Below are 57,020 nucleotides of genomic sequence, written 5' to 3' on the forward strand. Positions count from 1 at the left end.
CTCACGGTCATGGCCGAGACGACCAGCACCAGGCGGTTCCAGAACGGCGGATGCTTCTTCTCGTCGACGTCGCGGCGGGTTTCCGGGGTCTTGTGCATCTTCGACAGCGGATACATCCACTTCAGGCCGATCAGCAGGGCGGCGGCGACCAGGAAACCGGCCAGCGGCGAGAAGATCAGCGACATGCCGATGTCGATCGCCTTGCCCCAGTTGATCCCGTCGGCCAGCGGCACGCCGGTGAGCAGCGCGTTGGCCAGGCCCACGCCGAGGATCGAGCCGATCAGGGTGTGCGAGCTGGAGGCGGGGATGCCGAAGTACCAGGTGCCGAGGTTCCAGGTGATCGCGGCGGCGAGCAGCGAGAACACCATGATCAGGCCGTGGCTGGTGTTCACATTGATCAGCAGTTCCACCGGCAGCAGGTGGACGATCGCGTAGGCGACACCGACGCCACCGAGCAATACGCCGAGGAAGTTGAAGATGCCGGAGAGGATCACCGCGCGGTAGGGCGACATGGCCTTGGTGTAGATGACCGTGGCCACCGCGTTGGCGGTGTCGTGGAAGCCGTTGATGAACTCGAAGGCGAGTACGAACGCCAGTGCCAGAACCAGGCTGACACCTACCCAGAGATCGAGTCCGCTGAAGAGATCGAACATGAAGTTTCTATGACCGGTCGGAGACGGGGCGGCGATTATGCCAGAAGCATTGAGTACCGTATTCAGCCTGAAACGGTTTCTCGAATTCGCGCGACGCCACGTCACACGCTGCTTTCGGACAGGGTGGAAAAAACTTGCAATGCTTCCACGCCGGGCCGCCGGCCCGTCTGATGAATGTTTTGAGGTCAGTACCGGACTCCCCCACGGAGCCCATCCCACCCGAATTCTGAGGCTTTCCTACAGCAGGAAACCTGCCTGGTCGGCTCATCGGAGGATCGTTCGTACCCGGACCTACGGTTTAAGGGAAGCGGCTTCCTGTTCCTTTTTCAGTCGTTGTTCTTCGATCTTTTCCAGTTCCCGGTCGAAGGCCTGGTCGAGCAGATTGCGGCGCTTGCGCCACGGCTTTCGTTCGGGGTCCGGCTGGGCGGCATAGCGAGTGACTTCGCCGCCGTAGACGTCCTTGTAGCGTTGCTCCTGGCGCTCCAATTCCGCGCGCAGTTCGTCTTTGGTCACGATGTGTCCTGATGACAGAGAAAGTTCGTTGCCGGCGGACGTCCTGCCTGGACCCCGCACCGGGCAGTGTAGACGCGGGACGTTACATAGCCGGGACGACCGGAAACGGCGCGGATTATAACCTTTTGCGAGGGTGGCCCGCGCGAACGCCGCCGACGGACGGTGTCAGGCCAGCAGCGGCGCGGGTTTCAGGAAGGCTCAGGCGGTACGGCTGAGATTCAGCTCGCCAATCTTCTCCAGCCGCGCGCGCACGATGTTGCGGCTGATGCCCAGCAGGCGCCCGGTCTGCAACTGGTTGCCGTGGCAGAAGTGGTAGGCGGTGCGGAACAGCACCTCTTCGATGTGCTCGTAGAGGTCGGGCTTGTTGCTTTCGAACAGCTCCAGCAGGGCCTGCTCCAGCGTCGCTTCGACGCGCGGGGAGAGGGCGTGGGGGATGTACTCCTGGCGCAGCAGGTCGTGGCGCGACGCCGATGGCAGCTCGGCCAACTGCAGGTCGCCCGGCTGTACCTGCTGGTTGCGGCACACCAGCAGGGCGTGATGGATGGCGTTTTCCAGCTCGCGGATATTCCCCGGCCACGTGTGGCCAAGCAGCTTGCGCTCGGCCTCGGTGCTGAGGGATGCGCGGTTGTAGCCCAGGCGCTGGCAGTGCTCTTCGAGGAAGAACTCGGCCAGCGGCAGGATATCGCCGGGACGCTCGCGCAGCGGTGGCAAGCGGATGGTGGCTACGTGCAGGCGGTAGAACAGGTCCTCGCGGAAGTGCCCGGCGACCACCGCGTCGGCCAGGTTGACGTTGGTCGCGGCAACCACCCGTACGTTGATCGGCACCGGTGTGCGCGAACCCAGGCGCACCACCTCGCGCTCCTGCAGCACGCGCAGCAGCTTGACCTGCATGTTCAGCGGCAGGTCGCCGATCTCGTCGAGGAACAGGGTGCCGCCATTGGCGGCTTCGAACCAGCCGGCCTTGCTGCTGGTGGCGCCGGTGTAGGCACCTTTCTCATGGCCGAACAGCTCGCTTTCCACCAGTGTCTCGGAGAAGGCGCCGCAGTTCACCGCGACAAAGGGTGCGGCGCTGCGCCGGCTGAGCCTGTGGATATGCCTTGCGACCAGCTCCTTGCCGGTGCCGGTTTCGCCGATGATCAGGGCGTTGGCCTCGCTGGGCGCGAGGCGTTCGATGCGATTGAGCAACTCCTGCGAGCGCGGGTCCTTGAACACCAGCACCGTGGCGCGGACCGACTTGGTTTGCTCGCGGGCATTGGGGAGGGTCAAGAGCGACATGGCAGGCTTCCTGGCGTACCGGATGAATGGGCAGCGCCATACTGCGTCATTTTTGTTATTTCAAAAAATTATTAATTAGAATTTATATATAACTTAAATTTCATTCTGGGAGGCGGCAGCCAGGGCATCGTTCACGCTGCTGCTATTGCGTTCTTCCCGCACCGCGCACATCGGGTCGCCAATAGCGGCGTGCAAGCTACGCTGAGGAAGGCAAACCATCCCAGGAGACCTCTCCATGACCATCGTTCGCATTCCGCTGCTGGCACTGGCCCTTCTGTTCTCGGTGCAGGGCTTCGCGGCTACCGCCGCGCAGACCGCACAGCAGGAAAAGATGAAGACCTGTAACGCCGACGCTACCACCAAGGCCCTCAAGGGCGACGAGCGCAAGGCGTTCATGAGCAAGTGCCTTTCGGCCGGAGGCGATACCAAGGCGACGACGGCTCAGCAGGAAAAAATGAAGACCTGCAACGCCGATGCGACCAAGAAGGCGCTCAAGGGTGACGAGCGCAAGTCGTTCATGAGTACCTGTCTGAAGAAATGAGGATGGCGCGCGGCAGTGCCGCGCAAGACTACAAGGGCAGCCACGGCTGCCCTTTTCATTGCATCTGTTTCACCGGCCGGGCCTTACAAGCCCGAGAAAGCCAGCCACGCCGCGGCCATGGCGTAGAGGACGATCACCGCATCCATGCGCAGCGCAGGCGGGAGTCGCCGCACGAGGTTCATTTCCTGGCCACCGCGGACCAGAAGCCCTGGGCATTGCGGAACGGCTGGCGAGCCATTTGTTCGGGGCGGGTGATGCCATCGGCCAGCAGGGCGTTGACGAGGGCGGAAAAGGACTTGGCGCTGTAGCTCATGTTCGGCTCCTGATGCTTTCTCTCCGTTGGGTGGAGTTATGAAAACACCGGGGCCATCATCGACGGAAATGGATCGGCTTAAGGGTGACCATCGATGAAATTGATGGAAGGCCAGGACAGCTCGAGCTGGCTCCGGAAGTGGCGCGCCTCGCCGGTGAGCGGGTCGATGAAGTCCAGTTGGCGGGCCAGCAGCTTCAGCGGCTTCTCGTAGTCTTCCGGCGGCCGCTCCTCGCGGGGCAGCAGGGTCGGGTAGAGCGGATCGAAGCACAGCGCGGCGCCAAGGGCCGACATGTGCACGCGCAACTGGTGGCGCTTGCCGGTCACCGGATGCAGCCCGTAACGCCAGAGCTCGCCGCGCTGCTCCAGCACCTCGATGCGTGTTTCGCTGTTGGGCGCGCCGTCCACTTCCTGCATCAGGATAAAGGGATCGCCGTCCACCATCCGCGACGTGCGCACATGGGGAAAGGTCAGCTGCGGCAGTGCCGGGGCGATGGCCTCGTACATCTTCTCGATGCGCCGATCGCGGAACAGCGCCTGGTAGGCGGCACGGCTGTCCGGGTTGGCGGAGAACAGCACCAGCCCGGCGGTGAGCCGGTCGATGCGGTGCAGCGGCACCAGCAGCGGGTTGTCCAGGCGCCTGGCGAGGCGGGCGAGCAGGGTGTGCTCGACATACTGGCCGGACGGCGTCACCGGCAGGAAATGCGGCTTGTCCGCCACCACCAGGTGTCCGTCGGCATACAGGACGCTTTCCTGGAACGGCACCGGCGTTTCCTGCGGCACCTCGCGGAAGTAATGGATGCGCAGCGCTTCGCGGTAGGGATGCGCGGGGCCGATGGGCTGCCCGTCGCTGTCCAGCACCTTGCCGCGCGCCATGCGGTCCAGCCAGGTATCACGGCTGATCGCCGGAAAGTGCGCGCACAGGCAGTCCAGCACAGTCGCCCAGGGGCCGGCGGGCAGGTGCAGGGTGCTGGCGCGTTGCTGGGCGGCGGAAAAGCGGGAGCTGGACATCGGAAGCGGCGACCGGAGTTCGACAGGCTGCGCATTAGGCCGTAGCCGCAGGGTGATCGTCAAAGCGGACGCGACCTCCGGTTTCAGAGCCTGTTCATGATCTCGCGAGCTAGAGCAGAACAAGGCGCAACGACCAACGGGAGTAACAGCCGAAGGCTGGCCCGCAGGGTGAGCGCCAGCGAATCAAACAGGCGAGGAAGCGGAGGGTAAATAAGCAGTACTCGCCTCGCTCACCCCTCCGGGGCCGCACTGAAGTGCGTTAGCCGCAAGCGGCTTCCGAGCCTGTTTTTAACGCAGTTCTGCCGACGCGCAGCAGATCGTGGATAGGCTCTCAGGACGGGACGGGATTGATCTCCACCGTGATGTGCGCCAGTTCCTCATGCACCTGCAGGCGCTGGCGCACCTGCTCGGGAGTCAGGTTGCCGGCACTGGCCAGGCTCAGGATGCAGGCGTAGCGCGACTTGCCTACGCGCCACAGGTGCAGGTCGGTAATGCGCGCCGGCTGCGGCAATTCGGCGACCACCTCGCGGATTTCTTCAACCACCGGGTCGCTCATTTCCGCATCCAGCAGTACCCGGCTGCTCTGCTTGAGCAGGCCGATAGACCAGGCCGCCACCAGCACGGCGCCGACGATGCCCATCAACGGGTCGAGCCAGGCCGCTCCCCAGATCAGTCCGCCGATCAACGCGACGATGGCGGCCACCGAGGTGGCGGCGTCGGCGAGGACGTGCAGGTAGGCGGCGCGCAGGTTGAGGTCATGGTCGTGGTGGTGGTGATCGTGCCCGTGCCCGTGCCCGTGCCCGTGGCTGTGATCATGATCGTGGTGATGATGGTGGCGCTCGCCGCGCAGCAGCCAGGCGCAGACCAGGTTCACCAGCAGGCCGAGCACGGCGATGGCGATGGCCTGCTCGTAGTGGATTGGCGTAGGGGAAAGCAGGCGCGCCACGGATTCGAACATCATCAGGGCGGCCACGCCGAGCAGCAGGATGGCACTGGTGTAGCTGGCCAGCACCTCGATCTTGAAGGTGCCGAAGGCGAAGCGCGCATCACCCTTGAAGCGCCGCGCGGCCACGTAGGCGAAGAATGCCAGGCCCAGCGCCAGGGCGTGGGAGCTCATGTGCCAGCCATCGGCGAGCAGCGCCATGGAGTTGAAGATCCAGCCGCCGGCGATCTCCACTACCATCATCACGACGGTCAGCAGCGCGGCGCGCAGGGTGTTGCGCTCGGCCAGGGGATTGCCTTCATGGAACTGGTGATCGTGCTGGCCGTCTTGCGGCTGCGCGGTGTGCTGCATGATGATGGTCCGTAGTGAAAGTCTGGATACTATACCCCAGTATACTTTGGAGTTTTGCCGTGGGACATACCATCAAGGACCAGAAGAAGCTGCTGACCCGGGTGCGCCGCATCAAGGGGCAGAGCGAGGCGCTGGAACGGGCGCTGGAAACGGGCAGCGAATGTGCGGCGATCCTGCAACAGATTGCCGCCATCCGTGGCGCAGTGAACGGCCTGATGGCCGAGGTGCTGGAAGGTCATCTGCGCGACCACCTGGGCACCGAGGAGCGCACGGCGGCCGAGCGCCAGGAGGACCTGGAGCAGGTGGTGGGCGTGCTGCGCTCCTACTTGAAATGACCGGGTTGGACTGACGGCGTTCCCCTGCCGGTTCAGCCGGACAGGCGTACCGCCAGTTCGTCGACTTCCTCGGCCCAGTCCGAGTCGTCCTCCAGGGCTTCGCGCAGGAATTCCGCCTGGGCGGGATTCCAGAACGGCGCGTCCGCCAGTGACTGACCGGCGGTCAGCCGATGGCTGCCGAGAAAGGCGTCAATGTCCTGACGGCCATTGGCCAGGCCGAGTTGCTTGAACAGTGCACCGAGCGTATGCGGGCTGGTATCCATGGGACCTCCGGTGAACCCGTTGAGTGGCGGGGGTGCGTCGCGCGGACGCGGGCAACTGCAACAACTATAGGTGCATCTGCCGGACGTCAGCGCTGGCATCGGGCGGCGTGCACGGAGAATAGATAGCCAGCTTTCAATTTCCCCGGCGCCGCGCAATGATGGGCACAGCCCTCCCACCGCCAGGCCCGACCATGAGTTCTCCCGAGCAGCCAGCTGCCGCCGTCACCCGGCAGATACTCGCGACTGTTTCCTTCACCTTGATCCTCTACCTCAGTATCGGTCTGCTGCTGCCGGTACTGCCCGGCTTCGTCCATGAAGACCTGGGCTATGACACGGTGACCGCCGGTGTGGTGATCAGCCTGCAGTACCTCGCCACCTTGTTCTCGCGCCCCCTGGCCGGCTACCTGACCGACACCCACGGCGCCAAGCGCGCGGTGCTCTATGGGCTGTGCGTACTCGGTATCGGCGGGCTGCTGGTGCTGCTCTCCACCAGCCTGGAGAGCCTGCGATGGCTGAGCCTGATCCTGTTGCTCGGCAGTCGCATGCTGTTCGGCCTGGCGCAAGGGTTGCTCGGGATCGGCACCGCCAGCTGGGGCATTGCCCTGGTTGGCACGCAGAACACCGCCAAGGTGATTTCCTGGAACGGTATCGTCAGCTATGGCGGCATCGCCATTGGCGCGCCGCTGGGTGTGACGATGTCCGGCGCGCTCGGGTTGTGGGTCCTGGGTACCAGCATCCTGCTGCTCACCGCCCTGGGCCTGCTCGCCGCGCGTGGCCGGCAGCCCGTGCCGATCATCGCCGGCACGCGCATGGCCTTCCATGCCGTGCTCGGTCGCGTGCTGCCGTACGGCCTGTGCGTGATGCTCGGCTCCATCGGCTTCGGCACCCTGGCCACCTTCATCACCCTGTATTACGGCAGCCAGGGCTGGGCCAATCCGGCCTGGTGCCTGACGGCGTTCGGCGTCTGCTTCATCGGCGCGCGGCTGTTGTTCTCGGGCATGGTCAACCGTCTGGGCGGCTTCGTGGTCGCGGTGGCCTGCCTGGCGGTGGAAACCTGCGGCCTGCTGCTGCTCTGGCAGGCGCCCGGTCCGGGCTTCGCCCTGCTCGGCGCGGCGCTCACCGGCGGTGGTCTGTCGCTGGTCTATCCGTCACTGGGCGTGGAGGCCGTACTGCGCATTCCGGCCAGCAGCCGCAGCGCGGGGCTTGGGGCCTATGCGCTGTTCTTCGACGTGGCGCTGGGCGTGGCCGGCCCGCTGATGGGGCTGATCGCCGTCCACCATGGCTACGCTTCGACCTTCCTCGCCGCCGCCGGTCTTGCGGCCTGCGGCTTCGTCATCTGTCTCGGCCTGCTGCGCTGGACACGGCAGCGCCATCAGGAGCTGCCGCAGGGCTGATCCCGCGCTGCAATCAGGCCGGGCTCCTGGGCGGCGGCAGAAGCCCGTGGTTGAGCAGATGGGCGCCCAGCCAGAGCAGGGTCACCAGGCAGATGGCGAGCGAGACCCACATCAGCATGCGCATGGCCAGGTTCGATTCCGTGCCGCTCGGCGCCGTCTGTACGGCGGGTTGATGCGCTGGTTCGGTCCTGGACGGAGACGGCGCCGGGACGGGCGGAGACGGTTCCTCCCGTGGCAGGCGGGTGTTGTCCGGAATGGGAATCAGGGGGCTCTCGCCTGCGCCCAGCAGTCTCTCGCCAAGGTAGCCCAGGCGCTGGCTCAGCCAGGTGGGCGTGTTGCCCTGCTGCGGCGTCAGCCGCCCGGCACGCTCGCCGATGATGCGACTCTCCAGCAGCACGAAGACCACGCAGCACAGTGGCACGACGACCTGCAGCGCCGGTGCCTGATGATCGATCCAGTCCGCCAGCAGGGGATCGCCGCAGGCGAGCCGGCCGGCGATCCAGGCCAGGACGACGCTGCCCAGCGGCAGCAGCCAGGGGGCTCTTTCCAGCACGCGCATGAGATACAGGCTGCCGTACATCAGCATCGGAATGCTCAGCAGCAAGCCCAGCAGCAGTGGTGGCAGGCTGCCCTGGGCCGCTCCCGCCAGGCCCATGACGTTATCCAGGCTCATCGCGGCATCGGCGCTCACCACGGTGATCACCGCCGAGGCCAGCCGGGTGCTGGACGTCTGCCCGGCGGGCGCCGCGCCCGGCTCATCGTCCAGCAGCAGGCGAATGGCGATCACCAGCAGCAGGCCGGCACCGACCAGCTTCAGTAGCGGAACGTAGAGCAGCACACTGACCAGCAGCGTCAGCACCACGCGCAGGCCGATCGCCAGGCCGGTCGCCAGCAGCACGGCGCGTCGACGCAGGGCCTCGGGCAGGCCATTGCACACCAGGGCGATGACCAGAACGTTATCGCCGCTGAGCAGCAGGTCGAGCAGCACGACCTGCAGCAGCGTGCTCAGCGACTGGTTGAAACTGTCCGCTTCCATTATCCCAGGGCCCCCATGCACCCGGCGTAGAGGCCGACTCCGGCGGCCAGCAGAAAGACCACGGCAGTGCAGCCGGCGTACCAGCCCTTGAGGCGGTGCGGCTCCGGCAGCTCCCGGCGGGCCAGGAAGAACAGCAGGCCCAGCACCACCGGCAGCATCAGCGCATTGATGACACCGGTGGCGATGGACAGGCGCAGAAGGTCGGTGCCCGAGGCCACCAGCAGGCCACCGGCCGCCAGCAGCAGACCGAAGCTTATGTAGAACCAGGGCGCCTCGGCGGGATGGCTGGCCAGCGAGTGGCGCTTGCCGGTGATCTCGCCGAACGCCCAGGCGGCCGACAGGCAGACCACCAGGGTGGCGACCAGCGCGCCGCCGCTGAGCGCCAGGGCAAACAGCATTGTCCCCGTATGTTCGCCGAGCACCCGGGTGAAGGCCTCGGCGATCTGCGGGATGCTGTCCAGTGCCACCCCTTCCTGTCCTGAGAAGGCAGCGGCGGCCGCGATCACGATGGCGGCGGTGACGACCTGGCAGAGTATCGCGCCGCCCAGCGTATCCAGACGGGCAGCCTTGAGTTGCTCCGGGCCGAGCTGCTTGTTCACCAGGGCGGACTGCTGGTAGAAAACCGTCCAGGGCATGATGCTGGTTCCCAGGTTGGCGGCCAGCAGATAGAGGTATTCCGGGTCCTTCAGGGGCATGTGCAGCACCTGCGTGGCCACCTGCCGGATGTCCGGGCGGGCATGCCAGGCCACCGCGAGGAAGGCCAGCTCGAACAGGCCCAGGAACATGGCCACTCGCTCCACCGAGCGGTAGCTGCCGGTGCGGACCATGAGGAAGATCCCCGCGCAGATCACCAGCATCACCTCGCCCGTGGGGAGGCCGAACAGCTGCCCGACGGCGGCCAGGCCACTCATCTGCGTCACCAGTGCCCCGAAGCAGCTGATGGCCAGGGTGACCATTGCCAGCATCGCCGGCGCGCGCCCGAAACGGCTGAGCACCAGTTCGCCATAGCCCTTGCCGGTGCACAGCGCCAGGCGCACGCAGAGCTCCTGGACCACGAACAGCAGCGGCACGATCAGCACCTGCAGCAGAAGCAGCCGATAGCCCCAGCGGGCACCACTCTGCGCGGCGGTGATGACGCTGCCGGCGTCGGTGTCGGCCAGCATCACCACCAGGCCGGGGCCGAACAGCGAGAGTGTCTGCCGGGCCCTCAACAGTCGCGACGTACTCACGGTGCCGTCTTGCCCGGTGGGCCGTCCTTCAGCGCCCGCAACATCGCCGAGTCAGGCGACAACAGCAGCGTCGGCGCGGCGCCGGCCAGGGTTTGTCCGTAGGTTTGCAGGGAGCGGTAGTAGGTGTAGAAGGTCGGGTCCTTGGCGTAGGCCTGGGCCAGGATGCTGTTCGCCTGGGCATCGGCCTCGCCGCGGATGATCGCGCTCTGGCTCTGCGCCTGGGAAAGGATCACCGTGCGCTCGCTGTCGGCCGACGCCTGGATCTGTTGCGCCCATTCCTCGCCCTGGGCCCGCAGTTGCTTCGCTTCCTGCTGGCGTGCCGACTTCATCCGCGCGTAGATCGCCTGGCCGGTCTCGATCGGCAGGTCACCCCGGTGCAGCCGTACTTCCTCCACCCGGATGCCCAGGGGCAATGCACGTTGCGCGACTTCCTCGCGCACTTGCTGCAAGGCTTCGCCGCGTTTGTCCGAAAGCAGGTCCTGGATTTTCACCCGGCCCAGTTCACGTCGCAGCGAGGTGCTGACCAGTTGCGCCAGTTGCACGCGGGCCTGTTCCTCGCTGCGTACGGACTGGTAGAAACGCAACGGATCGTCGATGCGATAGCGCGTGTAGGTTTCCACCTCCAGGCGCTTTTCATCGCCCAGGATGACCTCCTCGGGCGCCGAGGCGAGCATCTGCAGGCGCACGTCGTAGTACTGGAGGCTGTCGATGAAGGGCGCCTTGAATTTCAGGCCGGGGGACTGGTCGATCTCCGCCAGTGGCTTGCCCATGCGGATCACCAGGGCCTTCTGCCCTTCGGACAGCGTGTAGCACATCGTGCTGCTCAGCCAGAGCGCCGCCAGCGCGCAGCCCGCGACGATCGCCAAGGTGCGCTGGCGCATCATTTCACCTCCCGGGCGGGCCGGTCCTGGAGCGGCAGATAGGGCATCACCCCGCTGGCCGACTTGCCCGAGGTGTCGATGATCACCTTGCCGGCGTTCTTCAGCAGCGCGTCGACGCTGTCCATGTACAGGCGCCAGGCCGTGACCTCGTGCGCCTGTGCGTAGCTCTGGTAGAGCGAGTCGAAGCGGCTTGCTTCGCCCTTCGCCAGGTCGACAGTCTGGGCACTATAGGCATTGGCTTCCTGCAGGAGCCGGTTCGCCTCGCCACGGGCCTTGGGGATGATGTCGTTGGCGTAGGCCTGGGCTTCGTTGCGTGCGCGCTCCTGGTCGGCGCGGGCACGCTGCACATCGTTGAACGCGTCGATCACCGCCGAGGGCGGGTCGACCCGTTGCAGCTGCACCTGGGTGATGAGGATGCCGGCGTGTTCATCGTCCAGCCATTTCTGCAACAGCGCGCTGGTCTGCTCGGCGACCTGCTGCCGACCGCCGGACATCGCCGCCTGGATCGGCGTCCGGGCGATCACGTCGCGCAAGGCGCTTTCCGCCGCGACGCGCAGTGCCTGTTCGGGCGCCTTGACCTGGAACAGGAACTGCCCGGCGTCCTTGATCCGCCAGAAGACCGTGCACTCCGCTTCGACGATGTTCTCATCGCCGGTGAGCATCTGCTGGTCGCTGATGTTTGATTCGTAGCTGGGCTTGCTGTCGTACCAGTTGCTCAGTTGCAGGTGATTGATCTGGGTAACCCCGACCAGCAGCAACTGCTCCACCGGCCAGGGGAGCCGGTAATGCAGGCCGGGTTCGGTGGTTCGCGCCCACTGGCCCAGGCGCAGCACCACGCCTTCTTCGTCGGGCTGGACCTTGTAGATGCCGCTGCTGATCCACAGCACTGCGAGCAGGGCGACCAGCAGAAGCAGGCCCTTGCCGTTCAGGCCGTAGAGTTGGATTCGGTAGGCCAGCACATGACGCCAACCGCCCGAGTGTGGGCTGGCGCACTCGGGTGGGGGGAGATCGGTCGAAGGGGAGTGCATCGGAGCCTCGTAACGGACTGGAACCTCGGCGTGACCGTTGTAACAGAGTGTGTCCGTTTTAGGAGGGGCTTCCGGGGCGGGAAACCTTGGGCGAGGAGGCTCTTTTACAGCCTGTTCAGCCGGCGTTCAGCTCGGCGTGACGGCGCAGCGTTGCGCCGTCGTTCGCTCACACCGGCGGGAAGGCCTGGAAGGCTTCCAGCGACTCGGCATAAACCGTCCAGTCGTGCAGGGTGGGGTAGGTGTCCGCCGGCATGTACTGGACATGCAGCAACTGGATGAAGGTCCAGGCCACCGCAATGCTCAGGCCGGCCTGATCGAGACGACCATTGCGAGGCAGCGGGTGCTTCTTGAGTTCGTGGTCCAGTGTGGCGCAGGCGGCATGCAACTGCTCCTCGACCCGTCCTTGCCACGGCATGTGCTGCTTGTCTTCCGGGCGCTGCTGCTCGTAGTAGCGTTGTACCGCCTTTTCCATCGCCGCCAGTGCCAGCCCCAGCAGGCGGGTGGCGCGCACCCGCGCGGCGGACTCGCGGGGCATCAGGCTGCGTCCGGCTTCATGTTCAATCAGATCGATGATCAGGGTGGAGTCCATCAGCGTCTGACCGTTATCGAGGATCAGCGTCGGCGCCTTGACCACCGGATTGATGCCGCGGAAGTCCTCGTAGGTGCTGAACACCGAGAGGGGGCGATGCTGGAATTCGACCTCCAGCATACGCAGGGTGATGGCGACGCGGCGAACGTAAGGCGAGTCGAGCATTCCGATCAGTTGCATGGGCGCATCCTGTTAGTGGCGATTTCATGGCAGCTGGCGCGTGCTTCCGCGCACTGGAATTGAATCTAGCGGTTTTGTCCGCGCAGAAAAATCGAAGATCTTGGCAGGTTAGTTCAGGAGTGCTGGCCGCGTGACGTGCCACTGTATTGTTGGCCTGCGCAGCCAGGAGCTCTTCGTCTGGCAGCGGTGGCCGCGTATGAGGCGCTTCGGGGGAGGGAGGGGGCGCGGATGCCGATGACTGTGCGGGCTGGCGCCGCAGGGGGCGCCAGCCCGAGGGCTCAGAAGGTTTCGTCGATGAAGTGGAAGGGGTAGTCCGGGCTCTTGTACTTGCCGATCTTGCCGCGCTTGGGCAGCTTCACCGCCTCCTGGGGCACTTCCTTGTACGGGACGTGCTTGAGGATGTGGTTGATGACGTTCAGGCGCACGCGCTTCTTGTCCTCCGAGCGCGCCACGAACCAGGGCGCCCAGGGCGAGTCGGTGGCGGCGAACATCAGGTCGCGGGCGCGGGTGTACTGGTCCCAGAGATTGAACGACTTCAGATCCATCGGCGACAGCTTCCACACCTTGCGACCGTCGGTGATGCGGTCTTCCAGGCGGCGAGCCTGCTCTTCGGGGCTGACTTCCAGCCAGAACTTCAGCAGGATGATCCCCGACTCAGTCATCATCCGCTCGAACAGCGGCGTGACGGAGAGGAACTTGTCGGCCTGTTCTTCCGTGCAGAAGCCCATCACGCGCTCGACACCGGCGCGGTTGTACCAGCTGCGGTCGAAGATCACCACTTCGCCGGCGGCCGGCAGATGCTTGATGTAACGCTGGACGTAGAGTTGCGACTTCTCGCGCTCGGTCGGCGCGGGCAGCGCTACCACGCGGAACACGCGCGGGCTGACGCGCTCGGTGATGGCCTTGATGGTGCCACCCTTGCCGGCGCCGTCGCGCCCTTCGAAGACGATGCAGACCTTCAGGCCCTTGTGGATCACCCACTCCTGCAGCTTGACCAGTTCGATGGTCAGCTTCTTCAGCTGCTCCTCGTACTCCTTGTTCTTCATTTTCCCGGCCTGTTCCGGGACCAGGTTACTCGCCTTGCTCTTCTTGCCCATTTTTTTCTCCATGGCTGGCCTGTGCGGCCGTGGAGAGGATCATAGTCCCTGGCCGCTGCGCTGGATGCTAATCGAGTGGGTTTCGAAAATGTAGGAGGGGGCCGGTAACGCTCGTGCTATTTGGAGAACGGTGATCAGCTATTTCGAGGTGACGGCGAAAATAGCGGGATCGAGCCGGGAAAAAGGCTGCCCCGGTGCTCAGTTTTTGGTGAAATGCGGAGCATTCCACGTGGTGCGCGCATGACGGCCGCCCGAACCAGGAGAGACGATGAACGAGCAGCGACTGACCCCCGGCCTGATGGTGATCCACGGCAACCATCCGGAAGCGCTGCGCGACCTGCTGGTGCAGTGGATGAGCCTGCACCCGCTGGCGCCGCTGGAGAACGAAGTCATCCTGGTGCAGAGCAACGGCATCGCCCAGTGGCTGAAGCTGGCGCTGGGGCGCGATGTGGAGGAGGGCGGTTGCGGTGTGACCGCCGCCCTCGACGTGCAGCTGCCCGCGCAGTTCCTCTGGCGTGCCTACCGGGGCGCGCTGGGGCGCGATGAAATCCCCGAGGTCTCGGTGCTCGACAAGGGCCCGCTGACCTGGCGCCTGATGCGCCTGCTGCCGACCTTGCTGGAGCTCGACGAGTTTTCCACCCTGCAGCGCTTCCTCGCCGACGACGCCGACCTGCGCAAGCGCCACCAGCTGGCCGAGCGCCTGGCCGACCTGTTCGACCAGTACCAGGTCTACCGCGCCGACTGGCTGGAAGACTGGAGCCGTGGCGTCGACCAGCTGCGCCTGGCCAACGGCACGGTGCGCGAGCTGGATGCCGACAACCGCTGGCAGGCCGCGCTGTGGCGCGCGCTGCTCGACGACGTTGGCGCCGAAGGCCTGGCCACTAGCCGCGCCGGCGTGCACGGGCGCTTCATCGAGAAGCTCAAGGCCGCCGGGAGTCCGCTGCCGAACCTGCCGCGCCGGGTCGTGGTGTTCGGCATCTCCGCCATGCCCGCGCAAACCGTCGAGGCGCTCGCGGTGCTGGCGCGCCACGCCCAGGTGCTGCTCTGCGTGCACAATCCCTGCCGCCATCACTGGGCCGACATCGTCGCCGACAAGGACCTGCTGCGCCACGAATACCGCCGGCAGCGCCGCCGCGCCGGCACTCCGGAGCTGCTCTCCGACGACCAGCAGCACCAGTACGCCCAGCCGCTGCTGGCCGCCTGGGGCAAGCAGGGGCGTGACTACATCAACCTGCTCGACCAGTACGACGACCCGGAAAGCTACCGTGCGCGCCTGGGCGCGGTGAGCAACGGACGCATCGACCTGTTCAGCGAAGTGCAGCCGACCAGCCTGCTCGGCCAGTTGCAGGATGACATTCTCGAACTGCGACCGATCAACGAAACCCGCGAACACTGGCCGGCGGTCGACCCGCAGGCCGACGACTCGGTGCGCTTCCACGTTGCCCACAGCGCGCAACGGGAAGTGGAAATCCTCCACGACCAGCTGCTCGCCCGCTTCGATGCCGACCCGACGCTGCGTCCGCGCGACGTGATCGTCATGGTCCCGGACATCAACCCCTACGCGCCGCACATCGAAGCCGTGTTCGGCCAGCTCGCGCGCGACGACAAGCGCTTCATCCCCTACACCCTGGCCGACCAGGGCCAGCGCGGCCGCGAGCCGCTGCTGGTGGCGCTGGAGCACCTGCTGCGCCTGCCCGACAGCCGCTTCGCGGTGAGCGAAATCCTCGACCTGCTGGACGTCGCTGCCGTGCGGGCGCGCTTCGGTCTGGCCGAGGCCGACCTGCCGCTGCTGCGCCGCTGGATCGATGGCGCCGGTGTGCGCTGGGGCCTCGACGGCCAGCAGCGCGAACGCCTCGGCCTGCCGGCCGCTGCCGAAGCCAACAGCTGGCGCTTCGGCCTGCGGCGCATGCTGCTGGGCTTCGCGGTGGGCGAGGGCGACGCCTTCCAGGGCATCCAGCCCTATGCGGAAATCGGCGGGCTGGACGCCGCCGCCCTCGGCCCGCTGGCCGGGCTGCTCGGGGCGCTGGAGCAAGCCTGCTCCAGCCTGGCCGAGGACGCTGCGCCGAAGGTCTGGGCGGAACGCCTGCGGGCATTGCTCGAAGCGTTCTTCCGGGTTACCGATGATCACGACGAGCTGCTGCGCCAGCAATTGCTGGCCCTGCTCGACGCCTGGCTGAAAACCTGCGAATACGCCGGCTTCGGCGATCCGCTGCCGCTGTCGGTGGTGCGCGAGGCCTGGTTGAGCGGCCTGGATGCCGGCGGCCTGAACCAGCGCTTCCTCGCCGGCGCGGTGAGCTTCTGCACCCTGATGCCGATGCGCGCGATTCCCTTCCAGCTGGTCTGCCTGCTGGGCATGAACGACGGCGACTACCCGCGCCCGCAATCGCCGCTGGACTTCGACCTGATGCGCAACGACTACCGCCCCGGCGATCGTTCGCGCCGCGAGGACGACCGCTACCTGCTGCTCGAAGCGTTGCTCTCGGCGCGCCGCCAGCTCTATGTCAGCTGGGTCGGGCGGAGCATCCGAGACAACAGCGAGCGCCCGCCCTCGGTGCTGGTCGGCCAGTTGCGCGATCACCTCGCCGATGGCTGGCAGGGCGCCAACGGCGGCGACCTGTTGCACGGGCTGACCCTGGAGCACCCGCTGCAACCCTTCAGCCGCGCCTATTTCGATGCGCCCTCGGTGCAGGGCATCGACGGCCTCTACACCTACGCCCGCGAGTGGCGCGACGTGCACCGTGAGCACGCGGCTGAGGCGGATGAAGCGCCATTGCCGCCGCTGGCGCTCAATGCGCCTGTTGGCCTGCGCGTGCTGTCCGACTTCCTCGCCAATCCGGTCGGTGCCTTCTTCGTCCAGCGCCTCAAGGTGCGCTTCGCCGAGGAACAGCTCACCGGGCAGGATGAGGAGCCCTTCGAGCTGAATGGCCTGGATGTCTGGCAACTGCAGTTCGAACTCTGCGAGCGCCTGCGTCCCTGGGTGGAGCAGCACTGGCAGGATGATCAACTGGCCATGCAGCTGACCGAACAGGTCGAGCGCCTGCGCCGTGAAGGCCGTCTGCCGCTGGCCGCCTTCGGCGACTTCTCCGCCCAGGCGCTGGTGGCGCCCTTGCATGACCTGCTGGCGCGCTACCGTGAGCAGCTGGAGCATTGGTCGCAAGTGGAGGAGGAGCAGCGCGAACTCAACCACCAGCACGCCGGCATCGAACTGGCCGACTGGCTCGGCGGCCTGCGCCGCAACGCCGACGGGCAGCTTGCCAGCCTGCAGTTGGTCAGCGGCAAGCTGCATGAGGGCAAGGGCTACAAATGGCATGGCCTGGTGCGCCCGTGGGTGCGCCACCTGGCGCTGCAACTCTGCGGCGAGCCGGTGACCAGCGTGCTGGTTGGCCTCACTGGCACCCTGGAGTTCCCGCCGCTTCCGGCCGAGCAGGCGCGCAACGAGCTGAACAGCCTGATGGATGCCTGGTTCCAGGGTATGAGCCGCCCGCTACCGGTCGCCTGCAAGGCGGCTTTCGCCTGGCTGGCCGCTGGCGATGACGAAGAGCGTGGCGCCCGCGAAGCCGCCAAGCGCTATGACGGTGGCTACAACCTCAGCGGCGAGGCGGCGTCCTCGGCGGCGCTGGCGCGGGTCTATCCGGACTTCGCCACACTCAACGCCAGCGAGGAATTCGCAACCTGGGCCGAGGCTCTTTATGGGCCCTTGTTCGAACTGCTGCAGCGCAAGGAGGCGGAACAATGAGTGCCGTAGAGCTCAATCCCCTCGACTTCCCGCTGCACGGCAGCCGGCTGATCGAGGCCAGTGCCGGCACCGGCAAGACCTTCACCATCGCCTTGCTCTACGTGCGCCTGGTGCTCGACCACGGTGGCGAGCAAGCCGCCTTCGGCCGGCCGTTGAGTCCGCCGGAAATCCTCGTGGTGACCTTCACCGAAGCGGCGACCCAGGAGCTGCGCGAGCGTATCCGTGCGCGCCTGGGTGAGGCCGCGCATTGTTTCGCCGAGCCAGAGGGCGAACACGATGGCCTGCTGCTGAAACTGCGCGCCAGCTATCCCGTCGAGCGCTGGCCGGGTTGTGCGCGCCTGCTGCGCCTGGCGGCCGAATGGATGGACGAGGCCGCCGTTTCCACCATCCACAGCTGGTGCTACCGCATGCTGCGCGAGCACGCCTTCGACAGCGGCAGCCTGTTCACCCAGGACCTCGCCGCCGACCAGAGCGAGCTGCTCGCCGAAGCGGTGCGCGACTACTGGCGGCGCAATTTCTATCCACTGGGCGTCGCGGCCGCCAATGTCGTGCGCCACTGCTATGCGGCCCCCGAAGCGCTGATGCGCGCGTTGCAGCCGTTGCTGGCCGCGCAGGAAGCGGGCTTCCGCTACGGCGACCAGCCGCTCGAGACCCCCACCTCGCTGGGTGAGCTGTTGGAGTCCACCGGCCAGTGGTACGCCGAACTCGAGGCCGCCGAATCCCGCGCCCGCGAAGCCTGGGCCGCCGATCGCGCCAGCCTCGGCGAGCTGCTGCGCAACTTGCGCGGCGATCTCAACGGCAACAGCTATCGCGGCAAGGATGACGACGCCATTTTCGGTGGCTGGCTCGAAGCGCTGGACGCCTGGAGCGAGGGCGCCGACGCACCGGACAACCTGATCAAGTTCGGCCAGACGCGGATCAAGGTGAAAGCCAAGGCCGTGGTGCCGGAGCATCCGGCGCTGCAAGCCATTGACGCCTGGTGCGAGCGCGCCGAGCAGCGCCCGGACATCGCGCCGGAACTCCTGCTGCACGCCCTGAGCGAAGTGCGCCAGAGCCTGGAGGCGGAGAAGCAGAAGCGCGCCGAGCTGGGCTTCGACGACCTGCTGGTACGCCTCGACCGCGCCCTCGCCGGCAGCGGCGGCGAACGCCTGGCCGAGCGCATCCGCGAGCAGTTCCCGGTGGCACTGATCGACGAATTCCAGGACACCGACCCGCTGCAGTACCGCATATTCGAGCGGGTCTACCGCATCGGCGAGAACCCGAGCGAAGCCTCTTCAGAAAAGAGATTGGGCCTGTTCATGATCGGCGACCCCAAGCAGGCGATCTACGCCTTCCGTGGCGCCGATATCCACACCTACCTGCGCGCCCGTGCCGCCACCGCCGGGCGTCACTACACCCTGGGCACCAACTTCCGCTCCACGCGCGCCATGGTGGAGGCGGCCAACCGTTGCTTCCTGTTCGCCGAGGAGCATCCGCGCGGCGCCTTCCGCTTCGCCGGGGACGGGCGCGACAACCCGGTGCCCTTCCTCGAAGTCGGCGCCCGCGGGCGGGACGAAACGCTGCTACTGGAAGGCGCCGAAGCGCCGGCCATGACCTTCTGGCAACTGGACAACGACGGCCAGGTCTGCGGCTCCACCCTTTACCGCAACGAGATGGCCGGGCGCAGCGCCAGTGCCATCCAGCGCTGGCTGAGCTCCGCGCAGAGCGGCTTCCGCGATGCCGGGGGACACTGGCGTGCGTTGCGCCCGGCGGACATCGCCATCCTCGTGCGCGGCCGCAGCGAAGCCGAAGCGGTGCGCTCCGAGCTGGCCGCGCGCCGCTTGGCCAGCGTCTACCTGTCCGACCGCGACTCGGTGTTCGACAGCCCCGAGGCCGTCGACCTGCTGCACTGGCTGCGCGCCTGCGCCGACCCCGGTGACGACGGCACCCTGCGCATCGCCCTGGCTACCCGCAGCCTGGCGCTGGACTGGTCGACTCTGGAGCGGCTGAACCAGGACGAGCGCTTCTGGGAAGACATGGTGCTGCGCTTCCGCGACTACCGTGTGCTTTGGCAGCAGCAGGGCGTGCTGCCGATGTTGCGCCGACTGCTCGCCGACTTTGCCTTGCCGGCGCGCCTGCTGCGGCAGATCGACGGCGAGCGCAGCCTGACCAACCTGCTGCACCTGGCCGAATGGTTGCAGCGCGAAGCGGTGGAACTGGATGGCGAACACGCGCTGCTGCGGGTGCTCGCCGAGCAGCTGGAAAGCCCCTCCAGCGAGGAAATCCTCCGCCTGGAAAGCGACGCCGACCTGATCAAGGTGGTGACCATCCACAAGTCCAAGGGCCTGGAGTACCCGCTGGTGCTGCTGCCCTTCATCTGCAGCTGGCGCGAGCTGGACGGCAAGAGCGCGCCGCCGCCGAGCTTCCAGAGTGGCGAGGCGCGTGTGGTGGAGCTGTCCCGCGACAAGGAACTGGCCAAGGCCGCGTATCAACAGGCCAACGACGAACGCCTGAGCGAGGACATGCGCCTGCTCTACGTGGCCCTGACCCGCGCGCGGCATGCCGTGTGGCTGGGCGTGGCGCCGCTGGTGATGAGCAACAGCAAGAGTCCCGAGCTGCACAAGGGCGCCATGGGCTACCTGCTCGGCGGCGGCAATGCGTTGAGCGTGGATGATCTCGCCACACGCCTGGGCGAGTTGCAGGCCGGCCACGGTGAGATCGTCCTCGACGCGGCGCCCGGTGCCGAGCTGCAACTCTTCGTCGGCCCGCAGGCCGGCGAGCTGGGCGCGGCCCGCGAGCCGCGTCGGCGGGTCGCCGAGAAGTGGTGGATCGCCAGCTACTCGGCGCTGGCGACGCTGGCCGGCGATGAGGACATCGAGTCGCCCGCTCCCGCGCCGGCAGCGGACGAACCCACCAGTGCCGGCGAAGACCTGCTGCGCGAGAGCAGCCTGGAGGAAAGCCGCGAAGCCGATGCCGTGCCGGCGCCGGGCAGCCTGCACGCCTTCCCCCGTGGCGCGAACCCCGGCAGCTTCCTCCATGGTCTGCTGGAGTGGGCCGCCGACGAAGGCTTCGGCAACTGCGACCCGCAGCAACTGCGCGACCAACTGGCGCGGCGTTGCCAGGTGCGCGGCTGGGAGGCCTGGATCGAGCCGCTGCACGGCTGGCTGACGCAACTGCTGCACACCGCTTTCCGCCTGCCCGATGCGGCGCCGGTCAGCCTTGCCGGGCTGGCCAGTTACCAGAAGGAAATGGAGTTCTGGTTCTCCACCCGCCAGGTGGAGAGCCAGCGCCTGGACCGCATAGTCACCCGCCATACCCTCGCCGGCGCCGCTCGGCCGGCGCTGCAGGCGAACCAGCTCAACGGCATGCTCAAGGGTTTCATCGACCTGGTGTTCGAGCATGAGGGCCGCTACTACGTGGCCGACTACAAATCCAACTGGCTCGGCGCCGACGACGAGGCCTACACCGAGCCGGCCCTGCGCGAGGCGTTGCTGGAGCACCGCTACGACCTGCAGTACGCGCTCTACCTGTTCGCCCTGCATCGCCTGCTGCAGGCGCGCCTGCCGGACTACGACTACGACTGCCACGTCGGCGGGGCGATGTACCTGTTCCTGCGCGGCAGCCAGTCGGCGACCCAGGGCATGTACCTGGAGCGTCCGCCGAAAAGCCTGATGGAGGAGCTGGACCGCTTGTTCCGCGCTGTCGATGAGGAGATGCCGGCATGACTGCGCCGCTGAAAACCGCCAGTGAAATGCTCGAACTGATCGGCCGCTGGGCCGAGCGTGGCTGGCTGCGCGAACTCGACCGTGCCTTCGCGACCTTCCTGGTGGAACGCGCAGCGGATGCACATCCGCTGCTGATCCTGGCGGCCGCGCTGGCCAGCCACCAGCTCGGTCGTGGCCACGTCTGCCTGGACCTTGAAGCCACCCTGGCGGACAGCCGGTTCGCGCTGTCATTGCCGCCGGAGGGGGATTCCGCCAAGGACTCCCCCGAACTGCCTGACGTGCTGCTCGACGGCATGGCGCTCGATGCCTGGCAGGCCGCGCTGAACGACCCACGCCTGATCGGCGAGGGCGCCGGCGATACGCCGCTGGTGCGTGTCGGTCGGCGCCTGTACCTGCGGCGCTACTGGCAATACGAATGCGCGGTGCGCGCCGGCATCGACCAGCGCCTGCTCCAGGGTGAGGCATTGCGTGCGGGGTTGCCCGCCGCGCCGTTGCGCCAGGCACTGGACGCACTGTTCCCGAAGAAGGCTGGAGCACCGGCGGATTGGCAGAAGATGGCCTGCGCACTGGTGGCCGGGAACGCCTTCGGCATCGTCACCGGCGGCCCCGGCACCGGCAAGACCACTACGGTGGTCAAGCTGCTGGCACTGCTGCAAAGCCTGGCGCTGGGGGAGGGCGGGCGACCGCTGCGCATCCGTCTTGCGGCGCCAACCGGCAAGGCTGCCGCACGGCTGAACGAATCCATCGCAGGCGCCGTGCAGCGCCTGCAACTCGATGGCCTGCCCAATGGCGAGGCCGCGCGCGAAGCGATCCCTACCGAAGTCACCACACTGCACCGCCTGCTCGGCAGCCGCCCGGACAGCCGCCAGTTCCGCCACCATGCTGGCAACCCGCTGGCGCTGGAGCTGCTGGTGGTGGACGAAGCCTCGATGGTCGACCTGGAAATGATGGCCTCGCTGCTCGCCGCGCTGCCGCCGCGCGCGCGCCTGATCCTGCTCGGCGACAAGGACCAGCTGGCCTCCGTGGAGGCCGGCGCGGTGCTCGGCGAGCTGTGCAGTCGGGCTCGTGAAGGGCATTACCGCCCAGCCACTCGCGACTGGCTGGAGGCGGTGACCGGAGAGCACATCGATCCGGCGCTGCTGGACGAGCAGGGCAGCGACCTCGACCAAGCCGTGGCCATGCTCCGTCACAGCCACCGTTTCAGCGCCGCCAGCGGCATCGGCCAGTTGGCGGAAGCGGTGAATGCCGGCGACATCCCGGCCTTGCGCGAGGTATGGAAGGCCCGTCACGAAGACCTGACCCGCATCGCCGTGGATACTCAGGACACCCGCAATCTGCGTGGTCTGGTGGTGGACGGCGGACGCGGCGGCGACCTGTTCGGGCCGGTCGGCTATCGCCATTACCTCGGCGTGCTGGCCGCCAGGCGGCCGCGTGAGAGTGCCGACCAGGCAGCACTGGATGACTGGGCCCGGCAGGTGCTGGAAGCCCACGGGCAGTTCCAGCTGCTCTGTGCCCTGCGTCGCGGACCTTGGGGCGTCGAGGGCCTCAATACACTGATCACCGAGCTGCTGCACAGCGAGGGGCTGATTCCCTCGACACACGCCTGGTTCCTCGGTCGCCCAGTGCTGGTGACGCGCAACGACTACGGCCTGGGGCTGATGAACGGCGATATCGGCATCACCCTGGCGCTGCCGCAGGCGGCGGATGACGGCAGCGTGCGCTGGGTGCCGCGCGTGGCCTTCCCGGCAGGCGACGGCAGCGACGCCATCCGCTGGATTCTGCCCAGCCGCCTGCAGGCGGTGGAGACGGTGTTCGCCATGACGGTGCACAAGTCCCAGGGTTCGGAATTCACCCACGCCGTCTTGCTGCTGCCCGACAGCCTCAACCCCATCCTCACCCGCGAGCTGGTCTACACCGGCATCACCCGCGCCCGGCGCTGGTTCACCCTGGCCAGCGCCGGGCGCGGCTGGCAGGTGCTGGAGCAGGCAACCGAACGACGGGTGCAGCGGGCGAGCGGCTTGCTGGAGAGCTGAGGCTCGCGAGCCAGCAAGCGTCGGCAGTGCGGCATGCAGATTTCGTAGGAAGGACGGGGGCGCCTAGCCCTTGTCCGCGAAGCGTTCAGGCGCGTGCGATGTTCGCGGAGAGGCTCCGCTTCTACGGGTGTTCATCCTGCAACGTGGGTTCAGTGGCTGGCCTTCGCGGACAAGGTCCGCTCCTACGCGAGCAGAGCCGGCGAGGAGCAAGTCGCTCTGCTTTTGTTCTTGTGGACTTCCAGAGAAACCTCGGCACGCGCCGGAGCGCCCCTTCAGGAGGCCGATGGAGCGAGGGGAGTCCCGCGAAGCGGGACCCGGATGCAGGGGCAAGACCTTTGGTTACTTTCTGTGGAGCGGCCATCCGCAGTTTGAGAAAGTAACTCGCCCGAGGGGGCGAAACAAAATCTCTCAGCACACGCCGAAGCGGCGCAGAAACACCCAATCTCATTAACGGCGGATAACGCTACGCGTTATGCGCCCTACAAAAAAAGCTCGCCAACAGAGTTCCCTGACTACATCGGCGTTGGGCGGTTCGCGAGCAAGGACTAGGCGTCCCCCTCGGTCCTACAAAAAACGCTACTTGTCCATGCCTGCTCCCCACGCGTGAAAACCCGGCAAAAAAAATTTCGCTGCTGGCTGTCGATTTCCGTCGCCGCGCTTCGACTATGGATAAACCCAGTCGCCAAGCCGGGAGCCAAGCATGAAATACCTCTGCCTGATCTACGTGGACGACAGCCGGGTCGTCAACCTGCCTCTGCCGATGTTCCGCCAGGTGATCGAGGAATGCCGCTGCAACGAGGAGCGCCTGCGCGAGAACGGCCAGCTGCTGGCGGCGCAGGCACTGGAGCCGGTGGCGAGCGCCACCACGCTGCGGCATGTCGGCAGCGAGTTGCAGATCACCGACGGTCCTTTCGCCGAGACCAAGGAGCACCTGGGCGGCTTCGTGCTGCTGGAGGCGCGTGATCTCAACGAGGCGCTGCAGATCGCCGGCCGTCTGCCGTCGGGCCGACTAGGCTGCGTCGAGGTTCGACCGGTTCGCGACTGGGACCGTTACTTTGCCGGGCAATGAGCCCATCGACACCATCAGGAGGATGTCATGTTGAAGTGGATTGCAGTGGTCGTGGTGCTGGCCGTGGTCGTGGTGCTGGTTCTGGCGGCCACCCGGCCGGACAGCTTCAGGGTGGAGCGCAGCGTGCGCATCCAGGCTCCGCCGGAGAAGGTCTTTGCGATTATCGAGGACTTCCATCGCTGGCCGCAGTGGTCACCCTTCGAGAAGCTCGACCCGAACATGCAGCGCAGCTTCTCGGGTGCGGACAAGGGGCGCGGTGCGGTGTACGCCTGGGCCGGCAACAGCAAGGCCGGGGAAGGGCGCATGGAAATCATCGAGAGTACGCCGGCGACGCGAGTGAGCATTGCGCTGGAATTCCTCAAGCCGTTCAAGGCCAGCAATACCGCCGAGTTCACCCTGTCGCCGCGCGACGGCGCCACCGAGGTGACCTGGGCCATGTTCGGCCCCACGCCCTTCGTGGCGAAGATCATGCACCTGTTCTTCAGCATGGACAGCATGGTCGGCAAGGATTTCGAGGCGGGCCTGGCCAACCTCAAGCAGCTCAGCGAGCAGGGCTGAGCTTCCCTCTCAGGCGACGACCGAGGAGGTCCGCCAGGTGCCCCTTGTGCCTTTCCACCCTGACGCTGGCGCTGTCCGGCGCCCTCTGTGCCGGCGGCGCCAGCGCGTTCGCCCTCACTCGCCTGCGTGGCAGCCGCCGCGTGCGCCCCAATCCGCAACCGGGTCGTCCCCAGGAGCGTGCATCATGAGTCTCGCCAACCAACCTTTCCCCCGCGAGGTTTCCCAGGACGAGTGGCGGCAGGCGCGCAAGCACCTGCTGGAACAGGAGAAGGCCGCCACCCGCGCCCGCGATGCGCTGAGCGCCGTGCGGCGGGCGCTGCCGGTGGTGCGCATCGACAAGGATTACCGCTTCGAAGGGCCCCGTGGCACCTTACGGCTGCTGGATCTGTTCGAAGGGCGTCCGCAACTGATCGTCTACCACTTCATGTTCCACCGCGATAAGGCGCTGGGCTGCGAGGGCTGCTCCTTCCTGATCGACAACCTGGGCCGGCTGGAGCATCTGCATGCGCGGGGCACCACCCTGGCGATGGTCTCCCGCGCGCCGCTGCAGGAGATTGCGCCGTTCCGCGAGCGCATGGGCTGGACCCTGCCCTGGTATTCCTCGTTCGGCAGCGACTTCAACTACGACTTCCACGTCACCATCGACGAACAGGTCGCGCCGGTGGAATACAACTACCGGGACAAGGCCGAACTGGAGCGACTTGGCCAGAACTATCACGTGCAGGGCGAGCAGCCGGGCCTGAGCGTGTTCCTGCGCGATGGCGACCAGGTGTTCCACAGCTACTCGACCTACGGACGCGGGCTGGAAGCACCCCTGTTCACCTACCACCTGCTCGACCTCACGCCGTTGGGGCGGGGCGAGGGCTGGGGTGGCATGCCCGACTACCAGGGCAAGGGCATGAACTGGACACGCTTCCACGACGAGTACGAAGAGCCCGCCAAGCCGCACAGCTGCTGTGCGTCCTGACCTGACCGGTGGAGGGGGACCCGATGACCCGCGCCGAAAACACCCATGCCGAGCTGCACGCGTTGCTGGAAAGCTGGCGCAACGCCGTACGCGCCTCCGACCTGCAGGGCATCACCGCGCATTACAGCCGCGACATCCTCGCCTTCGATGCGGCGAAGCAGTTGCAGTTCCAGGGCGTGGAAGCCTACGGCAAGCACTGGCAGGAATGCCTGCAGCTGTACACGCAGGACACCTTCGACATTCACCAGCTGAGCTTCGAGAACTCCGGGGACATCGCCTTCGGCCACTACCTGGCGTATTGCGGCGGGGTCGACGAGGACGGCGTGCCCAGCGCCTCCTGGGCGCGCGTCACGGTCTGCCTGCGGCGCGAGTCGGGGCAGTGGAAGATCGTCCATGAGCACTTCTCGATTCCGTTCGATCTGGCGACCGGGAAAGCGTTGTTCGATGCCAGACCGTGACGACCTGTTTTGTAGGAGCGAGGCGGACGCCCAGTTCTTGCTCGCGAACCTCGCCTGATGCCCGTGGCGTCCTGCTGTTCGCGAGCAAGCTCGCTCCTACAATCACAACTTGGTTTCGGCACGTGTCCGGGCCGGAATGAAACACCCCGCAAAGCTCCCCCCGTCCGCCCGCTTCCCACTCCGTCGAAAACCCGTGCAGGATAGGCGGACCTCTCTTCGCCAAGGACTCCGGCAACCATGCACGACTACGCCCCCCAGGCCCTGCGCGACGTAGTGGACGACGTCTACCGCCGCGAATCGCGCCGTGTGCTGGCCACGCTGATCCGCCTGCTGGGTGATTTCGACCTGGCCGAGGAAGCGCTGCACGAAGCCTTCGTCGCCGCGGTGGAGCAGTGGCGGCGCGATGGTGTGCCGGCCAATCCACGTGCCTGGCTGGTATCCGCCGGGCGCTTCAAGGCCATCGACGGCCTGCGCCGCCGCTCGCGTTTCGACGCCTCGCTGCTGCAGATCGCCGAGCAACTGGAAGTCGACGCGCAATCGGTGGAGGAGCAGGCCGACGAGAGCGTCGAGGACGACCGCCTGCGCCTGATCTTCACCTGTTGCCACCCGGTGCTGGCGGCGGACGCCCAGGTGCCGCTGACCCTGCGCGAGGTCTGTGACCTGAAGACCGAGGAGATCGCCCGCGCCTACCTGGCCACGCCGTCCACCATCGCCCAGCGCATCGTCCGCGCCAAGGCGAAGATCCGCGATGCGCAGATTCCCTACCAGGTGCCGGAAGCCGCCGAGTTGCCCGAGCGCCTGGCCAGCGTGCTGCGGGTGATCTACCTGGTGTTCAACGAAGGCTACTCGGCTTCGGCGGGTGATTCGCTGACCCGCACCGACCTCTCCGCCGAGGCCATACGCCTGGGCCGCCAACTGCTCGAACTGCTGCCGGAAGCGGAAGTGATGGGGCTGCTGGCGCTGATGTTGCTGCACGAGTCGCGGCGTGAGGCGCGTACCGTCGAGGACGGCGAATTGGTGCTGCTGGAAAATCAGGACCGCACGCGCTGGAACCGTGCGCTGATCGAAGAGGGCCAGCAACTGATTGCTGCCGCGCTCGCTACCCGGCGTGTCGGCCCCTACACCTTGCAGGCTGCCATTTCCGCGGTGCATGCCGTCGCGCCGGACATGGCCTCTACCGACTGGGCGGAAATCGTCGGACTCTACGACCTCCTGCTGGCAGTGCAGCCTTCGCCGGTGATCGAGCTCAACCGCGCAGTGGCGCTGGCCATGCGTGACGGCCCAGAGGCCGGTCTGCAGAAGGTGGACGTCATCCTTGCCCGAGGCGAGCTGCAGGACTACCACCTGGCCCACGCCGCCCGCGCCGACTTCTGCCGGCGCCTGGGGCGGCGCGAGGAGGCCCGAGCGGCTTATCAGCGAGCGCTTGAACTCGCGCGGCTGGAGCCTGAACGGAGATTCCTGGAAGGGCGCATCCAGGCGCTCGAAACCTGCTGAAGCCGTCTCGGGAACAGCTCCCTTAGGGGGGCTGGAGAGGGTCTCTAGGACTATTCGGTCCGACAGAAAACGGTGCAATGCCTTTTCTGTTTGAGGGATTTCCTACGGTATCACCAGACTTTTCACGACAAGTTCTTCGCTACGATTCTTGTCGCCTGCCAGGGCCATACAAGCTCTTCCTGTCGCGGGCTTCCTCCGTCCTCGCTCCACCGATCAGCGTATCGCTGACTGCTCGCAGACTCTGCAGCGCAAGTGCGAGGGGGGCATCAATCCCAGAGATAGTTACGAGAGTTTCACATGTACCAGGTTGGGCAATCCCACTCTTGCAATCCGGATGGAAAGATCGCCGTCATCGGCTCGGCCTGCCGTTTCCCTGGCAAGTCCCATTCCCCCGAGTTCTTCTTCGAACAGCTTCTGGCAGGTCGTACCTGCGTAGGCCCGGTTCCCGAGGGCCGCTGGGCCGCGGAAAAATTCACCAACACCCGCGATGTCGCCGGCAAGGCCTACGTCGCCCGCGGTCACTTCCTGGAAGACTACGACTTCCGCACCTTCGACGCTGACTTCTTCCGCCTTTCCCCTCGTGAGGTCGAGTTCCTCGACCCGCAGCAGCGCCTGCTGCTCGAGCTTTCCTGGGAAGCCATGGAAAACGCCGGCCTGGACGTCGAGGCACTGGCCGGCTCGCGTACCGGTGTCTTCGTCGGTGGCTTCACGGTCGATCACCTGCTCAACCAGTTCGGTTCCAGTGCGCGTGACTCGATCGGTTCCCACAGTGCGGCGGGCGCGACCCTGACCATGCTGTCCAACCGCATTTCCTACGCCTTCGACTTCTGTGGCCCGAGCCTCTCCATCGACACCGCCTGTTCGTCGTCGCTGGTGGCGCTGGCCCAGGGCGTGACCGCGATCAGCGCGGGGCAGTGCGAAATGGCGCTGATCGGCGGTGCCAACTTCATGCTGCGGCCGGAGTACAGCATCGCCATGTCCAAGGGCCGCTTCCTGGCTCGCGACGGCCGCTCCAAGAGCTTCGACGCCCGCGCCGATGGCTACGGCCGCGGTGAAGGCGGTGGCATCGTGATTCTCAAGGATTACGCCGCGGCTTTGCGTGACGGCGATGAGATCCTCGCCATCATCGAGGGCGCCGGGGTGAACCAGGATGGCCGCACCAGCGGCATCACCGTGCCCAATCCGGAGGCCCAGCGTGCCCTCATGGAGGACGTACTCGCCGCCAGTGGTTGCACCGCCGAAGACATCGACTACATCGAGGCCCATGGCACCGGCACTCCGGTGGGCGATCCCCGCGAAACCAGCGCCATCGCCCAGGTCTACGGGCGCGACGGGCACTGCGTGGTCGGTTCGGTCAAGGCGAACATCGGTCACCTCGAGGCCGCCGCCGGCATGGCCAGCGTGATCAAGTCGCTGATGATGCTGCGCCACGGCGTCATTCCGCCTGTGGCCGGGCTCGAGGAAGTCAATCCCGAGATCCCCGCGCAGGTTTCCCTGCCGCGCTCTGTCATTCCGCTGGGGAGCACGGAGCGTCAACGGCGCATCGCGATCAACTCGTTCGGCTACGGTGGCACCAACGCTCACGTGATCATCGGGTCTGCACCGCAGGCCGCCGGGCCGGACGCGAACAACGTTTCCGCGGCATCGGTCGCGGTACTGCCCGTCTCCGCCCGCGACGGCAAGGCGCTGCGCGAGCGCGCCGGGCAGTTGGCGACACTGCTCGAAAGCGAACCGGCGACGGCTCTGGAAGATGTGCTGTACACCGCCGGTGTGCGTCGTACCCACCTGGACCACCGCCTGGCCGTGTCGGGCGAGAGCCGAGAGGAGCTGGCCGCGCACCTGCGCAGCTTCGCCGCCGGCGAGGCGCCGGAAGCGGGCAGCGAGGGTATTCGCCCGTTCAAGGGTGATGGCCGTATTGCCTTCGTCTACACCGGCATGGGGCCGCAGTGGTGGGCGATGGGTCGCGAACTGCTGCGCGAGAATGCGCTGTTCCGCCAGGCCCTGGAGCGGGCCGATGCGATCTTCCGGAATATCTCCGGCTTCTCGATCCTGCAGGAAATGCTGCGTGAGGAAGGCGCGTCGCAGATCAAGCGCACCGAGTTCGCCCAACCGGCCAACTTCATGATCCAGTACGGCCTGACCGACGTGCTCAAGGCCGAAGGCATCGAGCCTGACTCGGTGATCGGCCATTCCGTGGGCGAAGTGGCCTCGGGCTGGGCTTCGGGCATGCTGTCGCTGGAGGATGCGCTGCGGGTCAGCTACCACCGTAGCCGCATCCAGGCCACCACCGCCGGTACTGGCGGCATGTTGGCCCTCGGCCTGTCCATGGAGGATGCCGCCGAGCTCATGGCGCCCTACGCGCAGGCCGTATCCTTCGCTGCGATCAACTCGCCCGGCAGCGTGACGCTGGCCGGCGACCGCGAGGCCCTGGAGTGCATCCGTCAATCGGCTACCGAGCGCGGCGTGTTCGCCCGCGCACTGGATGTCGAAGTTCCGTACCACAGCCCGCTGATGGAGCCGCTCAAGCCGGCCCTGCGCGATGCACTGGCTCAGCTGCGGCCAGTACACCCGCATATCGACCTGTATTCCACGGTAACCGGCGGCCTGATCGGCGCTCCGGGCGGCGAGCGTTTCTATGACGCCGAATACTGGTGCGACAACGTCCGTAACCCGGTGTATTTCGCCGATGCCATCTCGGCAATGATCGACGACGGCCACACGCTGTTCGTCGAGGTGGGACCGCACCCGGTGCTGCGCCGCTCCCTGGAGGAGATCGCCGCAGCCAAGGGCACCGAGATCCGCACCGTGTCGACCCTGTGGATGAACCGCCCGGAAACTCGCGCGCTGCGTCTCGCCATCTGCGACATCTATGCGCAGGGTGGTGCCGTCGACTGGGCCGCACGTACTCCGCAAGGTCGCCTGGTCGAGATGCCCGGCTACCCCTGGCAGCGTCAGCTGCTATGGCGCGAGAGCCGCACGCAGGAGCGTGATCGACTGGCCGTCGAGCAGGCTCCGCTGAGCGTTGCCGCCGGTGGCGCCGACCTCAATCTGCAGCGCCTGAACTACCTGTTCGACCACGTGGTCGACGGCGCCCCGATCATGCCCGCTGCCGGGTATCTCGAAACCTTGTGCGAGGAAGCCCGCCGGTTCTGGCCGGAACAGGCAGGTGTGCAGTTGCGTGATGTGCGGATTCATCAGGCGCTGGTCCTGGACCATGACCGTGCGCTGCGTCTGGACATCAGCCTCGATCCGCTCTCGCAGCGAGCTCGACTGACCTCCCGCACCAATGAAGAGCCTCAGGCAGCGGTGTTGCATGCCGAAGCGTCCCTGTATCCCTGTGCGGGCAAGGTGCCTGTCGCACGAATCGCCGCTCCCGCGGGGATGGCTGTGGAAACGCTGGAGGCGCACGAACTTTATGTCGGCCTGCGCGAGCTGTCGCTGCAATATGGTCCGGCCTTCCAGTCCATCGTGGCACTGCAGCGCGATCGCATCGCCAAGCGGGCCGAGGCCCGACTGTGCCGACCGGCGGACGCGGGCGAGGGTGCCGAACACTATGTGCTGCACCCGTCCCTGCTCGATGGCTGCTTCCAGGTTGCATTGACCCTGCTGGGTGACGAGGACGGCGCTTACCTGCCCGTTTCCCTCGCGGCCCTGGAGGTCTATCGCAACCTGCCCGAGGAGATCATCTGCCGTGCGCAGGTGGTCAGCCAGGATGAGGCGCAGATCATCTGCGACTTCGAACTGAGCGATCCGCAGGGCCAACTCCTGGCACGCATCGACGGTTTGTCGTGCCGTGCACTGCGCGGTGCCGCGCGGCACGACGAGTTCCCGGCGGGCGACTACCAGCGCACCTGGGCGCAATTGCCCGAAGCCATCGGCCAGGGCCGGCAGGCCGGCCGCGTGCTGGTACTGGGCGAGTGTGACGATGAGCTGGCCGATAGCGTTGCGGCGGATGTCGAGGCACTCGGCCTGGTCAGTGACCGATGCGGCTGGAGCGAGCTGGCGGGCTATCCGCGCTTGGCTGAAGTCCAGCGGGTCATCGGTTTCTCGCTGGCCGGCTGCGCGGCCTCGGACGATTTCACCGGCGAGCACGACATCGCTGAGATGCTCCAGGCGGTACAGGCACTGTCCGCCCAGGCACGGGACCTCCCCCTGCTGATGGTCACGCGCAATGCCCATGCAGTCTCTGACGACGAGCAGGTGATTCCGGCGCAAGCGGCCATCGCCGGGTTCATGCGCGTGGTCCGTAACGAATTCGCCCAGCTGCGGCAGACCCTGGTCGATGTCCAGGCCGATGCCAACGGAGCCTTGCCCTCTGTCGACCGTGCAGCGCTGCTCGATGTCCTGATCGCCGAGCGGCTGATCGACGAAATCGCCCTGCGCGCCGGCCGTCCGTATGGGGCCAAGCTGGTGCAAAGTGGCTGGCTGCAGGCGCCGGCGAAAGTGACGGTATCCGCTGCCAGCGGAGTCGAACTGTCCTTGCAGGCTGGTCGCTACACCGCGCGGGTACTGCCCCGTCAGTCGTTGCCGGAGGATGCTTACGAGCTGGAAGTCGAGCGTCTGGCCTTGCAGCATGGCGCGCAAGACCAACCCGTCGGCGTAGTGGGCGTCATCGTTCGCGCCGGTTCGCGTGCGGCTCGCTTCCCTGTGGGGATGCGTGTGGCCGGCCTGGTGCCGCGCCGGATCGCCAGCCGGATGATCGTCGATGAGAGCATTGCGCTGCTGGAGCCTGTTTCCGGGGCCGGGGCGTCCGCGCTGTGTGCGCCGGTGGAAGTCCAGGCGCTGGAAATCGTTCGCCGCGCCGTGATGGCGCAGGGGGCGCGAGCCATGGTGGTGGACGGTGCGCTGGGCGATGCCCTCAGCCGACGTCTGGAAGCCGATGGCGTCGTGGTCGAACGCGTCAGCGCAGACCTGTCCGACTGGCGTCGTGACAACCGTGACGGCTCGTTCGACATGATGGCCGGTCCACTGGCCCAATGGGGCCGTCTCACCGGGTTCTTCCCGCTGGCGAAAGGCGGGCAACTGGTCGATCTCGACCGGGGAACCGCACCCATCGGCGTGCCGCCGCAGTGCGGCCAGCTGGTCCGACTGAGTAGCGACCTGTCGCACCTGGTCGAGGACGAAGGCTACCGGGCCAGCCTGCAGAACCTGCTGGCCGCTCCGGCGCCGAGCCTTGCCGAGCCTCAGCTGAGGATTGCCGAGCTGCTGGCGGAGGAGGGCGTCGAATTGCCGGTGGCGCTGCTGGCCGGAGACTGGGTCGAATTGCGGGTGCGTGACGACGAGCGCGAGTTCGTCGCAGAGGCTTCGGATCTTCCGCTCTTCCGGTCGGCCGGTGTCTACCTGGTCACCGGTGGTTTCGGCGGACTGGGCTGCGCGGTTGCCCGCTGGCTGGCGGCCAATGGTGCCGGGCATGTCGCCCTGGTCGGCCGTCGTGGCCTGGACACTCCCGGTGCGGTCGAGCTGCTCGACGAGCTTCGCGCCCTCGGGGCCCAGGCCAGTGCTCACGCGCTGGACGTCGCCGACACCACTGCGGTCGCTGCCCTGGTACGTGAGCTGCATCGTCCCGGACGTCCGCTGCTGGGTATCTATCACGCCGCTGGCGTGCTGGAAGATCGCCTGCTGATGCAGATGCAGCCCGATCAGCTCTCCCGCGTCATGCAGCCCAAGACCCTGGGCGCCTGGGCATTGCACGAGGCCGCGCAGGATTGCGGCGCGCCGCTGGAGCAGTTCGTGCTGTTCTCCTCCATCGCTGCCTTGGTGGGCAACAGCCGCCAGGCGAACTACTGCGCCGCCAACGGCTACCTCGAAGGCCTTGCGCAGCTGCGTCGGCACCAGGGGCAGGTTGCCCTGGCGGTGAATTTCGGCGCCATCGCCGGCGTCGGCATGCTGGAAAGCGATGCCCGCATCGCCCAGCACCTGACCCAGATCGGCTTGCCGCCGCTGCCGGTACAAACCGCGCTGCGCGGACTGGGACGTGCACTGGTGCACGGCCTGGAGCAGGTGGCGATCTCCGCGGCTGCCGACTGGGGCCGTTGGGCCTCCTATGAAAGCGTGGGTGGCACCTGCGCCACCTTCGCCGACCTGATCGCCGCCAGCCGAGCATCCAGCGGCCGGGACGGCTCGCTGGTCGAGCAGCTGCACGCTGCCTTGCGTGGCGTGGAGGCCAGCGAGGCCATGGCGATCCTGCAGGAGCTGATCACCGGTGTCGTCGCCTCGGGCCTCAAGACCACTCCCGAGCGTTTGCGCGCGGACCAGTCCTTCGACTCCCTCGGCATGGACTCGCTGATGTCGACGGATATCCAGCTGCAGCTGGAGCAGAAGCTGGGCGTCACCTATTCGGTCATCGAACTGTTGGGCGCTTCCACCATTGGCAAGCTCACCGAGCGCGCGCTGATTCAGATTCACGAGGGCGCCGACGGTTCGGCAGCACTCTAACAACGAGATAAGGAACCATGCCTCAAACGAAAAAGAAACTGGAGGAACTGCTGGGCAAAGTGCGTTCGAGCATCGGTTGCCAGCAGGCACCTGCGGCCACCTACAAGCCGGTGCCGCCCTCCCTGAGCGACTATCCCGAGCACGCGCTGCTGCAGAGCATGCAGCAGCTCTACCGCGAGGGCAGTGGCCTGCGCAATCCCTACTTCCTCCCGCGCAGCGCGGAGGTCGGCGGCACCTTGCGCATCGAGGAGAAGGATTACATCACCTTCTCCAACTACAACTACCTCGGGCTGTCCCATGATCCCCGGGTGCGGCAGGCCGTGCACGAGGCCGTGGATCGCTACGGCTGCCACGCCGGTGCCGCCCGCATGGTCGGCGGCGAGATCGAACTGCACGCGCAGCTGGAGGCCGAACTGGCCGATTTTACCGGCTTCGAGGATGCACTGGTGTCCGTTGGCGGCTACAGCACCAACGTGGCGGTGATCGGTTATCTGCTCGATCGCCGCGACCTGATCCTGCACGACGAGTACATGCACAACAGCGGCCTGATGGGCGCGGTCATGTCCGGCGCCCGTCGCATCGCCTTCCCGCACAACGACATGGATGCTCTGGAGCGCCTGCTGCGCGAGCACCGCTCGCAGCATCGCCGCACGCTGATTGTGGTCGAAGGTGCGTACAGCATGGACGGCGACCTGGTCGACCTGCCGCGTGTGGTGGAGCTCAAGCAGCGCCACGGCGCCTGGCTGATGGTCGACGAGGCGCACTCCTGCGGCACCGTCGGTGCCACCGGCCGTGGCGTATGCGAGTACTTCGGCGTCTCGACCTCGGACATCGACCTGATGATGGGGACCCTGTCCAAGAGCTTCGCCAGCTGTGGCGGTTTCCTCGTCGGCCGGCGCGAGCTGATCGATCTGCTCCGGCATTTCTGCCCGGGCCTGTTGCTGTACAGCACGGGTATCAGCCCGGCCAACGCGGCGGCGGCACTCGCCGCCCTGCGTCTGATGCGCGAGGAGCCGGAGCGCGTCGCGAAGCTGCAGAACAACGCGCGACGCTTCCGCGAACTGGCCATCGCCAACGGCCTGGATTGCCGCACGGCGGTGCCGGGCGTACCGATCGTACCGCTGATGATCGACAACGACGGCGCCTTGAAACTCATGTCGCGACTCTTCGAGAACGGCGTAATCGCTCATGCCGTCATGCATCCGGTGGTTCCTCGCGACGCGGCGCGGCTGCGTTGCTTCATCAGTGCCGAGCACGACGAGGCAATGATCCAGCGCACCCTCGAACTGATCGTCGCCTGCACGACACATCAACCCTGACCTGAAACCTCACTCAAAGGAAATCTTCCCATGACTCTCCGTCACCTTGCGGTGGCCGGTGCTCTGCTCGGCTGCCTGACTTTCCAATGCCAGGCCGATACCGCTACCGACAACCGTGCCCGCGGCCTGGAAATCGCCCGTACCGTGGACAGCCACGATGCCGGCTTCGTCGACTATGTGGTCGACGGCCGCATGACCCTCAAGCGCCCAGGCGGTGCCACCGCCGAGCGCGGCTTCCGCATGAGCACGCTGGAAGTCCGCGATGGCGGCGACAAGCGCATCGTGGTGTTCTCGCAACCGCGTGACCTGGCTGGCTTCGTCTCGCTGACCTACGCCAATACCGCCGCTGCCGATGACCAGTGGATCTACCTGCCCGCCACCAAGCGCGTGAAACGCCTGGCTGCGCGGGACAAGACCGGCTCGTTCGCCGGCTCCGAGTTCTCCTACGAGGACATTTCCACCTGGGAGCTGGGCAACTACGACTACGAATTCATCAAGGAAGAACCCTGCGGTACACCGGCGACCACTTGCTACACCCTGGCCAACCTGCCCAAGTACGAGTACTCGGGATATTCGAAGCTGGTCGAAACCATCGATCCGCGCATCTGGCAACCGGTGCGCATCGTCTATTCCGACAAGACCGGTCGTGAGCTCAAGAAGCTGGAGTTCTTCGACTACAAGCAGTACGGCAAGCACTGGCGCCCCTCGCGTATCGTCATGACCAACCTGCGCGATGGTGCCGAGTCGGAGATCGTCTGGAGCGATTACCGCTTCGGCACTGGCTTGAAGGCCGCCGACATGACCGATAGCCGTCTGAGCTCCTGGTCGCGATGATCGATTCCTCGAAACGGCCGTACCTGCTGGGCTGCTCCGCGCTGCTCTGCCTGCTCATCCACGATGCCGCGCGTGCTGACGTGCGCGGCGTCGTGGGGGCGGAATTGAGCTTCTACCGGAAGTCACCGCAGTACCCGGGGCAGAGTGGCGATCGTCAGCAGGGTGCCCTGCATGCCGGGCTGATCGCAGGGGGCAGGACCGCACAGGACCTGCTCTACGACGTGGAGCTGCATGCCCGGCACAAACCGACGGCGGCCCGTGTCGACTCCGGTGATGTCCGTCAGGCCACCATCGGCAGGAACACCGAGCAGGTCGAGTGGTCGGCGGGCGTGCTGGCCGAGAGCTGGGGAACGCTGGAGGCGTACAACCCGGTGGACATCATCAACCAGCGTGACCAGGACGAGGACTTCCGCGGCAAGGTCAAGCTGGGCCAACCGGGCGCCAAGGCGTCCGTGCGGCTGAATGACGATACCCAATTGACGTTGTATGGCACCACCTACGCTCGCGAACGTCGCTACGCCGAAGGTGGCGAGCGTAATCAGTTGCTCCCTGCGCCCGTGCGCCACAGCAAGTTCGAAGACGGGAATCTGTCGCCGGAGGTCGCGGCCCGCGTGCAGCACCGGGCGACAGAAAACCTGGATGTCGCAGCGTCCTATTTCGTCGGCCACTCGCGTGAGCCGCTGCTCACGCCATTGCTCGGCCCCAAGGGGCTCGAAGGCTTCGATGCCTACTACGAGAAGGAGCAACAGGCCGGCTTCGAGGCCCAGTACGTGGTGGGCGACAGCGTTCTCAAGAGCGAGGTGGTTCACCGCGATGCCGCTTCCGACAAGTCCTGGGGCGGTGGCGTGGGGATCGAGACCACCTTCAGCAAGCTCGCAGGCGGGGTCGGTGATCTGTCCACCTATCTCGAACTGTACGGCGACACCCGCTCCGACAAGGCTCCGACCACTCCGATGGATCATGACCTCTATGCCGGTATGCGTTACGCGCGCAACGATCCACGGGGAACGGTGTTCGAGCTGCAATTCACCCATGACTTCGAATGGAAGTCCGAACTCATCCAGCTCAATGCCTCGCAGCGTGTCTTCGAAGACACGGTGGTGACCACCTCGCTCCTGGTGCCTCAACGCACCCAGGACGATCCGGCACTCACGGGGCTTTCCAATGATGTCCAGTTGACGGTCGGCGTGAGCTGGTACCGCTGACAAGAGAGATTTACCTATGACGATCGAACCAGGCGCTGCCGTTGCCCACGAGCACGGCCCGCAAAACAGGCGCGAAGCGATGATGCACGCATACGCCGACTGGGTTACCGGCAAGCCCTGGCGAACGGTGCTGCTGGCGCTGCTGGTGATGCTGGCGCTGGCCTCGGGCCTGAGCCATCTGACCTTCCGCAGCGATAACCGGGTCTTCTTCGGTGAAGACAACCCGGACCTGATCGCCCTCGATCAGTTCGATGCCACCTACGGCCGCGACGATACCCTGCTGTTCGTGGTGACAGCGCGCGACGGTGACCTGTTCACGCCGGAGCGCCTGAAGGCTCTCAACGAACTGACCGATGCCGCCTGGACCCTGCCCGAGGCCAAGCGGGTCGATTCGCCCACCAACTTTCAGCGTGCGCAGGCGGTCGGGGATGACATCAACATCGACCAGCTTGCCCGTTCCGGCGATGTGCTCAGCGACACCGATGCCCGGCGCCTCAAGCAGGAGGCTGCGCTGGAGCCATTGCTGATCGACCGGCTGTTGTCCCGCGATGGCCGCACCGCCATGGTGGCGGTGAGCTTCCTGTTCGACCCGGTGAAAGTCTCCGACCAGACCCTGGCAGCCATGGCGGCCGGCCAGAAAATCAACGATGCCTTCGCCCTCAAGCATCCTGACCTGGAAGTCGGACTGTCCGGCTCCGTGGCGCTGGACGACGCCTTCGTCGTGGCCAGCACCTATGACAGCGCCGTGCTGCTGCCGATCATGGTGGTCGTGCTGCTGGGCATCATCGTCGTTGCCATCCGCTCGTTCGCCGGCGCGCTGGCGACTTTCTGCGTGGTGATCCTCGGCACCCTGAGCGCACTCGGGACGTCGGCGCTGATGGGTATTCCGCTGTCCTCGCCGAGCGTAGCGGCGCCGAACATCATCCTGACCATCGCCTGCTGCGACTGCATTCACCTGTGTTCCGGGATGATGCGGCTGCGCCGCGAGGGGCTGAGCCGCCGCGACGCGGTCCGCGAAATCCTGATCGAATGCGGCTGGCCGGTGACGCTGACCACCATCACCACGGCCATCGGCTTCCTCTCCATGGTCTTCAGCGCGGTGCCGCCGTTCGCCCATCTGGGCGTGATCGTGGCGCTGGGTTCGGTGCTGGCCTGGTTCCTGACCATGACCTTCCTGCCCGCGCTGTTGTGCATCCTGCCGTGGAAAGGGCCGTCCCGCGCGATGCCGGCGGAAATGCTCAGCCTGCGAGTGGCCGAGATGGTGATGAAGCGACCGGGCAAGGTATTGGCCGGGGTGGGGCTGGTGGCCGTGGTGTTGTCGTCACTGGCGTTCTCCAACACGCTCGATGACCGCTACGTGCGCTACTTCGATGGCAGCTTCGCCTTCCGTCAGGCAACCGACCGTCTGAACCACGACCTGGGCGGCTTCTACACCCTGGAGTTCTCTCTGGACTCCGGCGAGGACGACGGGATCGTGCAACCCGAATACCTGGCCGAGGTGGACCGTTTCGCCGACTGGTTGCGCCAGCAGCCGGGAGTGACCCATGTGCATGGCCTGCCCGACATCATGAAAACCATCAACCGTGCCATGAATGGCGGCGGCCAGGATGAGTACCGGCTGCCCGCGGCGCGCGACGTCACGGCGCAGTTCCTGGCGCTGTATGAGATGTCGTTGCCCTTCGGGACTGACCTCAAGAACCAGCTCACCGCCGACAAGCGCTACAGCCGGCTGAGTGTCAGCCTGGGGGATGTCTCCACGGCGTCGATGGCCGACCTGCAGGTGCGCGCCGAGCAGTGGGCGCGCGCGAACACTCCGCTGATCGCCGACTCGGCCCGCGCCACCGGTACCTCGCTGCTGTTCGCCCATATCGGCAACCGCAATATCGAGGAAATGTACGTCGGCATCTTCAGCGGCATCCTGGTGGTCTGGGTGATCTTCGTGATCGCCTTCCGTTCCGTTGGCTTGAGCCTGATCGGCACCATCGCCAATACCGTGCCGTCCCTGGCCACGCTGGGGGCCTGGGCGCTGGTCAACGGTGAGGTCGGGATGGCTGTGGCGACGGTGGCATCGGTCACCTTCGGCGTCATCGTCGATGACACCATTCACATGCTCTCGACCTATGCGCGCCTGCGCCGCCAGGAAAAACTGTCGCCGGAAGACGCGGTACGCGGCGCGTTCCGCACGGTGGGGCCGGGTATGATCGCGATGACCCTGGCGCTGTCCTCGGGGTTTGCCTGCCTGACTTTCTCAGGGTTCCAGATCAATTCCTGGATGGGGCTGATGGCCTCGATGACCATTCTCATCGCGGTGCTTTTCGACCTGCTGTTCATCCCCGCCGTGCTGCTGGTCTTCGCCAACTGGCGACGGTCCCGGGAGGCGGCCCTGGCGCCCTGACGGGCGACGTTGCCGCTGGCGCCTTGCAAGCGGAGCGCAGCGAAACCTTGCGGGTTTCGCTGCGAGGTCGAGCGTTACAGGCTGCTCACCAGGTGCCCGCCATCCACCGCCAGCACGGCGCCGGTCATGAAGGCACCGGCGTCGCTGGCCAGCAGCAGGAAGGGGCCTTCCAGCTCCCTCAGCTGACCCAGGCGGCGCATGGGCACGGTATCGCGGATATAGGCCTGGCCCTTCTCGCTGTCGAAATAAGCGTCGTTCATTTCCGTCTTGAAGTAGCCCGGGGCGATGGCGTTGACGCGTACCTGGTAGCGCGCCAGTTCCAGCGCGAGGGACTTGCTCAGCTGCACCACGCCGGCCTTGGCCGCGCAGTAATGGCTGTAGCCCCCGCCCACCCGCAGGCCGAGGATCGAGGCGATGTTGACGATGCTGCCGCCGCGCTTCGCCTTGGCCAGGCGCTGCGCCGCGCACTGGGCCACGCGCCAGACACCGTCGAGGTTGGTGGAGAGCATGCTGCGCCAGTCGTCTTCTGTGATCTCCAGTGCACGCTGGCCGTTGCCGATGCCGGCGTTGTTCAGCACTACCTCGACCACGCCGAACTGTGCCTCGGCGCTGTCGAAGGCGGCCTCGACGCTGGCGCGGTCGGTCACATCCAGCGCCACGGCGTGGGCTTCGCCGCTGTCGGCACGGATGGCTTCAGCCAGTTGCGACAGGCGCTCGGTGCGTCGTGCGGCCAGCACCACCCGCGCCCCGGCGCTGGCGGCGACGCGCGCCAGGTGGGCGCCGATGCCGCTGGAAGCGCCGGTGATCAGCACGGTCTTGCCGGCCAGGGAGAAGAGGTCGTTGCTCATGGCTGCACCTTTGTCAGAGAGCGAAATCGCTGGTCGACAAGGTTAGCCCGAGGCGCCCTCAAGGGCGTGCAGGGTTAGCCATTCGCAGCACGAATGAGCGGGAGCGACTGGCTTCTCGCGGGGAGAACTGTGTCTGGGCTTCTCCCTCACCCCAGCCCTCACCCTCTGGGAGAGGGTGAGGGCTGATCCGGGCACGGAAATACCCTGTAGGAGTGGGCCATGCCTGCGATCGCGCGCATGGCGCGCTCCTACAGTCGATACGCCGTGTCTGGGGCGCCCAAGAAAAAGCCCGGCACATGGCCGGGCTTTTTCATGACGCGGGTGACGCTCAGGCAGCGAGTGCGCGGGCGTGCTTCTTCTTGACCTGCTGGCGGCATGCATCACCAAAGGCCTTGAAGATTTTCACCGAGTCGGGGTTCTGCGCGGCTTGCCATTCCGGGTGCCACTGCACCGCAAAGAGGAAGGGCGACAGGGTCGGGGCATGGATCGCCTCGACCAGGCCGTCTTCGGCATGGCCGATGGGCTCAAGGCCCTTGCCCAGGTTCTTCAGGCCCTGGCCGTGCAGCGAGTTCACGCGGATCTCGTCGCCCAGCAACTGCTGCAGCCAGCTGCCTTTCTGCAGGCGCACGCCGTGGACCTGGCTGTACTGCACGTCGACCGGGTCTTCGGGATTTTCGCGATGGTCGTTGAAGCCAGGCTCGGCATAGACCTTCTGGTAGATGTCACCACCGAGCGCGACGTTGATTTCCTGCATGCCGCGGCAGATACCGAAGATCGGCAGGCCACGCGCGATGGCGGCCTTGATCAACGGCATGTCGAAATTGTCGCGGTCCTTGTCCTGGCCCTTGCCGGGAGTTTCGTTCTCCTGGCCATAGAGCGTCGGATCGATGTTGCTGCCGGCGCCGGTGAGGTAAACACCGTCGGCCATGTCCAGGTACTGCTCGAGGTCTTCGATGCCGCAGCAGGTCGGTACCAGTACCGGCACGCAATCGGACTGTTCGACCAGGGGCACGATGTATTTGTGGGTCATTACCTGATAGTCGTGGCCTTTGCGCTCTTGGCTGCCCATGGACATCAGGACGACGGGTTTGCGGAGGGTCTGTTTCTTGTTGCCAATGTTGCTGTTGGACATATGTCACCTTTGGACGGGCTGCAGCCCATCGTTTTTGTGCAGGCGCACCGCTCTGGGCTTGGGCTACCTGAGGTTCCGAGCACTGCCGGGAACGCACAGAAGGCGAAATTTCCCGGTCGAAACCTGCCTACCAGCCTGCCAGAGCCGTTAAATATGTCAAACGATTTCGGCGAATGGCGTCAAAAATAATGGCCGAAACATTGTCGAACAATGTTATTAAATTATTGTTTTTAAAGGATTTTTATAAATATCCATTCGAAGCAAAAAGTCCATTATTTACAACGCCTGTAAATAATGGTGAAAAATTCTGAACATTTTTTCATGGCAGGCAGCAGGGCGTACCGGGCGGCACGCTCTGCCTCGCGGGTTGCCGTTCAGTGGCACTCGATGCGGTTGCGGCCGTTCTGCTTGGCGCGGTAGAGCGCACTGTCGCTGCGGGACAGGGCGGCCTCCGCCGATACATCGTCGACCTGCAGGGTCGCGATGCCGATGCTGATGCTCAGCGGGATTTGTTCGCACCCCAGCAGCAGCGGCTGGTCGGCCAATTGCTGTTGCAGGCGCCTGGCGAATATCACGGCGCTGGCGACATCCGCGTCGCCAAGCACCACGGCGAACTCCTCGCCGCCCATGCGCCCGGCGAAGTCGATGCGGCGGATGGCACGGCCGAGGATGATCGCGAAATGGCGCAGCGCTTCGTCCCCCACGCCGTGGCCCCAGCGATCGTTGATGGCCTTGAAGTGGTCCAGGTCGCACATCAGGATCGCCGCCCCGTGCGTCGTCGAACGCTGCACGCGGCCCATCTCCGCCTCTATCAGCTGCATGAAGTGACGGCGGTTGGGCAGCTGGGTGAGGAAGTCGGTCGTGGCCAGCACCTGCAGTTCGGCTTCGATGCGCTTGCGCTCGGTGACGTCGGTGATCAGGCCATGCCAGATCACGCTGCCATCGTCCAGGCGCTTGGGCTGGGCGTTGCCCAGGCGCCAGAGGGTGCCGCGCCCGCGAAGCTGCACGCGGAATTCGTGGCGCCATGGCCGTAGCGTTGCGGCGGAGATTTCCAGCGAGGCGAGGAGGGCGGGCAGGTCGTCCGCCTGGACCACCTCGTGGAGCACCGCCGAGTTGCCGCTGATCTGTTCGGCGGTCATGCCGAAGATATCCGCGACCCCGGCGCTGACATAGGGGAAGGTGCCGGTGCCGTCGGGCAGGTTGCGGAACTGGAAGACCATGCCGGGGATTTCGTCGGTGAGGTCGGTGAGCAGTTCGACGTTCTGCCGCAACTGTTCCGAGACGCCCCGCAGCGTGGTGACGTCGGTGGTGGTGCCGATCATGCGCAGCGGGCGGCCGGCGTCGTCACGCTCGACGACCTTGCCACGGCTGCAGACCCAGATGTAGTGACCAGCCTTGTGGCGTAGCCGGTGTTCCACTTCGTAGGCCGGGGTGCGGCCTTCGAAGTGTGCGCTGATGGTCGCCTGGACGTACGCGAGATCGTCGGGATGCACGCGCACGTATGCATCGTCGATGCGATTGCCGATCTCGTGGTCGGCGTAGCCCAGCAAGGCTTTCCAGCCGGAGGAGTAGTGGATCTCGCCACTGGGGACATGACGGTCCCACACCCCCGTGCCGCTGCCGGCGATCGCCAGCGCCAGGCAGCCTTCGTCGGTGCGGCAGAGCAGTTCCTGGGCGATGCCGGCGGCATCGCCCAGCACGCTTTGCGCGGCGCTATCCAGGGTTCGTGGCTGGTGGTCAAGCACACACAGCCAGCCGAGCGTGGCGCCGTCGGCGGCACGCAGGACAGCAGTGCCCAGCGGGTGCAGATCGCCTTCGCGGCTGCGCAGGGGGGCCGAGGCGGCGTTGAGGCAGAGCAGGGTGGCGAATGATTGCGCCGCCTCGTGCGTCAGGCCATCGAAGCCCAGCAGGCGGCCATGGGCGTCGGCCAGCAATGCGGCGACCGCGCCAATTGGTGAACGGACCAGGCGCAAGAGACTGTCGAATCGCCCGTATTCCTGCACTTCAGGATCGCTGGAAGTTCGCATCGGATGGCTGCTTCTTCGCCGGAGAATGGGGCGTTTCCGTCTGGCGGCGCGGACGACGTCGTCTCGCGAACAACAGATGGCCCTATGAAATCACGGGGCGGGTATGCGCCACAATCTCCGCGTGAGGGGCGGGCGACGAGTGAACCGGGCAGCCCATCCATGCCTGGCCGCTTCCGCGCCGTCCGGGGCCTGGCACTCAGCTCAGGAGTTGGTCGATCAGGACTGCATTGGTGTAGATCAGGCTGCCATCGCTGGCCCGGTGGCCCACCAGGTGAAAGTGCCCGCGGTGGTCGCTCTGGCTCAGGTAGACGCGGTACTGGCAGTCGGACAGCGGGCCATAGCCGTCGGGCATCTTCAGGTCGAGGTCGCCCAGGTCGGCGTCCACCATGACGTCGTGCTTCCCGCTGTTCTGCAGGTACTCCTCGGCTTGCTCCAGGCGCAGGTGATCGGCGTCGCTGACGAAGAAGTGGATGTCTTCCAGCGGGGTAGGTTTCTGGTCGATGCTGGTCTTGCACCAGCCTTCGAGAGTCATCGCGCTCATGGTGAATGGGTCTCCTGCAGCTGTGTGGGCATTCTGTATTGCCGCCACTTTCACTGCTTTTGACCGCACGTGTTCCCGGGTGATTCAACCGATATTGCACCGGTGATCGACGGGCATAAAAAAAGCCGCTCCTGAGAGCGGCTCGAAAGGACGTTGAAGGAGCAATCACAATATCAACGTCAGGAGTCATCTTTCGATAATCGACGATATGAGTTATCGAAAGCGGGAAAGAGGGCGGGGATTCTAGAAAGTTTGAAGGCGCGGATAAACCACGATCCGGGGAAGACACTTTCTGTCACGGTGCAATAATACAGGCTGCATAGCGGAACAACTCTCAGAAAATTCCGAAAGTTGTTCCGTGATTATTCGCGAACGAATTACAGGATCGACAGCGGATAATCGATGATCAGACGCAGTTCGTTATTGTCCGACTCGCCCTGATCGGCGTTGGCGCGGTGGAAGGCCTGGCGCAGGCGGAAGGACATGTCCTTCACCGGGCCGGACTGCACGACGTACTTGGCCTCGAAGTCGGTCTCGTGGTGCTTGCCGTCTTCGCCGTACAGGCCGACGTACTGGCCGTTCGGGTCGGCGTGGGTGCCGTCGATGTTGCTGCCGTTGATGTAGCGGGTCATGAAGCTCAGGCCCGGCACGCCGTAGGTGTCCATTGCCAGGTCATAGCGCAGTTGCCAGGAGCGTTCGCCCGGACCGTTGAAGTCGGAGAACTGCACGGAGTTGGCGAGGAAGATCGAGTCGCCGCCAGCGCCCGCGCCGTTGTCGCCGAAGCCGACGTAGTCGAACGGGGTGTCGCCGTTGACCTTCTGGAAGGCCAGGGTGACGGTGTGCGCGTGCAGGAAGGAGTAGGCGGCAGCCAGCGACCAGGTGGTGTTGCTGATCTCGCCGGCCTTGGCCTGGCCGTAGTCGGTGGTGCGGTAGACGTTGAAGTCCAGGCCCAGCGACTGGTCGCTGCCCAGCGGCTGCAGGTAGTTCACGTTGGCGTAGTACTGGCGCCAGATGTCCTCGAACTCCGAGCCGTACAGCGAGACGTTCAGGCTGTCGGTGAGGGCGTACTTGCCGCCGACGTAGTCCACGCTGTCGGCTTCGACGTTCGCGTAGGTCGCGTACAGGCCGCCATCGTGGCTGGTGGTGACCGGGCTGGTGCCGGAGGTGAAGTGGCCTGCTTCCAGGTCCAGGCCTGCGATTTCGCTGCTCAGCAGGTTGAAGCCCGACGCGGTCTGCGGAATCAGGCGGCTGCCGCCGGCGGCGAATACCGGTGCGACCGGCTGCATGTCGCCGAATTTCAGCTCGGTCTTGGAGATGCGCACCTTCAGCGCGCCGCCGGCCTTGCCATAGTCATCCTCGGGGTTGCCGTGTTTGTCCACCGGCAGGTTGCCGGTGCCGGCACGGCCGCCGCCCGCATCGAGCTTGATGCCCAGGTAGCCGAAGGCGTCGACGCCGAAACCGACGGTGCCCTGGGTGTAGCCGGAGGAGAAGTTGGCGAGGATGCCCTGGGTCCAGTCACGGTTGTCGCCGGAGCCGTTCTTGCCGTCGTGGTCGTAGTAGTAGTTGCGCAGCAGCACGTCGAACTTGGCGTCGTCGACGAAGCCCTTGGCATCGGCCTGGTCGGTGACGAAAGGTTCGGCGCTGGCGAACTGGCTGGCGGCGGCGGAAACGGCGAGCACGATAGCGCTGCGTTTGAGGTGCTTCATGGATATTGCCCCTAGAGTCTTGGAGAACCGGCCCGTCGAGTCGCGTGAGGACCGGAATTTTTATAGGCAGGCACAATGAATCCGGTCATGGAATAACCACGACAGAAATCACAGGAAGTTGCATTGACATTGTCACAATCAACTTTCCCCTTGCCCGCTCCAGGCAGGAAAAAGCCGGCGTCATAATGCCGAAAGAGTGCCCTGTTTAAATAACGGAATATGAAAAGGTCTATGTCCTAAACTGTAATAATCCCTCTTTGAAGTTCGAGGGGAATATGGCCCGCTCATACGATGGATGTATTGACGAATGACAAACCGAAGGGAATAGGCGGCTGCGGTGAGTTGTCCGCCGGCGTGGCGGCGGGGGGCGGGATGAGGCTAAGCTGCGCGTCCCGGGCGGGCCGAACGTGCCCCGCTCATAGCCCCCGATAGCAGAGAGTTCCCCATGGCGCAGAATGACAGCCCCTTCTTCATTCCCGACGCGGATCCCGAATCCATTTCCTCCGACGTCGCCGGTTTCGGCGGCCTGCTGGTCTCCACGCAGATCCCCACCCTCGAAGACGGCAGCCTGGAGTTGGGCGACATCAAGGCCCAGAGCGAAGCCACCCTGCGCAGCCTGAAGGTTGCACTGGAGAAGGCCGGCAGTGGCCTGGACCACGTCCTGCACCTGACCATCTACCTCACCAGCATGGCTGACCGCGCCGCCTTCAACGAGGTGTACTGCAGCTTTTTCGGCAAGCCCTATCCGGTACGCGCCGCCGTTGGTGTGTCCGAGCTGGCCGTCGACGGAATGAAGGTGGAAGTCACCGCCATCGCCGCCAAGCGCGCGGGCTGATCCTGCCTTTACCGCCGTAAGAGCGGGCGATGCCCGCGAAGGGGCCGCTTAGCGGCCCTTTCTCTTTCCCCTGCGCACCCGCCACACCTCCGCTTCGCGGGCATGGCCTGCTCCTGCAGGTCTATTCCCGGCCCTGAGCCGTCCCGCCGAATGTATTCCTGTGTATCTGCCGCTCTCCAGGCGGATACAGACATACAAAAGCCTCCAGCCGCCGATACGCCAGCGATACATCGCCAAGGCGAAATAGCCCTACCCGAACGATGAACGCGACGGCAGGGCAAAACCTCCAGCGCTTCGTTCCAGGGATACCGCCATCAAGGCATGACCCGGCGCGTGAATGCGCCCAAGCATCTGGAGAAGCACCATGACCCGCACCTCGAAAACTCAACTGGGCCTGCTCGCTGTCGCCCTGGCCGGTGGCCTGAACCTGGCGTCCTCCGCCTTCGCCGTGGAAGCGCTGCCGCAGGGTTACCAACTGGCTTCCGCCGCCAAGGTCGGGGAAGGCAAGTGTGGCGAAGGCAAATGCGGTGCCAGCGGCGCCCAGGCCCAGGCCAAAGCCACCGGCGCCGAGGGCAAGTGTGGTGAAGGCAAGTGCGGCGATGCCTCCTTCGCCCGTACCGACGCGGACCACGATGGTCGCGTCTCCCGCGCCGAACTGCTGGCTGTGGCGCCCAATGCCGGTGCCGAGTTCGACGCCATCGACGCCAACCACGATGGCTACCTCTCCGAGGGCGAGGTCTACCAGTTCCGCAAGCACCAGTTCGACGCCAACGGCAAGCCGTTCCCGTCCGACCTCTACAGCAAGCTGAGCCAGGCCAGGAACTGATCGCCGCTGACATCCTCCCCGCGCCGCTGGCCGGGGAGGGCACTTCGCCAAGGAGACCGCCATGACCCCATTCCTTTCCCTGCAAGGTGCCGGCCTCGGCCTGCGACGCGCGCTGATGCCCGAACTGCTCACCATGGACACTGGCGCCGTGGACTTCCTCGAGTGCGCACCGGACAACTGGATCGGCGTCGGCGGTACCTACGGCGACGGCCTGGCCCGCCTGGCCGAACGCTTCCCACTGTCCTGCCACGGCCTGTCGCTGTCCCTGGGCGGCCCCGAGCCGCTGGACCACGTGTTCCTGCGCCAGACCCGCGAATTCCTCGACCGCCACCATGTGCCGCTGTTCAGCGAGCACCTGAGCTACTGCTCCGATGACGGTCACCTGTACGACCTGATCCCCATGCCCTTCACCGACGAAGCCGTGCGCCACATCGCCAGGCGCATCCGTGAAGTGCAGGACGCCCTGGGCCGCCGCATTGCGGTGGAGAACATTTCCTACTACGCCGCGCCCTACCAGGCGCTGAGCGAGATCGACTTCCTCCGCGCCGTGCTCGCCGAGGCCGACTGCGACCTGCTGCTGGACGTCAACAACCTCTTCGTCAACGCCTGCAACCACGGCTACGACGCCGCAGGCTTCCTCGCCCGTGTGCCCGCCGAGCGTGTCGTCTGCCTGCACGTCGCCGGCCACTACGACGAAGCACCGGACCTGAAGATCGACACCCATGGCGCCGCCGTGAAGGAAGACGTCTGGGGCCTGCTGGCCAGCGCCTACCAGCACCTGGGCAGAGTACCGACGCTGCTGGAGCGCGACTTCAACCTGCCGCCGCTGGCCGAACTGCTCGGTGAGGTGGGCTACATCCGTGGCCTGCAAAGCGCCGCGCAAGCGCTGGAGGTGCGTCATGGCTGAGACCCTGCGCGAACAGCAGCTGTGCATGACCCGATTCATCCGCGACCCGCAGGGCCACGAGCCGCCGCTGGGCATCGAGGCGCGGCGCCTGGCGGTGTACCGGCAGCTGTTCTTCGGCAACCTGCAATCGCTGCTGGCCGGCAACTTCCCGGCGTTGCGCGCCAGCCTGCCGGACGATCAGTGGCAGTCGCTCACCGAGGACTTCTACGCCCGTTACCGCTGTCGGACGCCGCTGTTCACCGAAGTGGCCGGCGAATTCGTCGAGTATCTGGAGGGTCGCGCCGAGCAGCCCGGCTGGGTCGCCGAACTGGCCCACTACGAGTGGGTCGAGATCGCGCTGTTGCTCAGTGACAAGGCCGAGCCGGCGCATGACCCGGACGGCGACCTGCTCGACGGCGTGCCCCTGCTGTCCAGCCTTGCCGTGCCGCTGGCCTATGTCTGGCCGGTCAGCCACATCGGCCCCGGCAACATCCCGATGGCGGCCCCGGCCGAACCTGCGCTGCTGCTGGCCCGCCGAGGCGCCGACCTGAGGGTGCATTTCTCGCGTCTCGCGCCGCTGGCCCATGCCCTGCTGGTGTCGCTGCAGCAGTGGCAGCTAACCGGCCGTGAACACCTCAAGGCGCTGGCGGAAATCGCCGGCATCGAACTGGCTGCCATCGAGCCCCAGGGCATCGCCCTGCTGCGCAGCCTCAAAGAGCAAGGCGTGGTGCTCGGCACCCGCCCCAACTGCACCACTCTCACCCGTCCACTTCTGGCACGACCCTGAAGGAGAAGCCTCATGACCAACGCCCTGGCAACCATTCTCTACACCGCCCAGACCCACACCACCGGCGGCCGCGACGGGCGCGGCCAGACCACCGACGGCTCGCTGGACCTGCCACTGAGCCCGCCCGGCTCCGGCCGCCACGGCACCAATCCGGAGCAGCTGTTCGCCATCGGCTGGTCCGCCTGCTTCATCGGCGCCCTGCGCCGGGCCGGGCAGAAGTACAACATCCGCCTGCCGGACGGGGTGGCGGTGGATGCCGAAGTGTCCCTGGGCAATACGGCCGACGGTGGCTTCGCCCTGGCCGCCCGGCTCATCGTGCACCTGCCCGGCCTGTCGACGGAAGACAAGGAGAGGCTGGTGGCCGAAGCTCACCAGATCTGCCCTTACTCCAAGGCGACTCGCGGGAACATCGAGGTGGGCTTCGTCATTCCCTGATCGCATTTATCCACAAGCAAGCCCGCACACCCTCACCGGTGCGCGGGCTTTTTGCGTTCCGCGTTTGGGGGTGTGCTCGTCTCCCTTGTAGGAGCGGGCCATGCCCGCGATCGCGGACAAAGTCCGCTCCTACAGTTTTCCCACTGCCGGGGATTTGGATCGAACCCGTAGGGCGAATAACGCCTCAGGCGTTATCCGCCATTCATTGCTCATTCGCAGCGAAGGCGCCCGTGGTTCCGTCTGACGAAGTACAGGTGACGGCACGATGGGGAACGTCGATTCAGTTGTATTTCTGGGCCGCCAGGGCTCTTTCCCGGCTGATGGGCTGGAGCAAGGGCTTCTGGCTCTCGATATGGATGTACAGAAAGTACCCGCCGTTGCTGTCGGATATCACGCGATGCACTTCAAAGAGCTTGTTGACCCGGCCTTTGGCGCCAGGGACCAGTTGCTCATGAAGAAGCTCGTATTCGTTGATGTGGTGCTGCCTGAGGGTGTCCAGGAATGCGCCCGCCTCACGCTCGCGCAGTTCGATCCTGGCGGACTTCTCAACCTCTATCAGCGCCTTGATGAAGAGACCGGCGCCGGCCACTGCAAGAAGCGTTTTCACCAGTAGGCTCATGGGTAACTTCCTTGTATTCGAGCGTGCCGATTGTGCATCAAGTCGGCGAAGGGGCGGCACCCAGTTCGTAGGGTGGTTGGAGCGCAGCGGTACCCATGCTTCCCATGCCAAAGGATTGATGAAACGCATCCGCCCCACCCGAGTACCTGGTAGGAGCGGGCCATGCCCGCGAATCGCGGACAAAGTCCGCTCCTACAGGTCTGCACCACCCCGCAGGCAAAGAAAAACGCCCTCTCCAATGGAAAGGGCGTTGCTCGGTAAGCAGACGAATCAGCAGCCGGTCATGCCGTGCGCGAAGTCCCCAGGAATCGCCGCACCAGACCATCCACACTGAACGCCCCCGCACCCTTCAACACCAGCGGGAGCAAGGCCACCAGATAGATCAACGGCAGCTTGTAGTTGCCGAATCCATGGTCGGTGATCGAGTACCCCTGGGCCAGTTCCGCCAGGCTCGACCACTGCGCCGGCCAGTGCACGGCGGCGATGGCGACGATGGTCACGACGATCAGCGAGGCCGAGGCGAAGCGGGTACCCAGTCCCAGCAACAGCAACACCGGCGCGATCAGCTCGGCCCACATCGACACTTGCCAGTCGAAGCCGGCGGAGAAGTGATTGAAGGGGAATGGGAAGTTGGCGTGGATCTGTTCGAACCAGTTGTCGCCGTGCCATTTCTCCAGGCCTGACTCGAGGAATTCCCAGGCCAGGAACAGCCGCAGGGGGATGTCCCAGCCCCAGGCGGCGAGGCGGTCGAGTTGGTCGAAGACGGCTTTGATCGGATTCAGGGTGAGCAGGGTCATGGTGCACCTCAGGGGAAAAGTTGAACGTTTGGGAGGAGAGGGCAGGTCAGCGGATTGCGCTCGGAACGGCGGCCGGACTCGCGTTACGACGCCGGCGTACGGCCAGCTTGGCGATGAGCTTGAAGGCGATGGCACTGAAGATCAGGCCGAAGCCCAGCGGGTACCAGGAGCCCAGCGGCAGGCGCTTGTAGAAGGACAGGAAGAACACCCCGGCGATCACCCAGGTGCCGGTGCTGTGCAGGCCCTTCCAGACGCGGGCACCGAGCAGCCTCACTGCGTAGGGAAAGGAGGTGATCGTCAGCAGGATGATGAACAGGTAACCGATCGAACCGGGGATATTCGCGGCGGTGCTGCGGCCGTGCCAGAAGGTCTCGGGGAAGAACTTCACGTAGAGGATGATCAGCACCGCGTGCACGGCGTGGGAGAAGGCGAAGGCCAGGCCCAGGAAGCGCCGCTCGCGCAGCAGGCTACGGGTGAGGTCACTGGGCACCAGGGCCGCCAGCGACGAAGCGAGGAAGGTGGCGAGGAACAGTGTGAAGGACGTACGCGCAGTGGTGCGGATCGCGCTGCGCAGGGCCTCCACCCATTGCGGCTGCGCCCACAGGGCCAGCGCGGTGACTATCAGCACCAGCAGCGAAAGCAGGGAGAACAGGCGCCAGCCATGCAGGCTGGCGGTTTCGGCGGGACGGTTCATGGCGGGCTCCGAAGTGGGAGCGCGGCGTGCGGGATGCCGCCGCGCTTCGTGGAGCCATGGTGTCAACGGGCTTTATCTGCGATGTGTCCGGTAAAGCCCGGCATGTATCGCTTTGTACATTCCTTTCACGAGCAAGGTGTCAGGCGGAGGGGCGCAGCTCCAGCTGCGCACACAGCCCGCCGGTGGGGCGGTTGGACAGGCTCAGCGTGCCGCCCAGCGCCTGGCTCAGCTGCTGGGCAATCGCCAGCCCAAGGCCGGTGCCGCCGGTGCTGCGGTTACGCGAGCTTTCCACCCGGTAGAAGGGTTTCACCACATCGGCCAGTTCTTCGTTGGGAATGCCCGGGCCGTTGTCCAGTACACGAACACACACGATGCCCTGGGTGTCGCGCTCGACTTCCACCTGCGCCGAACCGCCGAACTTCAGCGCGTTGTCCACCAGGTTGGTGAGTACCCGGCGCAGCGCGTGGGGGCGGGTTTCCAGCACGGCGTTGCTGTTGCCTTGCAGCTCCACGGCCTGACCGCTGTCCTGGTAATCGAGGACCAGGCTGTCGAGGAAGGCGTCGAGGTTGACCTTGACCGCCGCTTCGCTGGCGCCGTCCATGCTGCGTGCGTAGGCCACGCCTTCGCGGACCAGGTGCTGCATTTCTTCCAGGTCGCTCCACAGGCGTTCGCGCTCGGGCGAGTCATCCATCTGCTCGACGCGCAGTTTCATTCGCGTGATGGGGGTCTGCAGGTCGTGGGAGATGGCCGCTAGCAGTTGCATGCGCTCCTTGAGGTATGAACCGATGCGCCCTTGCAGCGCATTGAAGGCGCGGGCGGCGTAGGCGACCTCGCTGGGGCCATGCTCGTCCAGCTCTGGGGCTGGAGCGTCCGGGTCGAGGTGGTCCACTGCATGGGCCAGCTGGGTCAACGGGCGGATCGCCAGGCGCACAGCCAGCCAGGTGCAGAACAGCAGCAATGCCAGTTGCACCACCAGCACCCACGGCAGCCACTGCGCCACCGGCACGCCCCTGGGCGTCACGTCGATGGTCAGCGGGCTGCCGTCGGCCAGTTTCAGGTGCACCTGGAAGTGCGGGATGGCGCCGGGGATGTTCTCGAAGCGCAGCGCGTAACGCGGCCCGACGACATCGGCGATGGAGCTCGCGGCCATGGGTGCCTGCGCCATGTTCATCGGCTCGCCGGGCTGGCCATCGCTCAGCAGGTAGCGATAGTTGGGCCGCTGCACCATGGGCAGCCAGTGTTCGCGCTCCTCCGCCGGCAGGCGATCGAGCAGGGCAACGGCGGTGCTGACGTCGGTTTCCAGGTTGCCCAGCATCATGCTGCGCGCGCTCTGGTAGCGCTCGTAGAACTGCGAGCAGAACGACAGGCTGTAGGCGAACACCAGGCCGGCGAGGAAGATCAGCGCCAGGCGCGCGGCCAGCGTGCGTGGCCAGTGCAGGACGGATTTCATTCGTTCGGCTCGATCAGTTCGACGGCCAGCGCAAAGACGTAGCCCTCGCTGCGCACCGTCTTGATGTAGGCCGGCTCGCGGGCGTCATCCAGCAGGCGCTGGCGCAGGCGGCTGACCAGCAGGTCAATGGAGCGGTCGAAGATGTCCGCCTCGCGGCCCTGGGTCAGGTTCAGCAGCTGCTCGCGGCTGAGCACGCGCTGTGGGTGGTCGACGAACACGCGCAACAGGCGGTACTCGGCGCCGCTCAGGGCGACCAGGGTGCCGTCTTCGTCGAGCAGGTGGCGTGCGGTGGTGTCCAGCTTCCAGCGGCCGAAGCCGATCAGCCGGCTGGCTTCGCTGACCTGCAGGTTGGGCGGCAGCATGCGGGTGCGGCGCAGCACGGCGTTGATCCGCGCCAGCAGTTCGCGGGCGGAGAAGGGCTTGGTGAGGTAGTCGTCGGCGCCCATCTCCAGACCGACGATGCGGTCGGTTTCGTCGTTGCGCGCGGTGAGCATCAGCACCGGGGTGGACTTGTGCTTGCCCACGCGCAACTCACGGCACAGCTTCAGGCCGTCGTCGCCGGGCATCATGATGTCCAGCACGATCAGGTCCACGCTATTGCCGTCGAGGAAGGCGCGCATCTGCCGGCCGTCCGCAGCCAGGCTTACGCGAAGGCCGTTCTTCTTCAGGTAGTTGCCGACCAGCTCGCGGATCTCGCGGTCGTCATCGACGATGAGTACGTGATCGACATGGTCCATGCCGGTTCCTCGTTCGTAGTGGGTTGAGCGCAGTGTATAGCGGCGTTCCGCGCTTGCCCCGTGGGCTTTGTATTCCACTGTATCTCGCGCCGCCGCCGATACCCGACGCGGCAATCCTGCGCCGTGGGCGACACAAGCCCGATACCTCCGGCCACTGAAATGGGCAGCAACGGCAAGGCGAACCGCCTCCTGCCGGCAACCCCATCACAGGTCAGGAGATCACCATGAAAGCCTTTCACCTCGGCAGCGCCTGTCTGCTGGCAACCCTCGCTGCGTTCGCCAGCCTTGGCGCCCAGGCCGCCGATGCTCCGCCGGTCGAGCAGTATCACTATGGCCAGAAACTGGACGTGAAGCAGGTCATCGCCATTCTCGAGGACAGCGGCTCGCCGTTCGACTGCGGGATCGTCAATGCCCGCATGGATTACCTGGACTCCCACGGTCAGGCGCACAGCCTGGCCTATCGCAAGTTCGCCACCCAATGCAACGACGGCGGCTGATTTCCCCTGGCTCCGGCCAGGGACGGCCGAGGCGTTTATCCGACCCAAGTTCCACGAGGTGCCTATGTTGCTCATCGCCTTTCTCGGCGGGGCGCTGACGTTGCTCAGCCCCTGCATCCTCCCCGTACTCCCGTTGCTGCTGCAACGCGCCGGCGGCCCTGCGTGGTCACCCTGGGTCACGCTGCTGGGGCTGGCCAGCGGCTTCGCCGTGCTGGCGAGCCTGGCCGCCGTCTCCAGCAATTGGGTGATCGCCGCCAGCCAGTGGGGACGTTATTTCGCCCTCGCGCTGCTGGCGGTCTCCGCGTTGGCGCTGCTCTGGCCGCGTTTCAGCGATGCCCTGGCCAAGCCCTGGGCCTGGCTCGGTGACCGACTGCACGGTGAAGCCCGGCGACTGCCGCCGGGGTTTTCCGCCTATCTGCTCGGTTTCGCCGCCGGCCTGCTGTGGGCACCCTGCGCGGGACCGGTGCTTGGGCTGATTCTCTCCGGCGCGATGCTCCAGGGTCCGAGCGCACAGACCAGCCTGCTGCTGTTCGCCTACGGCCTGGGCAGCGCTACCGTGCTAGGCCTGGTGCTCTTCGCCGGGCGCCGCCTGATGCAGCACCTGCGCCCAAGGCTGGTCGTGTTCGAAGGCCTGCGCCGCGCCACCGGCGTGCTCGCCTTGCTGGCCGTGGCCGGCATTGCGAGCGGCGCCAGCGCGCAGCTCGCGTCGGGCAGTTCGTCCACCCTGGTGAACAGCCTGGAGCGCAAGGTCATCGACGGCGTGCCCGCGCTGCTCGCCAAGCTTGTGCCCGGTAGTACTGCCCTTGGCGCCGAGCGTCTGCCGGACCTCGGTTCCGCCCCGGAACTCAAGGGCGCGGTGGAATGGATCAACAGCCCCGAACTGAAGACGCAGGACCTGCGCGGCAAGGTGGTGCTGATCGACTTCTGGACCTACGACTGCATCAACTGCCAGCACAGCCTGCCATACGTGAATGCCTGGGCCAGGAAATATGCGGGCCAGGGCCTGCTGGTGATCGGCGTGCATACCCCGGAATACCCCTACGAGCGCATTCCGGCAAATGTCCGCGCCGCCGTGAAGAAGCACGACATCCATTACCCGGTGGCGTTGGATAACCAGTACCGCATCTGGAACGCCTTCGCTAACCAGTACTGGCCGGCGCATTACTTCATCGATGCCAAGGGGCGGATTCGCCACCTGGCGATCGGGGAGGGTGGTTATGGGGAGCAGGAGGAGGTGATCAAGGCGTTGTTGAAGGAGCGGGACGGCGCTTCCGCTGGCGCTTGAAACGAAGAGGGACAGATAGCGCATCTGCCCCCTTTTTGTCAGTCGCTGGACGGCAGGTTTCCATATGATTTCCCAGCTGCCAGTGGTTTGGCCTGAAGCTCCACACCCAGTGCGCGCATGACTTTCATCACCGTTTCGAAGCGTGGCTTGGCACCCGGTGCGAAGACCTTGTACAGGCTTTCCCGCCCCAGCCCCGAGTCGTTGGCGATCTTGGTCATGCCGCGCGCCTTGGCGATATTGCCGATGGCTACCAGCAGCTCGTCCGAATCACCGTCGGCCAGCACCTGGGACAGGTATTCAGCGATCACTTCCTCATTGTCGAGGTAAGCGCTGGTATCGAATTCGCGTAATTCGAGGGTCATTCAATCTCTCCCGCCAGCTGCTGCGCCAGCTTGATATCGCGCTGCTGGGATGACTTGTCTCCACCGCACAGCAGCACGATCACCACATTGCCACGACGCGTGAAATACACGCGATAGCCGGGGCCGATATCCAGTCGCAGTTCCGAGACGCCAACGCCGACTGATCTGGCGTCGCCAAGATTGCCGCTCCTGATCCGCTCCATGCGACGCAGGATGGCCACCTTGCTCTGGACGTCGCGCAGTCCCGCGAGCCAGCGGCCGAAAATGTCGGTTTGCTTGATCAGGTAGGTCATGTTGCGACTGTATCCATGAGGATACAGGTAGGCAACGGATTGCGCATCTGAAAGATGACAACGTGACGTGCAAATGGCTGATGCTGCCGTAGGCCCGGTCTGACGAGGCAAACCTCGCCTTAGGTGATCAGAAGGGTACTGCCCTCACCACCGCAACAACCTCGGCCCCAGCAACACCCCCAGCACCGTGGGCACAAGCATCCCCAGCAGGTACCAGACCCCCCAGAATGGCACGCCCATTTCCGGGCAGTGCAGGCAGTAGGCGAGGGTGGCGGTGGCTCCGGCGAGCAGGCCACCGGCGGCGCCGGCCTGGCGCAGGCGGGTAGGGGCGAGGCCGCGCAGGGCCCAGAAGATGGCGAGGAAGGCCGGCACCGAGAGCAGGGTGATATTCAGCGCGCAGGTGCGCCAGGTACGGCCGAGGATCAGG

Annotated in this window: 50 protein-coding genes (2 of these 50 cut by a window edge); 24 read left to right on the forward strand and 26 right to left on the reverse strand. The window is 65.8% G+C overall.

Translation table 11 applies throughout. The annotated features are described in order from the left end of the window. The 3 genes from GA645_RS06010 to GA645_RS06020 form a co-directional block, all read right to left on the reverse strand. On the reverse strand, window positions 1–653 hold the 5' portion of the coding sequence (locus tag GA645_RS06010; protein ID WP_152220857.1) for an inorganic phosphate transporter. Its footprint begins 817 nt before the window's first position; only the first 653 of its 1,470 coding nucleotides appear in the window; it begins with the start codon at window positions 651–653; the stop codon falls past the left edge of the window. Window positions 654–944: 291 nt separating this feature from the next. Beyond that, window positions 945–1,166 carry a hypothetical protein gene (locus GA645_RS06015; protein WP_152220859.1) on the reverse strand — a complete coding sequence of 74 codons (222 nt, stop codon included), beginning with the start codon at window positions 1,164–1,166 and terminating at the stop codon, window positions 945–947. 198 nt (window positions 1,167–1,364) lie between these two features. Next, on the reverse strand, window positions 1,365–2,441 hold the full coding sequence (locus tag GA645_RS06020) for a sigma-54-dependent Fis family transcriptional regulator (RefSeq protein WP_152220861.1): 1,077 nt from the start codon (window positions 2,439–2,441) through the stop codon (window positions 1,365–1,367). Window positions 2,442–2,676: 235 nt separating this feature from the next. Here GA645_RS06020 and GA645_RS06025 point away from each other — a divergent pair, with 235 nt between their 5' ends. Then, the gene (locus GA645_RS06025) at window positions 2,677–2,982 is read left to right on the forward strand and encodes a PsiF family protein (protein ID WP_152220863.1); all 306 of its coding nucleotides are present in this window, start codon (window positions 2,677–2,679) and stop codon (window positions 2,980–2,982) included. Window positions 2,983–3,160: 178 nt separating this feature from the next. Here the strand turns inward: GA645_RS06025 and GA645_RS28985 are convergent, their stop codons facing one another. The 3 genes from GA645_RS28985 to dmeF all read right to left on the reverse strand — a co-directional run bounded on the left by GA645_RS28985 (window position 3,161) and on the right by dmeF (window position 5,597). Further along, complete coding sequence (locus tag GA645_RS28985; RefSeq protein WP_015475931.1) at window positions 3,161–3,295, reverse strand: hypothetical protein; 135 nt, start codon at window positions 3,293–3,295, stop codon at window positions 3,161–3,163. Between the two features lie 78 nt (window positions 3,296–3,373). Further along, a complete protein-coding gene (locus tag GA645_RS06030; protein ID WP_152220865.1) occupies window positions 3,374–4,303 on the reverse strand; it encodes a pseudouridine synthase in 930 nt (309 codons plus the stop codon). Window positions 4,304–4,634: 331 nt separating this feature from the next. Further along, on the reverse strand, window positions 4,635–5,597 hold the full coding sequence (dmeF, locus tag GA645_RS06035) for a CDF family Co(II)/Ni(II) efflux transporter DmeF (protein WP_152220867.1): 963 nt from the start codon (window positions 5,595–5,597) through the stop codon (window positions 4,635–4,637). A gap of 59 nt (window positions 5,598–5,656) precedes the next feature. Here dmeF and GA645_RS06040 point away from each other — a divergent pair, with 59 nt between their 5' ends. Beyond that, the gene (locus GA645_RS06040; RefSeq protein WP_152220869.1) at window positions 5,657–5,932 is read left to right on the forward strand and encodes a metal/formaldehyde-sensitive transcriptional repressor; all 276 of its coding nucleotides are present in this window, start codon (window positions 5,657–5,659) and stop codon (window positions 5,930–5,932) included. A 32-nt stretch (window positions 5,933–5,964) separates the two neighbouring features. Here the strand turns inward: GA645_RS06040 and GA645_RS06045 are convergent, their stop codons facing one another. Further along, the gene (locus GA645_RS06045; RefSeq protein ID WP_152220872.1) at window positions 5,965–6,195 is read right to left on the reverse strand and encodes a DUF2789 domain-containing protein; all 231 of its coding nucleotides are present in this window, start codon (window positions 6,193–6,195) and stop codon (window positions 5,965–5,967) included. 191 nt (window positions 6,196–6,386) lie between these two features. Between GA645_RS06045 and GA645_RS06050 the strand changes: the two genes are divergently transcribed. Next, window positions 6,387–7,589: an MFS transporter gene (locus GA645_RS06050; RefSeq protein WP_152220874.1), complete on the forward strand. Its 1,203-nt coding sequence runs from the start codon at window positions 6,387–6,389 to the stop codon at window positions 7,587–7,589. A gap of 13 nt (window positions 7,590–7,602) precedes the next feature. On the opposite strand, the gene GA645_RS06055 is transcribed toward GA645_RS06050, so the two are convergent. The 6 genes from GA645_RS06055 to ppk2 all read right to left on the reverse strand — a co-directional run bounded on the left by GA645_RS06055 (window position 7,603) and on the right by ppk2 (window position 13,629). Then, window positions 7,603–8,625, reverse strand: a complete 1,023-nt coding sequence (locus GA645_RS06055; RefSeq protein WP_152220876.1) for a YjbE family putative metal transport protein — start codon at window positions 8,623–8,625, stop codon at window positions 7,603–7,605. After that, window positions 8,625–9,854: an NRAMP family divalent metal transporter gene (locus GA645_RS06060; RefSeq protein ID WP_256676079.1), complete on the reverse strand. Its 1,230-nt coding sequence runs from the start codon at window positions 9,852–9,854 to the stop codon at window positions 8,625–8,627. Before GA645_RS06060 ends, GA645_RS06055 begins: the two co-directional genes overlap by 1 nt. Beyond that, entirely contained in the window at window positions 9,851–10,735 is an 885-nt protein-coding gene (gene hflC, locus GA645_RS06065) for a protease modulator HflC (protein ID WP_256676080.1), read from the reverse strand. The genes GA645_RS06060 and hflC overlap by 4 nt, the downstream gene beginning before the upstream one ends. After that, window positions 10,735–11,763, reverse strand: a complete 1,029-nt coding sequence (hflK, locus tag GA645_RS06070) for an FtsH protease activity modulator HflK (RefSeq protein WP_152220880.1) — start codon at window positions 11,761–11,763, stop codon at window positions 10,735–10,737. The genes hflC and hflK overlap by 1 nt, the downstream gene beginning before the upstream one ends. 166 nt (window positions 11,764–11,929) lie before the next feature. Further along, window positions 11,930–12,532: a glutathione S-transferase gene (locus GA645_RS06075; RefSeq protein WP_152220882.1), complete on the reverse strand. Its 603-nt coding sequence runs from the start codon at window positions 12,530–12,532 to the stop codon at window positions 11,930–11,932. Window positions 12,533–12,810: 278 nt separating this feature from the next. Continuing rightward, on the reverse strand, window positions 12,811–13,629 hold the full coding sequence (ppk2, locus tag GA645_RS06080) for a polyphosphate kinase 2 (protein ID WP_152220884.1): 819 nt from the start codon (window positions 13,627–13,629) through the stop codon (window positions 12,811–12,813). Window positions 13,630–13,897: 268 nt separating this feature from the next. Between ppk2 and recC the strand changes: the two genes are divergently transcribed. The 14 genes from recC (at window position 13,898) to GA645_RS06145 (ending at window position 39,836) form a co-directional block, all read left to right on the forward strand. Continuing rightward, window positions 13,898–17,365 carry an exodeoxyribonuclease V subunit gamma gene (gene recC, locus GA645_RS06085; RefSeq protein WP_152220886.1) on the forward strand — a complete coding sequence of 1,156 codons (3,468 nt, stop codon included), beginning with the start codon at window positions 13,898–13,900 and terminating at the stop codon, window positions 17,363–17,365. Beyond that, window positions 17,362–21,069 carry an exodeoxyribonuclease V subunit beta gene (recB, locus tag GA645_RS06090; protein ID WP_152220888.1) on the forward strand — a complete coding sequence of 1,236 codons (3,708 nt, stop codon included), beginning with the start codon at window positions 17,362–17,364 and terminating at the stop codon, window positions 21,067–21,069. Before recC ends, recB begins: the two co-directional genes overlap by 4 nt. Then, a complete protein-coding gene (recD, locus tag GA645_RS06095) occupies window positions 21,066–23,102 on the forward strand; it encodes an exodeoxyribonuclease V subunit alpha (RefSeq protein WP_152220890.1) in 2,037 nt (678 codons plus the stop codon). The genes recB and recD overlap by 4 nt, the downstream gene beginning before the upstream one ends. A gap of 700 nt (window positions 23,103–23,802) precedes the next feature. Beyond that, window positions 23,803–24,171: a YciI family protein gene (locus GA645_RS06100; RefSeq protein ID WP_152220892.1), complete on the forward strand. Its 369-nt coding sequence runs from the start codon at window positions 23,803–23,805 to the stop codon at window positions 24,169–24,171. A 27-nt stretch (window positions 24,172–24,198) separates the two neighbouring features. Then, the gene (locus tag GA645_RS06105; RefSeq protein WP_152220894.1) at window positions 24,199–24,729 is read left to right on the forward strand and encodes an SRPBCC family protein; all 531 of its coding nucleotides are present in this window, start codon (window positions 24,199–24,201) and stop codon (window positions 24,727–24,729) included. 44 nt (window positions 24,730–24,773) lie between these two features. Then, complete coding sequence (locus GA645_RS28755) at window positions 24,774–24,917, forward strand: hypothetical protein (RefSeq protein ID WP_178119494.1); 144 nt, start codon at window positions 24,774–24,776, stop codon at window positions 24,915–24,917. Then, window positions 24,914–25,696 (forward strand): DUF899 domain-containing protein, encoded by a 783-nt coding sequence (locus GA645_RS06110; RefSeq protein WP_152220896.1) that lies wholly within the window; start codon window positions 24,914–24,916, stop codon window positions 25,694–25,696. Before GA645_RS28755 ends, GA645_RS06110 begins: the two co-directional genes overlap by 4 nt. 23 nt (window positions 25,697–25,719) lie before the next feature. After that, entirely contained in the window at window positions 25,720–26,154 is a 435-nt protein-coding gene (locus tag GA645_RS06115) for a nuclear transport factor 2 family protein (RefSeq protein WP_152220898.1), read from the forward strand. 237 nt (window positions 26,155–26,391) lie between these two features. After that, window positions 26,392–27,648 (forward strand): RNA polymerase sigma factor, encoded by a 1,257-nt coding sequence (locus GA645_RS06120; RefSeq protein WP_152220900.1) that lies wholly within the window; start codon window positions 26,392–26,394, stop codon window positions 27,646–27,648. Between the two features lie 297 nt (window positions 27,649–27,945). After that, window positions 27,946–34,083, forward strand: coding sequence for a type I polyketide synthase (locus GA645_RS06125; protein ID WP_152220902.1), 6,138 nt, complete (start codon window positions 27,946–27,948; stop codon window positions 34,081–34,083). Between the two features lie 17 nt (window positions 34,084–34,100). Next, window positions 34,101–35,402, forward strand: a complete 1,302-nt coding sequence (locus GA645_RS06130) for an aminotransferase class I/II-fold pyridoxal phosphate-dependent enzyme (RefSeq protein ID WP_152220904.1) — start codon at window positions 34,101–34,103, stop codon at window positions 35,400–35,402. A 30-nt stretch (window positions 35,403–35,432) separates the two neighbouring features. Next, complete coding sequence (locus GA645_RS06135) at window positions 35,433–36,236, forward strand: outer membrane lipoprotein-sorting protein (RefSeq protein ID WP_152220905.1); 804 nt, start codon at window positions 35,433–35,435, stop codon at window positions 36,234–36,236. After that, window positions 36,233–37,441, forward strand: coding sequence for a hypothetical protein (locus GA645_RS06140; RefSeq protein ID WP_152220906.1), 1,209 nt, complete (start codon window positions 36,233–36,235; stop codon window positions 37,439–37,441). The genes GA645_RS06135 and GA645_RS06140 overlap by 4 nt, the downstream gene beginning before the upstream one ends. 79 nt (window positions 37,442–37,520) lie before the next feature. Continuing rightward, entirely contained in the window at window positions 37,521–39,836 is a 2,316-nt protein-coding gene (locus tag GA645_RS06145; RefSeq protein WP_178119495.1) for an RND family transporter, read from the forward strand. Window positions 39,837–39,910: 74 nt separating this feature from the next. Here the strand turns inward: GA645_RS06145 and GA645_RS06150 are convergent, their stop codons facing one another. The 5 genes from GA645_RS06150 to GA645_RS06170 form a co-directional block, all read right to left on the reverse strand. After that, complete coding sequence (locus GA645_RS06150) at window positions 39,911–40,684, reverse strand: SDR family NAD(P)-dependent oxidoreductase (protein ID WP_152220910.1); 774 nt, start codon at window positions 40,682–40,684, stop codon at window positions 39,911–39,913. Window positions 40,685–41,012: 328 nt separating this feature from the next. Further along, window positions 41,013–41,816, reverse strand: coding sequence for a gamma-glutamyl-gamma-aminobutyrate hydrolase family protein (locus tag GA645_RS06155; RefSeq protein ID WP_152220912.1), 804 nt, complete (start codon window positions 41,814–41,816; stop codon window positions 41,013–41,015). A gap of 374 nt (window positions 41,817–42,190) precedes the next feature. After that, window positions 42,191–43,843 (reverse strand): sensor domain-containing diguanylate cyclase, encoded by a 1,653-nt coding sequence (locus GA645_RS06160; protein ID WP_152220914.1) that lies wholly within the window; start codon window positions 43,841–43,843, stop codon window positions 42,191–42,193. A gap of 196 nt (window positions 43,844–44,039) precedes the next feature. Next, window positions 44,040–44,384, reverse strand: a complete 345-nt coding sequence (locus tag GA645_RS06165; RefSeq protein WP_152220916.1) for a hypothetical protein — start codon at window positions 44,382–44,384, stop codon at window positions 44,040–44,042. Between the two features lie 377 nt (window positions 44,385–44,761). After that, window positions 44,762–46,090 (reverse strand): OprD family porin, encoded by a 1,329-nt coding sequence (locus tag GA645_RS06170; RefSeq protein WP_152220918.1) that lies wholly within the window; start codon window positions 46,088–46,090, stop codon window positions 44,762–44,764. A 445-nt stretch (window positions 46,091–46,535) separates the two neighbouring features. Here GA645_RS06170 and GA645_RS06175 point away from each other — a divergent pair, with 445 nt between their 5' ends. The 5 genes from GA645_RS06175 to GA645_RS06195 all read left to right on the forward strand — a co-directional run bounded on the left by GA645_RS06175 (window position 46,536) and on the right by GA645_RS06195 (window position 49,859). Then, window positions 46,536–46,925 (forward strand): RidA family protein, encoded by a 390-nt coding sequence (locus tag GA645_RS06175; protein WP_152220920.1) that lies wholly within the window; start codon window positions 46,536–46,538, stop codon window positions 46,923–46,925. 364 nt (window positions 46,926–47,289) lie between these two features. Continuing rightward, window positions 47,290–47,751: a hypothetical protein gene (locus GA645_RS06180; protein WP_152220922.1), complete on the forward strand. Its 462-nt coding sequence runs from the start codon at window positions 47,290–47,292 to the stop codon at window positions 47,749–47,751. 61 nt (window positions 47,752–47,812) lie between these two features. Beyond that, entirely contained in the window at window positions 47,813–48,658 is an 846-nt protein-coding gene (locus GA645_RS06185; protein WP_152220923.1) for a DUF692 domain-containing protein, read from the forward strand. Further along, window positions 48,651–49,424, forward strand: coding sequence for a DUF2063 domain-containing protein (locus GA645_RS06190; RefSeq protein WP_152220926.1), 774 nt, complete (start codon window positions 48,651–48,653; stop codon window positions 49,422–49,424). The genes GA645_RS06185 and GA645_RS06190 overlap by 8 nt, the downstream gene beginning before the upstream one ends. Window positions 49,425–49,436: 12 nt before the next feature. Then, complete coding sequence (locus tag GA645_RS06195) at window positions 49,437–49,859, forward strand: organic hydroperoxide resistance protein (protein ID WP_152220928.1); 423 nt, start codon at window positions 49,437–49,439, stop codon at window positions 49,857–49,859. A 280-nt stretch (window positions 49,860–50,139) separates the two neighbouring features. Here GA645_RS06195 and GA645_RS06200 read toward each other — a convergent pair whose 3' ends face one another. The 5 genes from GA645_RS06200 to GA645_RS06220 form a co-directional block, all read right to left on the reverse strand. Next, window positions 50,140–50,478: a hypothetical protein gene (locus GA645_RS06200; RefSeq protein WP_152220930.1), complete on the reverse strand. Its 339-nt coding sequence runs from the start codon at window positions 50,476–50,478 to the stop codon at window positions 50,140–50,142. 281 nt (window positions 50,479–50,759) lie between these two features. Continuing rightward, a complete protein-coding gene (locus GA645_RS06205) occupies window positions 50,760–51,275 on the reverse strand; it encodes a DoxX family protein (RefSeq protein ID WP_152220932.1) in 516 nt (171 codons plus the stop codon). A gap of 46 nt (window positions 51,276–51,321) precedes the next feature. After that, window positions 51,322–51,969, reverse strand: coding sequence for a ferric reductase-like transmembrane domain-containing protein (locus GA645_RS06210; RefSeq protein WP_152220934.1), 648 nt, complete (start codon window positions 51,967–51,969; stop codon window positions 51,322–51,324). A 139-nt stretch (window positions 51,970–52,108) separates the two neighbouring features. After that, window positions 52,109–53,419, reverse strand: a complete 1,311-nt coding sequence (locus GA645_RS06215; RefSeq protein ID WP_152220936.1) for an ATP-binding protein — start codon at window positions 53,417–53,419, stop codon at window positions 52,109–52,111. Beyond that, the gene (locus GA645_RS06220; RefSeq protein WP_152220938.1) at window positions 53,416–54,156 is read right to left on the reverse strand and encodes a response regulator; all 741 of its coding nucleotides are present in this window, start codon (window positions 54,154–54,156) and stop codon (window positions 53,416–53,418) included. Before GA645_RS06220 ends, GA645_RS06215 begins: the two co-directional genes overlap by 4 nt. A 224-nt stretch (window positions 54,157–54,380) precedes the next feature. On the opposite strand from GA645_RS06220, the gene GA645_RS06225 reads away from it, so the two are divergent. Continuing rightward, complete coding sequence (locus GA645_RS06225) at window positions 54,381–54,653, forward strand: DUF2790 domain-containing protein (RefSeq protein WP_152220940.1); 273 nt, start codon at window positions 54,381–54,383, stop codon at window positions 54,651–54,653. A gap of 64 nt (window positions 54,654–54,717) precedes the next feature. Next, on the forward strand, window positions 54,718–55,938 hold the full coding sequence (locus GA645_RS06230; RefSeq protein ID WP_152220942.1) for a cytochrome c biogenesis protein DipZ: 1,221 nt from the start codon (window positions 54,718–54,720) through the stop codon (window positions 55,936–55,938). Between the two features lie 38 nt (window positions 55,939–55,976). On the opposite strand, the gene GA645_RS06235 is transcribed toward GA645_RS06230, so the two are convergent. The 3 genes from GA645_RS06235 to GA645_RS06245 all read right to left on the reverse strand — a co-directional run. After that, entirely contained in the window at window positions 55,977–56,300 is a 324-nt protein-coding gene (locus GA645_RS06235) for an addiction module antidote protein (RefSeq protein ID WP_152220944.1), read from the reverse strand. Continuing rightward, window positions 56,297–56,593, reverse strand: a complete 297-nt coding sequence (locus GA645_RS06240) for a type II toxin-antitoxin system RelE/ParE family toxin (protein ID WP_152220946.1) — start codon at window positions 56,591–56,593, stop codon at window positions 56,297–56,299. Before GA645_RS06240 ends, GA645_RS06235 begins: the two co-directional genes overlap by 4 nt. Before the next feature lie 144 nt (window positions 56,594–56,737). After that, a protein-coding gene (locus GA645_RS06245; RefSeq protein ID WP_152220948.1) for a DUF1109 domain-containing protein crosses the window boundary here: on the reverse strand, window positions 56,738–57,020 show its final stretch. Its footprint extends 359 nt past the window's final position; the window shows 283 of its 642 coding nt (coding positions 360–642); the start codon falls outside the window, past its right edge; it ends in the stop codon at window positions 56,738–56,740.

Origin of the sequence: Pseudomonas sp. SCB32 (assembly GCF_009189165.1) — a bacterium.
GTDB lineage: Bacteria > Pseudomonadota > Gammaproteobacteria > Pseudomonadales > Pseudomonadaceae > Pseudomonas.

Bases quoted from the DNA above. Each gene is read 5' to 3' on its own strand.
- GA645_RS06235 (WP_152220944.1), bottom strand. From the start codon at position 56,300: ATGACCCTCGAATTACGCGAATTCGATACCAGCGCTTACCTCGACAAT.
- GA645_RS06140 (WP_152220906.1), top strand. From the start codon at position 36,233: ATGATCGATTCCTCGAAACGGCCGTACCTGCTGGGCTGCTCCGCGCTG.
- GA645_RS06030 (WP_152220865.1), bottom strand. From the start codon at position 4,303: ATGTCCAGCTCCCGCTTTTCCGCCGCCCAGCAACGCGCCAGCACCCTG.
- recC (WP_152220886.1), top strand. From the start codon at position 13,898: ATGAACGAGCAGCGACTGACCCCCGGCCTGATGGTGATCCACGGCAAC.
- GA645_RS06020 (WP_152220861.1), bottom strand. From the start codon at position 2,441: ATGTCGCTCTTGACCCTCCCCAATGCCCGCGAGCAAACCAAGTCGGTC.
- GA645_RS06135 (WP_152220905.1), top strand. From the start codon at position 35,433: ATGACTCTCCGTCACCTTGCGGTGGCCGGTGCTCTGCTCGGCTGCCTG.
- GA645_RS06105 (WP_152220894.1), top strand. From the start codon at position 24,199: ATGTTGAAGTGGATTGCAGTGGTCGTGGTGCTGGCCGTGGTCGTGGTG.
- GA645_RS06110 (WP_152220896.1), top strand. From the start codon at position 24,914: ATGAGTCTCGCCAACCAACCTTTCCCCCGCGAGGTTTCCCAGGACGAG.
- dmeF (WP_152220867.1), bottom strand. From the start codon at position 5,597: ATGCAGCACACCGCGCAGCCGCAAGACGGCCAGCACGATCACCAGTTC.
- GA645_RS06150 (WP_152220910.1), bottom strand. From the start codon at position 40,684: ATGAGCAACGACCTCTTCTCCCTGGCCGGCAAGACCGTGCTGATCACC.
- GA645_RS06225 (WP_152220940.1), top strand. From the start codon at position 54,381: ATGAAAGCCTTTCACCTCGGCAGCGCCTGTCTGCTGGCAACCCTCGCT.
- recD (WP_152220890.1), top strand. From the start codon at position 21,066: ATGACTGCGCCGCTGAAAACCGCCAGTGAAATGCTCGAACTGATCGGC.
- GA645_RS06075 (WP_152220882.1), bottom strand. From the start codon at position 12,532: ATGCAACTGATCGGAATGCTCGACTCGCCTTACGTTCGCCGCGTCGCC.
- GA645_RS06045 (WP_152220872.1), bottom strand. From the start codon at position 6,195: ATGGATACCAGCCCGCATACGCTCGGTGCACTGTTCAAGCAACTCGGC.
- GA645_RS06215 (WP_152220936.1), bottom strand. From the start codon at position 53,419: ATGAAATCCGTCCTGCACTGGCCACGCACGCTGGCCGCGCGCCTGGCG.
- GA645_RS06050 (WP_152220874.1), top strand. From the start codon at position 6,387: ATGAGTTCTCCCGAGCAGCCAGCTGCCGCCGTCACCCGGCAGATACTC.
- GA645_RS06230 (WP_152220942.1), top strand. From the start codon at position 54,718: ATGTTGCTCATCGCCTTTCTCGGCGGGGCGCTGACGTTGCTCAGCCCC.
- GA645_RS06175 (WP_152220920.1), top strand. From the start codon at position 46,536: ATGGCGCAGAATGACAGCCCCTTCTTCATTCCCGACGCGGATCCCGAA.
- GA645_RS06205 (WP_152220932.1), bottom strand. From the start codon at position 51,275: ATGACCCTGCTCACCCTGAATCCGATCAAAGCCGTCTTCGACCAACTC.
- GA645_RS06130 (WP_152220904.1), top strand. From the start codon at position 34,101: ATGCCTCAAACGAAAAAGAAACTGGAGGAACTGCTGGGCAAAGTGCGT.
- GA645_RS06125 (WP_152220902.1), top strand. From the start codon at position 27,946: ATGTACCAGGTTGGGCAATCCCACTCTTGCAATCCGGATGGAAAGATC.
- GA645_RS06115 (WP_152220898.1), top strand. From the start codon at position 25,720: ATGACCCGCGCCGAAAACACCCATGCCGAGCTGCACGCGTTGCTGGAA.
- GA645_RS06055 (WP_152220876.1), bottom strand. From the start codon at position 8,625: ATGGAAGCGGACAGTTTCAACCAGTCGCTGAGCACGCTGCTGCAGGTC.
- GA645_RS06155 (WP_152220912.1), bottom strand. From the start codon at position 41,816: ATGTCCAACAGCAACATTGGCAACAAGAAACAGACCCTCCGCAAACCC.
- GA645_RS06185 (WP_152220923.1), top strand. From the start codon at position 47,813: ATGACCCCATTCCTTTCCCTGCAAGGTGCCGGCCTCGGCCTGCGACGC.
- hflC (WP_256676080.1), bottom strand. From the start codon at position 10,735: ATGCGCCAGCGCACCTTGGCGATCGTCGCGGGCTGCGCGCTGGCGGCG.
- GA645_RS06025 (WP_152220863.1), top strand. From the start codon at position 2,677: ATGACCATCGTTCGCATTCCGCTGCTGGCACTGGCCCTTCTGTTCTCG.
- ppk2 (WP_152220884.1), bottom strand. From the start codon at position 13,629: ATGGGCAAGAAGAGCAAGGCGAGTAACCTGGTCCCGGAACAGGCCGGG.
- GA645_RS06210 (WP_152220934.1), bottom strand. From the start codon at position 51,969: ATGAACCGTCCCGCCGAAACCGCCAGCCTGCATGGCTGGCGCCTGTTC.
- GA645_RS06170 (WP_152220918.1), bottom strand. From the start codon at position 46,090: ATGAAGCACCTCAAACGCAGCGCTATCGTGCTCGCCGTTTCCGCCGCC.
- GA645_RS06240 (WP_152220946.1), bottom strand. From the start codon at position 56,593: ATGACCTACCTGATCAAGCAAACCGACATTTTCGGCCGCTGGCTCGCG.
- GA645_RS06100 (WP_152220892.1), top strand. From the start codon at position 23,803: ATGAAATACCTCTGCCTGATCTACGTGGACGACAGCCGGGTCGTCAAC.
- GA645_RS06160 (WP_152220914.1), bottom strand. From the start codon at position 43,843: ATGCGAACTTCCAGCGATCCTGAAGTGCAGGAATACGGGCGATTCGAC.
- GA645_RS06180 (WP_152220922.1), top strand. From the start codon at position 47,290: ATGACCCGCACCTCGAAAACTCAACTGGGCCTGCTCGCTGTCGCCCTG.
- GA645_RS06165 (WP_152220916.1), bottom strand. From the start codon at position 44,384: ATGAGCGCGATGACTCTCGAAGGCTGGTGCAAGACCAGCATCGACCAG.
- recB (WP_152220888.1), top strand. From the start codon at position 17,362: ATGAGTGCCGTAGAGCTCAATCCCCTCGACTTCCCGCTGCACGGCAGC.
- GA645_RS06190 (WP_152220926.1), top strand. From the start codon at position 48,651: ATGGCTGAGACCCTGCGCGAACAGCAGCTGTGCATGACCCGATTCATC.
- GA645_RS28985 (WP_015475931.1), bottom strand. From the start codon at position 3,295: ATGAGCTACAGCGCCAAGTCCTTTTCCGCCCTCGTCAACGCCCTGCTG.
- hflK (WP_152220880.1), bottom strand. From the start codon at position 11,763: ATGCACTCCCCTTCGACCGATCTCCCCCCACCCGAGTGCGCCAGCCCA.
- GA645_RS06200 (WP_152220930.1), bottom strand. From the start codon at position 50,478: ATGAGCCTACTGGTGAAAACGCTTCTTGCAGTGGCCGGCGCCGGTCTC.
- GA645_RS06195 (WP_152220928.1), top strand. From the start codon at position 49,437: ATGACCAACGCCCTGGCAACCATTCTCTACACCGCCCAGACCCACACC.
- GA645_RS06145 (WP_178119495.1), top strand. From the start codon at position 37,521: ATGATGCACGCATACGCCGACTGGGTTACCGGCAAGCCCTGGCGAACG.
- GA645_RS06220 (WP_152220938.1), bottom strand. From the start codon at position 54,156: ATGGACCATGTCGATCACGTACTCATCGTCGATGACGACCGCGAGATC.
- GA645_RS06120 (WP_152220900.1), top strand. From the start codon at position 26,392: ATGCACGACTACGCCCCCCAGGCCCTGCGCGACGTAGTGGACGACGTC.